Origin of the sequence: Sulfitobacter sp. 1A15258 (assembly GCF_043557045.1) — a bacterium.
GTDB lineage: Bacteria > Pseudomonadota > Alphaproteobacteria > Rhodobacterales > Rhodobacteraceae > Sulfitobacter > Sulfitobacter faviae.
Genome location: NZ_JBIFFK010000012.1, coordinates 1 through 55,485 on the forward strand (window position 1 = coordinate 1; position 55,485 = coordinate 55,485).

At 59.5% G+C, this 55,485-nt stretch carries 60 protein-coding genes and 3 pseudogenes (1 of these 63 only partly in view); 32 read left to right on the top strand and 31 right to left on the bottom strand.

Going from position 1 to position 55,485, the window contains the following annotated elements; translation table 11 throughout:
* Positions 1–367: 367 nt before the first annotated feature.
* A complete protein-coding gene (locus ACGYK9_RS17710) occupies positions 368–2,458 on the top strand; it encodes a protein-disulfide reductase DsbD family protein (protein ID WP_394422649.1) in 2,091 nt (696 codons plus the stop codon).
* 2 nt (positions 2,459–2,460) lie between these two features.
* Here ACGYK9_RS17710 and ACGYK9_RS17715 read toward each other — a convergent pair.
* The 4 genes and pseudogenes from ACGYK9_RS17715 to ACGYK9_RS17730 all read right to left on the bottom strand — a co-directional run bounded on the left by ACGYK9_RS17715 (position 2,461) and on the right by ACGYK9_RS17730 (position 7,229).
* A pseudogene (locus ACGYK9_RS17715) lies at positions 2,461–3,181 on the bottom strand (MauE/DoxX family redox-associated membrane protein).
* Positions 3,182–3,249: 68 nt separating this feature from the next.
* On the bottom strand, positions 3,250–4,200 hold the full coding sequence (locus ACGYK9_RS17720; RefSeq protein ID WP_050686576.1) for a DUF305 domain-containing protein: 951 nt from the start codon (positions 4,198–4,200) through the stop codon (positions 3,250–3,252).
* Positions 4,201–4,319: 119 nt separating this feature from the next.
* The gene (cueR, locus tag ACGYK9_RS17725) at positions 4,320–4,709 is read right to left on the bottom strand and encodes a Cu(I)-responsive transcriptional regulator (RefSeq protein ID WP_005619161.1); all 390 of its coding nucleotides are present in this window, start codon (positions 4,707–4,709) and stop codon (positions 4,320–4,322) included.
* A 9-nt stretch (positions 4,710–4,718) separates the two neighbouring features.
* Positions 4,719–7,229: a heavy metal translocating P-type ATPase gene (locus ACGYK9_RS17730; RefSeq protein WP_043847201.1), complete on the bottom strand. Its 2,511-nt coding sequence runs from the start codon at positions 7,227–7,229 to the stop codon at positions 4,719–4,721.
* 146 nt (positions 7,230–7,375) lie between these two features.
* Between ACGYK9_RS17730 and ACGYK9_RS17735 the strand changes: the two genes are divergently transcribed.
* Positions 7,376–7,570, top strand: a complete 195-nt coding sequence (locus ACGYK9_RS17735) for a heavy-metal-associated domain-containing protein (RefSeq protein WP_043847225.1) — start codon at positions 7,376–7,378, stop codon at positions 7,568–7,570.
* An 8-nt stretch (positions 7,571–7,578) separates the two neighbouring features.
* Here the strand turns inward: ACGYK9_RS17735 and ACGYK9_RS17740 are convergent, their stop codons facing one another.
* The 10 genes from ACGYK9_RS17740 to ACGYK9_RS17785 all read right to left on the bottom strand — a co-directional run bounded on the left by ACGYK9_RS17740 (position 7,579) and on the right by ACGYK9_RS17785 (position 15,622).
* Positions 7,579–8,298, bottom strand: a complete 720-nt coding sequence (locus ACGYK9_RS17740; protein ID WP_043847202.1) for a DsbA family protein — start codon at positions 8,296–8,298, stop codon at positions 7,579–7,581.
* Positions 8,298–8,792 carry a cytochrome c gene (locus ACGYK9_RS17745; protein ID WP_005619169.1) on the bottom strand — a complete coding sequence of 165 codons (495 nt, stop codon included), beginning with the start codon at positions 8,790–8,792 and terminating at the stop codon, positions 8,298–8,300. Before ACGYK9_RS17745 ends, ACGYK9_RS17740 begins: the two co-directional genes overlap by 1 nt.
* Positions 8,789–10,177: a multicopper oxidase family protein gene (locus ACGYK9_RS17750; protein ID WP_050686572.1), complete on the bottom strand. Its 1,389-nt coding sequence runs from the start codon at positions 10,175–10,177 to the stop codon at positions 8,789–8,791. Before ACGYK9_RS17750 ends, ACGYK9_RS17745 begins: the two co-directional genes overlap by 4 nt.
* 16 nt (positions 10,178–10,193) lie before the next feature.
* A complete protein-coding gene (locus ACGYK9_RS17755) occupies positions 10,194–11,084 on the bottom strand; it encodes a cytochrome c (protein ID WP_009824485.1) in 891 nt (296 codons plus the stop codon).
* Between the two features lie 4 nt (positions 11,085–11,088).
* Entirely contained in the window at positions 11,089–11,688 is a 600-nt protein-coding gene (locus tag ACGYK9_RS17760; protein WP_009824484.1) for a cytochrome c, read from the bottom strand.
* Positions 11,689–11,693: 5 nt separating this feature from the next.
* Positions 11,694–12,152, bottom strand: a complete 459-nt coding sequence (locus tag ACGYK9_RS17765; RefSeq protein WP_005619178.1) for a cytochrome c — start codon at positions 12,150–12,152, stop codon at positions 11,694–11,696.
* On the bottom strand, positions 12,152–12,724 hold the full coding sequence (locus ACGYK9_RS17770) for a L,D-transpeptidase (RefSeq protein ID WP_043847205.1): 573 nt from the start codon (positions 12,722–12,724) through the stop codon (positions 12,152–12,154). The genes ACGYK9_RS17765 and ACGYK9_RS17770 overlap by 1 nt, the downstream gene beginning before the upstream one ends.
* A gap of 128 nt (positions 12,725–12,852) precedes the next feature.
* Complete coding sequence (locus ACGYK9_RS17775; protein WP_005619183.1) at positions 12,853–13,446, bottom strand: L,D-transpeptidase; 594 nt, start codon at positions 13,444–13,446, stop codon at positions 12,853–12,855.
* Between the two features lie 17 nt (positions 13,447–13,463).
* Positions 13,464–14,906 (bottom strand): ATP-binding protein, encoded by a 1,443-nt coding sequence (locus ACGYK9_RS17780; RefSeq protein WP_050672446.1) that lies wholly within the window; start codon positions 14,904–14,906, stop codon positions 13,464–13,466.
* The gene (locus ACGYK9_RS17785) at positions 14,903–15,622 is read right to left on the bottom strand and encodes a response regulator (protein WP_050672447.1); all 720 of its coding nucleotides are present in this window, start codon (positions 15,620–15,622) and stop codon (positions 14,903–14,905) included. The genes ACGYK9_RS17780 and ACGYK9_RS17785 overlap by 4 nt, the downstream gene beginning before the upstream one ends.
* Positions 15,623–15,747: 125 nt before the next feature.
* On the opposite strand from ACGYK9_RS17785, the gene ACGYK9_RS17790 reads away from it, so the two are divergent.
* The 3 genes from ACGYK9_RS17790 (at position 15,748) to ACGYK9_RS17800 (ending at position 17,265) form a co-directional block, all read left to right on the top strand.
* Positions 15,748–16,194: a DUF411 domain-containing protein gene (locus tag ACGYK9_RS17790; protein WP_043847208.1), complete on the top strand. Its 447-nt coding sequence runs from the start codon at positions 15,748–15,750 to the stop codon at positions 16,192–16,194.
* Between the two features lie 97 nt (positions 16,195–16,291).
* Positions 16,292–16,834 (top strand): hypothetical protein, encoded by a 543-nt coding sequence (locus ACGYK9_RS17795; protein ID WP_050672448.1) that lies wholly within the window; start codon positions 16,292–16,294, stop codon positions 16,832–16,834.
* A gap of 119 nt (positions 16,835–16,953) precedes the next feature.
* On the top strand, positions 16,954–17,265 hold the full coding sequence (locus ACGYK9_RS17800) for a DUF2933 domain-containing protein (RefSeq protein WP_037953520.1): 312 nt from the start codon (positions 16,954–16,956) through the stop codon (positions 17,263–17,265).
* 280 nt (positions 17,266–17,545) lie between these two features.
* On the opposite strand, the gene ccmI is transcribed toward ACGYK9_RS17800, so the two are convergent.
* The 4 genes from ccmI to ACGYK9_RS17820 are packed head-to-tail and all read right to left on the bottom strand — an operon-like array spanning position 17,546 to position 21,736.
* Complete coding sequence (gene ccmI / locus ACGYK9_RS17805) at positions 17,546–18,655, bottom strand: c-type cytochrome biogenesis protein CcmI (protein WP_245897675.1); 1,110 nt, start codon at positions 18,653–18,655, stop codon at positions 17,546–17,548.
* 44 nt (positions 18,656–18,699) lie between these two features.
* On the bottom strand, positions 18,700–19,170 hold the full coding sequence (locus ACGYK9_RS17810; RefSeq protein WP_009824475.1) for a cytochrome c-type biogenesis protein: 471 nt from the start codon (positions 19,168–19,170) through the stop codon (positions 18,700–18,702).
* Complete coding sequence (locus ACGYK9_RS17815; RefSeq protein ID WP_009824474.1) at positions 19,167–19,733, bottom strand: DsbE family thiol:disulfide interchange protein; 567 nt, start codon at positions 19,731–19,733, stop codon at positions 19,167–19,169. Before ACGYK9_RS17815 ends, ACGYK9_RS17810 begins: the two co-directional genes overlap by 4 nt.
* A 2-nt stretch (positions 19,734–19,735) precedes the next feature.
* Positions 19,736–21,736 carry a heme lyase CcmF/NrfE family subunit gene (locus ACGYK9_RS17820; RefSeq protein ID WP_043847210.1) on the bottom strand — a complete coding sequence of 667 codons (2,001 nt, stop codon included), beginning with the start codon at positions 21,734–21,736 and terminating at the stop codon, positions 19,736–19,738.
* A gap of 196 nt (positions 21,737–21,932) precedes the next feature.
* Here ACGYK9_RS17820 and ACGYK9_RS17825 point away from each other — a divergent pair, with 196 nt between their 5' ends.
* The 8 genes from ACGYK9_RS17825 to ACGYK9_RS17860 all read left to right on the top strand — a co-directional run bounded on the left by ACGYK9_RS17825 (position 21,933) and on the right by ACGYK9_RS17860 (position 29,377).
* Positions 21,933–22,478 carry a calcium-binding protein gene (locus ACGYK9_RS17825; RefSeq protein ID WP_043847211.1) on the top strand — a complete coding sequence of 182 codons (546 nt, stop codon included), beginning with the start codon at positions 21,933–21,935 and terminating at the stop codon, positions 22,476–22,478.
* Positions 22,479–22,517: 39 nt separating this feature from the next.
* Positions 22,518–22,985, top strand: a complete 468-nt coding sequence (locus tag ACGYK9_RS17830) for a rhodanese-like domain-containing protein (RefSeq protein ID WP_043847215.1) — start codon at positions 22,518–22,520, stop codon at positions 22,983–22,985.
* 1 nt (position 22,986) lies between these two features.
* Positions 22,987–24,438 carry a multicopper oxidase family protein gene (locus ACGYK9_RS17835; RefSeq protein WP_043847217.1) on the top strand — a complete coding sequence of 484 codons (1,452 nt, stop codon included), beginning with the start codon at positions 22,987–22,989 and terminating at the stop codon, positions 24,436–24,438.
* A 70-nt stretch (positions 24,439–24,508) separates the two neighbouring features.
* Positions 24,509–24,652 carry a hypothetical protein gene (locus ACGYK9_RS17840; protein WP_009824469.1) on the top strand — a complete coding sequence of 48 codons (144 nt, stop codon included), beginning with the start codon at positions 24,509–24,511 and terminating at the stop codon, positions 24,650–24,652.
* A complete protein-coding gene (locus ACGYK9_RS17845) occupies positions 24,642–25,316 on the top strand; it encodes a TVP38/TMEM64 family protein (protein ID WP_043847219.1) in 675 nt (224 codons plus the stop codon). Before ACGYK9_RS17840 ends, ACGYK9_RS17845 begins: the two co-directional genes overlap by 11 nt.
* Before the next feature lie 87 nt (positions 25,317–25,403).
* A complete protein-coding gene (petA, locus tag ACGYK9_RS17850; RefSeq protein WP_009824465.1) occupies positions 25,404–25,961 on the top strand; it encodes a ubiquinol-cytochrome c reductase iron-sulfur subunit in 558 nt (185 codons plus the stop codon).
* 121 nt (positions 25,962–26,082) lie between these two features.
* Positions 26,083–28,428, top strand: coding sequence for a heavy metal translocating P-type ATPase (locus ACGYK9_RS17855; protein WP_043847221.1), 2,346 nt, complete (start codon positions 26,083–26,085; stop codon positions 28,426–28,428).
* Between the two features lie 85 nt (positions 28,429–28,513).
* Complete coding sequence (locus ACGYK9_RS17860) at positions 28,514–29,377, top strand: cation diffusion facilitator family transporter (RefSeq protein WP_227512169.1); 864 nt, start codon at positions 28,514–28,516, stop codon at positions 29,375–29,377.
* Between the two features lie 117 nt (positions 29,378–29,494).
* Here the strand turns inward: ACGYK9_RS17860 and ACGYK9_RS17865 are convergent, their stop codons facing one another.
* The gene (locus ACGYK9_RS17865; RefSeq protein ID WP_108895363.1) at positions 29,495–30,136 is read right to left on the bottom strand and encodes a Crp/Fnr family transcriptional regulator; all 642 of its coding nucleotides are present in this window, start codon (positions 30,134–30,136) and stop codon (positions 29,495–29,497) included.
* A 137-nt stretch (positions 30,137–30,273) separates the two neighbouring features.
* On the opposite strand from ACGYK9_RS17865, the gene ACGYK9_RS17870 reads away from it, so the two are divergent.
* The gene (locus ACGYK9_RS17870) at positions 30,274–30,657 is read left to right on the top strand and encodes a hypothetical protein (RefSeq protein WP_009824461.1); all 384 of its coding nucleotides are present in this window, start codon (positions 30,274–30,276) and stop codon (positions 30,655–30,657) included.
* 69 nt (positions 30,658–30,726) lie between these two features.
* Here the strand turns inward: ACGYK9_RS17870 and lgt are convergent, their stop codons facing one another.
* The gene (lgt, locus tag ACGYK9_RS17875) at positions 30,727–31,656 is read right to left on the bottom strand and encodes a prolipoprotein diacylglyceryl transferase (protein WP_050672452.1); all 930 of its coding nucleotides are present in this window, start codon (positions 31,654–31,656) and stop codon (positions 30,727–30,729) included.
* Positions 31,657–32,013: 357 nt separating this feature from the next.
* On the opposite strand from lgt, the gene ACGYK9_RS17880 reads away from it, so the two are divergent.
* From ACGYK9_RS17880 to ACGYK9_RS17895, 4 genes and pseudogenes are all read left to right on the top strand, one after another.
* Positions 32,014–32,781, top strand: coding sequence for a DUF3047 domain-containing protein (locus tag ACGYK9_RS17880; protein ID WP_394422643.1), 768 nt, complete (start codon positions 32,014–32,016; stop codon positions 32,779–32,781).
* Between the two features lie 255 nt (positions 32,782–33,036).
* Positions 33,037–33,165 (top strand): annotated as a pseudogene (locus ACGYK9_RS17885) (multicopper oxidase domain-containing protein); the annotation flags it as partial.
* 49 nt (positions 33,166–33,214) lie between these two features.
* Positions 33,215–33,328, top strand: a complete 114-nt coding sequence (locus tag ACGYK9_RS17890) for a multicopper oxidase domain-containing protein (protein ID WP_394422651.1) — start codon at positions 33,215–33,217, stop codon at positions 33,326–33,328.
* 26 nt (positions 33,329–33,354) lie between these two features.
* Positions 33,355–34,503, top strand: coding sequence for a multicopper oxidase domain-containing protein (locus ACGYK9_RS17895; RefSeq protein ID WP_346348277.1), 1,149 nt, complete (start codon positions 33,355–33,357; stop codon positions 34,501–34,503).
* Between the two features lie 151 nt (positions 34,504–34,654).
* Here the strand turns inward: ACGYK9_RS17895 and ACGYK9_RS17900 are convergent.
* The 7 genes and pseudogenes from ACGYK9_RS17900 to ACGYK9_RS17930 form a co-directional block, all read right to left on the bottom strand.
* A pseudogene (locus ACGYK9_RS17900) lies at positions 34,655–35,611 on the bottom strand (cation diffusion facilitator family transporter).
* Positions 35,601–36,356, bottom strand: coding sequence for a transglutaminase family protein (locus ACGYK9_RS17905; protein WP_100161091.1), 756 nt, complete (start codon positions 36,354–36,356; stop codon positions 35,601–35,603). The pseudogene ACGYK9_RS17900 and the gene ACGYK9_RS17905 overlap by 11 nt, the downstream one beginning before the upstream one ends.
* A 51-nt stretch (positions 36,357–36,407) precedes the next feature.
* Positions 36,408–37,958, bottom strand: a complete 1,551-nt coding sequence (tnpC, locus tag ACGYK9_RS17910) for an IS66 family transposase (protein ID WP_271690355.1) — start codon at positions 37,956–37,958, stop codon at positions 36,408–36,410.
* 54 nt (positions 37,959–38,012) lie between these two features.
* Positions 38,013–38,366, bottom strand: a complete 354-nt coding sequence (gene tnpB / locus ACGYK9_RS17915) for an IS66 family insertion sequence element accessory protein TnpB (RefSeq protein ID WP_271690354.1) — start codon at positions 38,364–38,366, stop codon at positions 38,013–38,015.
* A gap of 67 nt (positions 38,367–38,433) precedes the next feature.
* Complete coding sequence (locus ACGYK9_RS17920) at positions 38,434–38,781, bottom strand: transposase (protein WP_271690353.1); 348 nt, start codon at positions 38,779–38,781, stop codon at positions 38,434–38,436.
* 153 nt (positions 38,782–38,934) lie between these two features.
* Complete coding sequence (locus tag ACGYK9_RS17925; RefSeq protein WP_271690428.1) at positions 38,935–39,513, bottom strand: cation transporter; 579 nt, start codon at positions 39,511–39,513, stop codon at positions 38,935–38,937.
* A gap of 103 nt (positions 39,514–39,616) precedes the next feature.
* Positions 39,617–40,045, bottom strand: coding sequence for a helix-turn-helix domain-containing protein (locus tag ACGYK9_RS17930; protein WP_013959865.1), 429 nt, complete (start codon positions 40,043–40,045; stop codon positions 39,617–39,619).
* Positions 40,046–40,252: 207 nt separating this feature from the next.
* Here ACGYK9_RS17930 and ACGYK9_RS17935 point away from each other — a divergent pair, with 207 nt between their 5' ends.
* The 13 genes from ACGYK9_RS17935 to ACGYK9_RS17995 are packed head-to-tail and all read left to right on the top strand — an operon-like array spanning position 40,253 to position 50,829.
* Entirely contained in the window at positions 40,253–40,819 is a 567-nt protein-coding gene (locus tag ACGYK9_RS17935) for an SCO family protein (RefSeq protein ID WP_088635930.1), read from the top strand.
* Between the two features lie 5 nt (positions 40,820–40,824).
* Positions 40,825–41,247 (top strand): disulfide bond formation protein B, encoded by a 423-nt coding sequence (locus tag ACGYK9_RS17940; protein WP_088635910.1) that lies wholly within the window; start codon positions 40,825–40,827, stop codon positions 41,245–41,247.
* Positions 41,244–41,897 (top strand): thioredoxin domain-containing protein, encoded by a 654-nt coding sequence (locus ACGYK9_RS17945; RefSeq protein ID WP_088635911.1) that lies wholly within the window; start codon positions 41,244–41,246, stop codon positions 41,895–41,897. The genes ACGYK9_RS17940 and ACGYK9_RS17945 overlap by 4 nt, the downstream gene beginning before the upstream one ends.
* A 29-nt stretch (positions 41,898–41,926) precedes the next feature.
* Positions 41,927–42,394 carry a copper chaperone PCu(A)C gene (locus ACGYK9_RS17950; protein WP_088635912.1) on the top strand — a complete coding sequence of 156 codons (468 nt, stop codon included), beginning with the start codon at positions 41,927–41,929 and terminating at the stop codon, positions 42,392–42,394.
* Positions 42,394–43,020 (top strand): SCO family protein, encoded by a 627-nt coding sequence (locus tag ACGYK9_RS17955; protein WP_088635913.1) that lies wholly within the window; start codon positions 42,394–42,396, stop codon positions 43,018–43,020. The genes ACGYK9_RS17950 and ACGYK9_RS17955 overlap by 1 nt, the downstream gene beginning before the upstream one ends.
* Positions 43,017–44,390: a M23 family metallopeptidase gene (locus ACGYK9_RS17960; protein WP_271690352.1), complete on the top strand. Its 1,374-nt coding sequence runs from the start codon at positions 43,017–43,019 to the stop codon at positions 44,388–44,390. Before ACGYK9_RS17955 ends, ACGYK9_RS17960 begins: the two co-directional genes overlap by 4 nt.
* A gap of 3 nt (positions 44,391–44,393) precedes the next feature.
* Complete coding sequence (locus tag ACGYK9_RS17965) at positions 44,394–44,849, top strand: DUF411 domain-containing protein (RefSeq protein WP_043772538.1); 456 nt, start codon at positions 44,394–44,396, stop codon at positions 44,847–44,849.
* Positions 44,850–44,861: 12 nt separating this feature from the next.
* Positions 44,862–45,644, top strand: a complete 783-nt coding sequence (locus ACGYK9_RS17970; RefSeq protein WP_088635914.1) for a ZIP family metal transporter — start codon at positions 44,862–44,864, stop codon at positions 45,642–45,644.
* A complete protein-coding gene (gene lspA / locus ACGYK9_RS17975) occupies positions 45,628–46,131 on the top strand; it encodes a signal peptidase II (protein WP_369824853.1) in 504 nt (167 codons plus the stop codon). The genes ACGYK9_RS17970 and lspA overlap by 17 nt, the downstream gene beginning before the upstream one ends.
* Positions 46,098–47,711, top strand: coding sequence for an apolipoprotein N-acyltransferase (gene lnt / locus ACGYK9_RS17980; RefSeq protein ID WP_088635916.1), 1,614 nt, complete (start codon positions 46,098–46,100; stop codon positions 47,709–47,711). Before lspA ends, lnt begins: the two co-directional genes overlap by 34 nt.
* Positions 47,702–47,869: a hypothetical protein gene (locus ACGYK9_RS17985; protein ID WP_009815492.1), complete on the top strand. Its 168-nt coding sequence runs from the start codon at positions 47,702–47,704 to the stop codon at positions 47,867–47,869. Before lnt ends, ACGYK9_RS17985 begins: the two co-directional genes overlap by 10 nt.
* Before the next feature lie 24 nt (positions 47,870–47,893).
* Positions 47,894–49,831 (top strand): penicillin acylase family protein, encoded by a 1,938-nt coding sequence (locus tag ACGYK9_RS17990; protein WP_088635917.1) that lies wholly within the window; start codon positions 47,894–47,896, stop codon positions 49,829–49,831.
* Positions 49,828–50,829 (top strand): cytochrome c oxidase assembly protein, encoded by a 1,002-nt coding sequence (locus tag ACGYK9_RS17995; RefSeq protein WP_088635918.1) that lies wholly within the window; start codon positions 49,828–49,830, stop codon positions 50,827–50,829. The genes ACGYK9_RS17990 and ACGYK9_RS17995 overlap by 4 nt, the downstream gene beginning before the upstream one ends.
* A 219-nt stretch (positions 50,830–51,048) precedes the next feature.
* Here ACGYK9_RS17995 and ACGYK9_RS18000 read toward each other — a convergent pair whose 3' ends face one another.
* The 3 genes from ACGYK9_RS18000 to ACGYK9_RS18010 form a co-directional block, all read right to left on the bottom strand.
* Complete coding sequence (locus ACGYK9_RS18000; RefSeq protein ID WP_035367119.1) at positions 51,049–51,561, bottom strand: murein L,D-transpeptidase family protein; 513 nt, start codon at positions 51,559–51,561, stop codon at positions 51,049–51,051.
* 182 nt (positions 51,562–51,743) lie between these two features.
* Positions 51,744–52,031, bottom strand: a complete 288-nt coding sequence (locus ACGYK9_RS18005) for a zf-TFIIB domain-containing protein (protein ID WP_071974146.1) — start codon at positions 52,029–52,031, stop codon at positions 51,744–51,746.
* A gap of 34 nt (positions 52,032–52,065) precedes the next feature.
* Positions 52,066–54,420 (bottom strand): cation-translocating P-type ATPase, encoded by a 2,355-nt coding sequence (locus ACGYK9_RS18010; RefSeq protein ID WP_271690351.1) that lies wholly within the window; start codon positions 54,418–54,420, stop codon positions 52,066–52,068.
* Positions 54,421–54,602: 182 nt separating this feature from the next.
* Between ACGYK9_RS18010 and ACGYK9_RS18015 the strand changes: the two genes are divergently transcribed.
* Entirely contained in the window at positions 54,603–54,887 is a 285-nt protein-coding gene (locus ACGYK9_RS18015) for a hypothetical protein (RefSeq protein WP_088635920.1), read from the top strand.
* A gap of 25 nt (positions 54,888–54,912) precedes the next feature.
* On the opposite strand, the gene ACGYK9_RS18020 is transcribed toward ACGYK9_RS18015, so the two are convergent.
* Positions 54,913–55,485, bottom strand: the 3' portion of a protein-coding gene (locus tag ACGYK9_RS18020) for a L,D-transpeptidase (RefSeq protein WP_088635921.1). 93 nt of this gene lie beyond the right edge of the window; the window shows 573 of its 666 coding nt (coding positions 94–666); its start codon lies beyond the right edge, outside the window — the gene reads right to left on this strand; it ends in the stop codon at positions 54,913–54,915.

The following is a 55,485-nucleotide window of genomic DNA, read 5'->3' on the forward strand; positions in this document are numbered from 1 at the left end:
TTTTGTGTCTGCATCGACACCGCCTACGCCCAGATCAATGAACCAGCAACCTCAGGACCGTTAATGTGACAACACCTCTTCTTCCTTCTCTCAATTGCTAAGCGTTCAACTAAGTCATCCGCATTTGGTTTCAATTTCCAGCGCTGGAAGGTTGGAGGCCGCGGTTGCGATTGAAATGTTCAATGAAGAAAAAAGCTTCTATTGGCCTTCCTGCTACGAACGCGGACTTCGTCGCGTTATTCTCGCAGCGGGATGGCTTCACAAACGACATTGTATCCGTTTGTAAAGTTGACCAACCGGGAGATGCAGCCATAGAGGTGCTTCGGATTTCGATCTCGGGACAAGGGTGGAAGCGAGCCAAAAGATGATGCGAACCACGTTGCGCCTATTCTTCCTTCTCATGGCTTGCCTTTGGGCCTCCATGGGCTTTGCTGCATCGAGCGATACCTACGAGAATTCAACAATCACGGCCCGGCTCATCTCCGTTGAAAATGGGGTCGCGGAAACCTCCAGAACCCTTTCCCTTGGCCTGGATGTCGAGCTGGCCGAGGGCTGGAAAGCCTATTGGCGTTCGCCCGGCGAGGTGGGTCTGCCGCCTGAAATTTCATGGGATGGATCGGAAAATCTGGTGAGCGCACAGATGCTCTGGCCCGCGCCTGAGCGCTTCACGGCATTCGGCATCGAGAATTTTGGCTACAAGACCCGTGTCGTCCTGCCCATTCAGGCAGTTCTCGAAACTGCGGGCCAGTCCGCAACATTGCAGGCGCGTGTTTCATTGCTGGCGTGCTCGACTGTCTGTGTGCCGCATGATTTCGATCTCGCACTGACAATTCCGGCGGGCACCGGGATTGACGCGAAGGCGGCGGGCCTGATTTCGGAGTATGCCCAGCGGGTGCCGCTTGGTCCCGAAGAGAGCGACATCATTGTCGAAACGGCGGTGATCGCGGATGATGCGCTTTATGTGACGGCGCGCAGTGCGAATGCCTTTGTGAAGCCGGATATCTTTCCGGAACTGGGGCCGGAATTCACCTTTGGCAAACCGGACATCCGAACCGATGATGCGGGAACAGCCCTTTGGGCCAAGCTGCCTCTTCTCGCGCAAGGGGAGGATCCGCCGCACCTGCAACTGACTTTGACCGATGGATCACGCGCGGTGACAGCGCAGCCCGCTTGGTCAGACCGCATCCCGGGTGCACCATTCGAGGTTATGGCGAACCTGCCGGATCTGACGCAAATCCTGGCGATTGCGGCCTTTGCCTTTCTTGGCGGTCTGATCCTGAATGTCATGCCCTGTGTTCTGCCTGTCCTGTCCATCAAGCTGACATCGGTTCTCAATCATGGAAACAAGCCAGCGCACGAGGTCCGGAATGGGTTCCTGATGTCGGCGCTTGGCGTTCTGGTGTTCATGTGGGCCCTCGCCGCAATCATTCTGGTTCTGCAATCCGTCGGCGTCACCGTTGGGTGGGGCCTGCAATTCCAAAGCCCTGTTTTCCTGACCGTCATGTTTCTGGTGCTTGCCGTGTTCTCTGCCAATCTGTTCGGGGTGTTCGAAGTTTCATTGCCCTCCGGGTTGCAGTCACGGCTGGCCAGATCAAGCGGTCGCGACGGGTATGGCGGAGATTTTGCAACAGGCGCCTTCGCGGCGGTGCTGGCCACGCCCTGCTCGGCCCCGTTTTTGGGGACAGCGGTTGCCTTTGCCCTGTCCGGGCGCCCGATTGATGTCATTCTCGTTTTCACGGCTCTGGGGCTTGGGCTCTCCCTGCCCTATCTGGTTCTGGCGGGGAAGCCTGGTCTGGTCCGGTTGTTGCCCAGGCCGGGACGTTGGATGGTTGTCGTCAAATGGGTGCTTGCCGGTCTTCTGGCCGGGACCGCGATCTGGCTGCTCTGGGTACTGATAGGGGTGGCGGGTGGCCGGGTGGCCATGACCGTGCTGCTTATGACGAGCCTTTTCATTCTTCTCGCAACAATACGTTTGCCGGGCAGATTGACGCGCCCGACAGCGCTGGTGGTGGTTGCTGTTCTCAGCCTTCTGGTGCCGACGGCGCTGACAATCCCGCCGCAGACGAGAGCGGTGGGCCAGGACTGGGTCGCGTTCGATCGCTCCGAGATACCGAAACTGGTGTCGCAGGGAAAAACCGTCTTTGTCGACGTGACCGCAGACTGGTGCCTGACGTGCAAGGCCAACAAGACGCTGGTGCTGGACCGTGCGCCCGTGGTCGACCAACTGCGGGGTGATAATGTCGTTGCGATGCGGGCAGACTGGACTAGGTCCAGCACTGACATTTCCCGGTATCTGGAAAGCCACAACAGGTTTGGCATCCCGTTCAACATCGTCTACGGGCCAAACGCGCCAGACGGGATCATCCTGTCCGAGGTTCTGACGTCCGAAGCCGTTCTCGACGCGCTGAGCAGGGCTGCACTTGGCGACCCTGTGACCGCTTTGAAAACGGATGGTTAGGCCTAAAAGAGGCCCATCGCACGCGCCGACATCCAGACGCCCATGAATATCATCATCAGGTTTTCGGTCAGGGACACGAAACCCAGCGGCACGTTTGAACCGCCGCCCACGCAGGCGCACTTGATCTCGCGCTTATCGATGTAGACGGCCTTGAAAACTGAAGCCGCTCCGACCGTACCGATGAACAGTGCAACAGGCGCGCTGATCCAGACCAAGGCACCGGCGACCATGAGAATACCGGCAAGTGCTTCGCCGAAGGGATAGACATAGCCATAGCGCACCCATTTCTGGGCAAGCAGATCGTAGTTCAGAAACATCGTGGAAAACGTCTCGACGTCCTGCAGTTTTTGAACAGCAAGAAAGCTCATCGAGATCGCGATGAACCACTCGAATGCCCGCAGCGTCAGGATCGAACCGTAAAACGCCCAACTGAGACCAAGCGCCATAAGGAATGCGACCGCGAATATCGCAATGACGGGTTGATAAGTCGTCTCGTCGTCATCCTTTACGTCCTGGCCGAAAAATTCCCTCAGCGCGTCATAGCCACCAATTCTTTCATTGCCGATAAAGGTCTGCGGAGTCGTTTCGACACCGTGTTCTTCCATGAAAGCATCCGTTTCCTCGCGGGTGTTCAGAGGCCGGTCCTCAATCGAATACCCCTCCCGCTCAAGCAGGTCCTTCGATTTTCAGCCCATAGGGACAAACATGCTCCTCCATCACCATTCGGTACAAAACCGCCGTCTTCGGGGTGGATTTTGCCTCTCTCGTCATGACGCGTTCCTTTAAATCCTTTAACCGTTGCAGGTCCAATACCCGGTAAATCCGACAGTCAGAGGCGTCTCTCCCGTCAATTCAAACAGCAGGGTGGCGTCTTCACCGTCCGCGTCACCCGGCGCCAGCGTGAATTGGCCACCATCGGCAGACAGGACGCCACCGGACGTCACTGTGTCTTGCGACGTGAAGTTGACCAGCGATCCGGATATCTTGGCGACGCCGTTCCCCGCCCCGTCCGTGACCAGAATGGGATCGGCGTTCACGGCGCGAATGAAACGGCATTGTCCGTCGGACCCCAGTGCGCGTGTTATTTCTTCGGCTTTGAGCGGTGCAGGACGGATTCCGGCAATCACCGGGGTTGCAATCGCTTCTTGAAGCCCCTCCATTTCAGCCGGACCGTCCGCTTCACCAAGTGGCCATTCAGGACCGGCTTCGCCATTTGCCTCAATGTCATCTATGAGGAAACGCATTTCGGAAATTTCGCGGTTTTGCGCCGTCACAATTTCCGAAGCCAGCGCCTCGACCCTTGGATCTGTCAGCTCGGCCCGTTCGCTTGTCATGATCGCAATGGAGTGGTGCGGAATCATCGCGCTCATCCAGCTTTCGTCCTGAATGGTCTCCTGGCTTCTCACGAGCCAGAGCGCGCCGGCGAACATCACGACAGACCCGAGAATGATCGCGGCGTTGACGCCCTTGTTCTTGTACATGTTCAACATGAAAAGGAGCATCACGGTCGCCATCGTCGCGCCCATGATGAACGTCATGTAAAATCGGGTTTCGCTCCAGTAGACATGTTCGAAGGAGTACGAGTTGATGTACATCAGGCCGAACATGATCGCAGTCGATGTGCCGACCATCGCCAGAAACCGGCCATAGGATGAACCTGAATGGCCTCCCGAATGTGCTGCACCTTCACTTGAACGGGTATCGGACCCGCCACGAGATTTCCCGATCGCATCTTCAGACATCTGATCTCTCCATCATGGATTCTATTTGTGGAGGAACAACATTCCAGCGCTGGAGGGTTTCAAGACGATATATCGAAACGGCATGAAACCCCATAAATGTCTGGCCCAGGCATCGTGCGTTACGGGTCTTTGGCCAGATCTTTCAGGATTGGACAATCGGGGCGGTGATCGCCCTGGCAGGCGTCAACGAGGTGAGCCAGGGTCTCTCGCATCGACTTGAGCTGGGCGATTTTTTCGTCAACGGCGGCCAGATGCTCTTGAGCGACAGCCTTGACCTGTGCACTTTCCCGCGTCTCATCTTCATAGAGATCAAGCAGCGTGCGGCAGTCTTCGATCGAGAACCCGAACGTCCTGGCGCGACCGAGAAATGCGAGCTTGTGGATGTCGCTGTCGCGAAAGGCGCGATAGCCGTTGTCGCTGCGCAAAGGCCGGACAAGGCCGATGTCTTCGTAGTAGCGGATTGTCTTCGCTGGCAAACCCGCGCGTTCTGATACTTCTCCGATGTTCACACCTGTCTCCTATTCTGCGGGCTGCGTTGCGAATTTCGTCTCCGCGTCGTGGGGCGGATCCTGTTCCGACATCGTCGCCTTGATCCGTCGCAGCCGCAGCGCGTTGGTCAGAACCGACACGGAGGACAGCGCCATGGCCCCGGCGGCAAACACCGGCGACAGGAGCAATCCAAAGGCCGGGTAAAGCGCGCCCGCCGCCACAGGGATCAGCGCGACGTTATAGCCAAAGGCCCAGATAAGGTTCTGCCGTATGTTGCGCATGGTCTTGCGCGACACGTCGATGGCATTCACCACGCCGCGCAGGTCGCCCGACATCAACACCACGTCGGCGCTTTCGATTGCGACATCCGTGCCGGTTCCGATGGCGATGCCGACATCGGCATGGGCCAGCGCTGGCGCGTCGTTGATGCCGTCTCCGACAAAGGCGATCTTGCTGTTCCCTTGCCGCAATTCGTCCAGGGCGGCGACTTTTCCATCCGGCAACACCCCTGCAATGACATGGTCGATCCCGACCTCGCGGGCGATGGCATCTGCCGTGGCCTTCTTGTCTCCGGTGATCATCGCGACCTTGATCCCTCGATCATGCAGAGCTGCGATCACTTCGGCGCTGGAGGATTTGACCGGGTCTGCCACGGCAATCACGGCCGCCAGGGATCCGTCCACCGCAGCATAAAGCGCGGTGCGTCCCTTTTCGGCCAAGGCCCTTTCGCGGTCTTCCAGCGGGCTGGTGTCAATGCCCTGCTGCACCATGAAGCGATCCGCACCGACATGAACCTTGCGGCCCTGGACAAGCGCCTCGACACCGTAGCCGGTCACGGACCGGAATTCCGTCGCATCGGGCCAGGACAGGCCTTCGCTCTTTGCGGACTGCACAATGGCCTCTGCCACCGGGTGCTCAGACTGCGCCTCGACAGATGCGATGAGGGCGAGTGTCTCTGCCCGGTCAAAGCCGTCGGCCGTGATGAGGTCTGTCAAACTGGGTTGCCCTTGCGTGACCGTCCCGGTCTTGTCCAATGCGACAACGCCAACTTCATCCAGATGTTGCAGCGCATCTCCCTTGCGGAAGAACACCCCCATCTCAGCCGCGCGTCCTGTCCCCACCATGATCGAGGTGGGCGTGGCCAACCCCATGGCGCAGGGGCACGCAATGATCAGAACGGAGACACCCGCCACAAGCGCAAAGGTCAGAGCCGGATCGGGACCGACCAGCAGCCAGACAACCACAGTCGCAAGCGCCAGAACCAGAACGGCAGGCACGAACCACATGGTCACGCGATCCACTAGGCCTTGGATCGGCAGCTTGGCCCCCTGAGCATCTTCGACCATGCGGATAATCTGCGCCAGCGTGGTATCCGCCCCGACTCGCGTCGCCGTTATGGTCAGGCTCCCGGTGCCGTTCACCGTGCCGCCGGTCACCGGTTCGCCAGCAGCCTTTGGCACGGCGAGGGGTTCACCGGTGATCATGCTTTCATCGACGTTGCTTGATCCTTCTGTGACCTCGCCATCGACAGGCAGCCTTTCACCGGGACGCACGAGGATCTGATCGCCGATCCGCAGTTCCTTGATGTCAACCTCGGTCGCCTGCCCGTCACGCAGGACCCTGGCTGTCTTTGCCTGCAGACCAAGAAGGGCCTGAATGGCTGCACCGGTCTTGCCCTTGGCCCGCGCTTCAAGCCAGCGACCCAACAAGATCAGAACGACAATAACCGCCGCTGCTTCGAAATAGACGGCGCGCACACCGTCAGGCAGCACCTGAGGCAGGAAGGTCGCGACTACGGAATAAGTCCACGCCGCCCCGGTTCCCAGTGCGACAAGGCTGTTCATATCCGGGGCACGCTTGATCAACGCCGGAATGCCCTTCGCAAAGAACCCCCAACCCGGTCCGAAAAGAACCACCGTGGCAAGCGCGAATTGGATCAGCCATGACGTTTGAATGCCGATTGTGCTCTCAATCAGGCCCTCAAAGCCGGGTATGGTATGTTTTCCCATTTCCAGAACGAACACCGGCACGGTCAGGATCGCGGCAAGGATGACACGGCGCGCCAGCGCGTCGGCTTCTTCTGCCTTGCGGTCCGATCGGTCCTCGTGCGCATCGCTCTGCGCAATCTCGGCCGGGTACCCCGCCTCCGTACTGATCCGGGCAATCTTTTCCGGGGTGATGGCATCTGGCAGATACTCTACCACAGCCGTTTCGGTTGCCAGATTGACCGCCGCATTCAATACGCCGGGTGTCCGTACAAGCGCCTTTTCAACCCGACCGACACAGGACGCGCAGGACATGGCGTCTACGTTCAATGTTACGCGCCCCGTCCGTGCCGGGTATCCGGCGTTCGAGAGGGCCGTGACCGCCACGCCCGTGGTGGCCGGATTATCCATCTGAAATTGAGCCGTTTCGTTCACAAGGTTGACACTGACGTTCGAAAGGCCCGGAACCTCGTTCAAAGCCTTCTCAACCCTGCCCACACAAGACGCACAGTTCATGCCGGAAACGGATAGACGTATCGTATTGGGGTCGGTCATGAGGGCCTCCTCGGTTGAACTTACCCTGATATAGGGCTTCCAGTTGCTGGAAGCTCAAGAGAGTATCTAATTTTTTTTGATATTTGCTTGACCTTCCTCCCGATGGAACGACCAAGTCTGAGGTTGTACCAAAAATGGAGGCCTTCATGATTTTTTCCGTCCCGAAAATGAGCTGTGGACACTGCACATCCGCTATAGAAAGCGGCATCAAGGCAAAGGATCCATCAGCCGTTGTCACGGCCGATCTGGACCTTCGCCTTGTCACTGTCCAAAGCACATTGGAACAGGCGACCGTGCGGCAAGCCATCGCTGACGCTGGCTACGACGCTTCAGCCGCGTAGGATTGTCCTTATTCGGCGGCCCGTGCCTGATCGACAAGCTCGATCATCTGGTCCGCCTGGATCAGGCCCGGCGCAAGACTGTCGCCGATCACAAATGAAGGTGTGCCACTGAACCCCAGAGATTGCGCAAGCCGCATGGAAGTCTGTATGTGTTCTTCGATTTCCGGTCCGTTCATGTCGCGACGCAACTGTGCAACATCGAGGCCGATGTCTTCCGCAGTGCGGAGAATCGATGCTTCCTCTGCGCGTTCCTTCAGTTGCATCATGGCCCAATGAAACTCTTCATATTTGCCCTGGTTTCGGGACGCCAGCGCCGCGCGGGCGGCAAAAACCGACCCGTCCCCCAGAATGGGCCATTCCCGGTAAACGACCCTGACGTTGGGATCAGCAGCGAGCAGGGCCTCCATTTCAGGTTTAACCCGGCGGCAATAGGGGCAGTTGTAGTCGAAGAATTCGACAACCGTGATATCGCCATCCGGATTGCCCAGAACGGGCGCATTGGGATCATTTTCAAGCGTGGCTTTTTCCGTATCGAAAACCTGCGCTGCGGCTTGCGCCTGCAACGCCTGCTGTTGCTGTTCGAACAACTGCGCGGCCTCGAACACGATGCCCGGATTCTCGCGGATGGCTTCCAGCACCAGTTCCTTGATCCGGTCTTCGTCCATGCCGTCTGCAATCGCAGCGATCGGAAGCATTAACAGTGCGGTGGTAGCCAAGAATCTTTTCATTATCCGTCTCCTTGTGAGGCAATATCCTGGGCCGTGCGCTCGGCTTGCGTGGCGCGTTCACGCTCCGGCCATGTTGACTTGATGTATGCGAGGATGTCCCAGATTTCCCCGTCGCTCAGTTGGTCGCCGAAACCGGGCATGCCGCTGTTGAAGTCAACGCCTTGCGCCGCGAGAACCTCGGCGCCCCCCAGCTTGGTGTAGGCGAACAGCATGCTGTCCGCGTGGTGCCAAGTGTGGCCGCTTGCATCATGCGGCGGTGCGGGCAGGCTTCCGTCATCACGCGGACTGCGCCAGTTTTCTTCACCTTCCAGATTTGCGCCATGGCACGCGGCGCAATTTTCGGCATAGAGGACTTCGCCCGCGGCCACATCGGCTGAGGAGTTGATGAGGTTTTCCGCCGTATGGTCGGTTCCGCCGGACCGGGTCCACAGGAATATGGTAGCCACCGCAACGGTAACTACGCCCAACGCAAGATAGACGGATCGCGGGGTCATCCAACGACGATCTTGGTCATCATGCCCGAAGCCGCATGCGACAGCATGTGGCAATGTAGCAGCCATTGGCCCGGGTTGTCCGCCACAAAGGCAATCTCGCGCGTCTGACCCCGTTCAAGAAGGGTCGTGTCACGCAGCGGTCCGAGGGTGCCGTTTTCGGCGACCTCGTGGAAGTGAATGCCATGCAGGTGCATCGCGTGCGGAAACGCCGTGTCGTTCACGATCTTCAATCGTACATTCTGGCCGCGGTCCAGCCGCGCAAGGGGATCACCGTTGATCCCGTCCACTTTGCCGTTGAACGACCAGAAATACCCGGCCTCGACGATCTCGCCGATCGGCTTGAGTTCGCCCCCAAGGGAAGCGGACCTCATCCGCCCCATGGCACCGCCTTCCATACTCAGGCTGAGCATCGTGGCTTCACTCAAGTCGACCATCCTGTGGTCGTTCGGCGGCAAGGCCAAAGGCGCGTCTCGACGATTTTTCGAGCCCCACTCAACGACCTCGAATGTAACCTGGCTGAAGGCCTCTTCCCGGCCGAACTGAAGAATATGAGCCGTTTCACCAACATCCGCGACCACATCGACGATCAGGTCGATCCGTTGAGCCGGAGCGAGGATCATCGGCTCCGTCACCTTAATGGGTGCAGCCAGGGGCATGCCGTCCAAAGCAACCGCCCAACCGTCAAGGCCTTCCAGCCCCAGTTGGAAATTGCGCGCATTGGCAGCATTGATCAGCCGCAAGCGCAGTCTTTCGTTCTTGCGTGCACTCAGGCCCAGATTGAAGGTTCCATTGGTCGTCAGCAGGTTGCCGATGCGCCCTGCGTGGCTGAGATCATGAGGCGCTCCGAAGTCGTCTTTGATCTGCGCGGTTTCGGGGTCAATAAGCCAATCATCCAGGATCAGGACTTCCTCGCGATCAATGTCGAGAGGCTCGGCCTCTTCCACGATCAGTGCACCGTAAAGCCCTCTGCCCACCTGCTCAAACGACCTATTATGGGCATGGTACCAATAGGTCCCGGCATCCGGGACAGTAAAGTCATAGTCGAATGTTTCCTCCGGCTGGACCACATCCTGTGTCAGGCCGGAAACGCCATCCATCGCATTGTCGATGCGGATGCCGTGCCAATGCGTCGACGTTCCCTGAGAAAACCGGTTGACCAATCTGCGCTGGACACGCCCCCCCTGCGCCACGCGAATCTCCGGACCGGGTGAGCCGCCGTCAAAGCACCAAAGCGATGTCTTGCCATAGTTGCCGGGCAGCAGCTGCACGTCGCTTTGCTGGGCTGTCAGGGTCGCGAATGGCGTGCCCGCAAATCCAGTGCTGGCCGACAGACCACTGAACGCAGCAGATGTTGCCAGAAATTGGCGGCGATTGAGCGTGATCATTCGTGGGTTCCCAAGATTATGATTTGTTGTCCAGCAGGTAGGTGGCCATCGCATTCAGGTCTGCGTCGCTCAGAAAGCCCGTGCCATAGCGCACGACTTCGGCCATTGATCCACCAAATACGTCGCCAGACGGCGTTATGCCAGATCGCAATGCATAAGCCATATCGTCTGTTGTCCAGCCTTCGGACACAAGATCGCGCGTCCGGATCGAAGGTGCTTTGCCACCTCCCGGCAAGGCGTCGTTGCCGGAAAACCTCTTCGATACTATGCGTGCGCCTGCAAAGTTCCGCGTTGTGTGGCAGGCAGCACAATGTGCCGCCCCGTTGACCAGCAGCTTGCCCCTGTTCCAAGCATCGCTTCGGTCCGCCTCTGGTGCGGTGTCAGGCTTTGTCAGAAAAGCCGCCCGCCAAAGTTTCATCCCCCATCGCTGATCGAACGGAAAAGGCACCTCATGGGACGGGGTCGGCACATTCACGGCTGGCACGGTCTGGAACGCGGCCCACAGATCGGCAATGTCCTGATCCGTGTAATTTGCATAAAACGGGTAGGTGAAGGTGGGATAATAGGGGTCTCCGTCCGGGGAAATTCCCTGCCTTACCGCTTTTGCAAACTCTTCTACTGTCCAGCCGCCAATCCCGAATTCGACATCGGTGGTCAGATTTGGCGGATAGAATGTCCCGAAATCGGTCCGGAGTGGCGCTCCTCCTGCCAATGGCGCCCCGCCAGCTTCAAAGTTGGTGTGGCACGCAATGCATCCACTGGCGCGCGCCAGATACGACCCCCGCTGGGCATCGCCTTGCAGGGTCAGGTCCGAGACTGGCGCACCGATCGGCCAGGCTATCGTTGCCGCGACAACGCCGATGCCGCCGACGACCCCCGCACCGATGATCCAACGCCACCACCGCATCTGATCACTTGTCCTCTTTGCGGAACTTCTGGTGGCAGGCCGAACAGGTCTGGGCGACCATCGCGAACGCACGGTCGGTCGGCATGTCCGCAAACATCTCGGTCGTCATGGGAAGGTCCGATCCCATCATGCCCCCTCCCATTGCAGGCGCGGACCCGCCACCCATCATCCCGTCAGTGGCGCCGCCCATCATTGATTCGCTACCGTTGCCCTGTGCTGCGGCCAACCCATTGCCTGCGCTCAACTTCAATCCTTCGGCGGCTGTTCTCAACTCTTGCGCAAGGGCCGCGAACTCTTCGCTGTTTTCCCAGACCGACGGCAACGCCTTGGACACTCCGCCACCCGAGCCTTCAGGAAACAGTCGCGTCATTTGCTCACCGGCATGGCCGATCATCGCGCCAGCTTCCCTGCGGACGACATCGGCGTCATAAGGTACCTGACCCCGCATCATGGGTGATAGCGTCTTGAGTGTTTTGGCCATCGCGGACATGCCCTGCATCCGCTCCAGCACCACGCCGGTTGCTCCGGAATGCGCCAAGGCAGCAACGCCGGTCGTCCCGATCGCAATGGCAGTAATCCATATCTTCATGTTCAAGTTGGTCATTCCTGTCAATTGATCCCGTTGGCGCGCTGAAGTTCCCGCACATATGCAACAACCATCTTCACATCGCCGGGCGTGACGCCTTCAACTGGCGGCATATTGCCAAACTTCCAATGGTGCGCTCTGACACCTTGTTTCGCGGCAAGCAAAAAAGCGGCGTCACCGTGATGGCTCGGTTCATAGATCTTGTGGACAAGCGGCGGTGCCACGCCATTCTGTCCGGCAGCATTCGCACCGTGACAAGCGGCGCAAGCGCCATCGAAAACACGCTTTCCCAATTGGGCATTTGCTGAGAATTCAGCAGGCACAACCACGTCTGCAATCGGCGCGCCCTCTTCCGTCTGCGAAAGATCAGGCGTTGTCATTGTGTGGCCGGGCATCGAAGACGATGGCTGCAATTGCTGCCAGATCACAACCGCGCCACCGACGACAAAAAACGCCGCAATCAGGATGCCGGACTTCGACATCAGATTAATCGTACCTGCGTGCCGACCGGTGTCCTTTCGAACACCTCGATGATTTGCTCGTTGTAGAGACCGATACACCCGCTTGAAGAGCGTCTTCCGATCTTGCGCGTATCATGGGTGCCGTGAATCCTGTAGTACGTCCAACTCAGGTGCAGGGCACGGACGCCCAACGGGTTATCCGGCCCGGGCGGCATATAGGCTGGCAAAGACGGGTCACGTTCGCGCATGGAGGGTGTAGGGGTCCAGTCAGGTTCGGGGTCCTTGAACGTGACTGTCGTGTAGCCGCGCTTTGTCAGCTCGTCAGACAAGGGAACCGATGTCGGATAAATGCGCATTTCGCCATCGGCCGTCCAGTGTTGCATCACGCGGGTAACGGTGTCTGCGATGATGATACCCTTGTCCAAAGCGTCAAAGTGGTCTTGCCAAGCGTGTGTACGAAACGATGAGATATTCCTTCGGACACTGGTTTGATCCACCTGCGCACGCAGGATGGACGGGGCCGCGAAAGCTGCCGATGCGGCACCTGCCGTGAATGCTCGACGCGTTACACGTGTTTGCTTGCGGGTCATCATATGGCCTCATGTTGTTGTCTGCCTATCCACTAGACTACCCGCCTGGTCGCATTTCATGAACAGTCCGGGGCCTGATATTATGTAACGATATGTATCCCGGCCAACGGACACGTCTTCGCGCTGCTGCCTCAAACCTCGATGGGTTTCAGGACAACACGCGTGTCGAGCGGGACCTTCTCATAGAGTTCGATGATCTGATTATTGGTAAGCCTTGCACAGCCGTTTGAGACACGTCGACCAATCGTCTTCGGATCCGTTGTGCCGTGAATTCTCAGGTAGGTGTCCCCACGCCCTGGCTGGTAAAGATACAAGGCGCGGGCACCGAGTGGATTGTTCAGCCCACCGGGCACACCGCCCGCAAAACGAAGATATCGGTCAGGATCTCTGGCTATCATGGCGGGTGTGGGCGTCCACCGCGGCCACTTTTGCTTGCGCGCGACATAGAACTCGCCGGATTCATAGAGCCCCTCCCGGCCAATTCCGACGGTATACCTGATTGCCCGATTGTTCGGCAAAGTCCAAAATAAAGCGAACTGGTTCGGATCGACATGTATTTCTCCCGGTTTGTCTGCCTCGGTGAACGGAACCTGGCGCGGCAACTGCTCCGGGGGCACCACAGATGGCCCGACGCGCCGGTCGTGCTCTGCGTCACTATGCGCGAATGCTGTTTTTCCACTCACCGAAAGAGCTGCAACAGAAGTCAGGAAATATCTTCGTTTCATATACTTGCCTCACTAAACTAGTCGGGTTTGAGGTGACGAACAACCCGCGCCATATGTGGCGAGCCTTCCTCTTTCGGGGCTGACTCGGCGCTTTGTTTGACGGGCAGCGTGATTTCAGCGCGCAGACCCCCATCAGTGCGGTTTTTCAGTTCGATAGAACCACCGTGCTCAAGGATGATGCTGCGCGCAATCGACAGCCCCAGGCCATGACCGCCGGTATCCTGTGATCGCGACGTCTCGAGCCTGACATAGGGTCCGAAAACAGCCTCCAGCTGATTGTCGGGAATACCGGGCCCCTGATCGTCGATGGCGACCACTACCTCACTGCCCATGCGTTGCCACGAAACCCTGGCCTCACTCCCGTAGCGGATCGCGTTCTCAATCAGGTTTCTCAACGCGCGCCCCATCGCGCTTGGTTTCACGGATACGATGAGTGGACCTTGGCTGGTCACCTGAACCTTGTCCAAGCCCATACCAGTGATCAGATCGTGCAAATCAACCGATTGGACCTCTTCATGCTGTCCGACGCCCTTCGCGAAATCGAGGGTCGCATCGACCATCCGTTGCATCTCTTCACTTGACGCCACCAAGGACGTGCGCGTGTCTTCGTCGTCCACCATTTCGGCCCGCACCCTAAGCGCCGTCAAAGGCGAGCGCAGATCATGCGCAAGCGCTGCAAGCATCTGGGTCCGGTCACTGACAAATCGCGTCAGGCGATCCTGCATGATGTTGAATGATCGGGTCAGATCCCGAACTTCCTTCGGCCCTACGACCGGCAGATCGCCCTTGGCGGCGCCGCGACCCAGACGTTCGGACGCAGTCGCGAGATCGTTGAGTGGTCCGGTCAATCGGGACAGGAGAAACCAGAAACTTGCAACCAGCAGAAGTCCCGCAGTCAGTGCAAAGGATATGTTGGACGCCAGCGACCTTTGCAGAGGCGGCCGTTCGAACCGCGTCTCGATGTTGAGCCAATTCCCACCGGACAGCGCAATGGACAGCTCCATCTCGATGGCCGCAAGGCTGCCCTGCATCATTTCGGCGTGCATTTGCGCCATTTCCGGTGACAGGTTCGGAAGGGGCAGCAGACCTCCCTCGATTTCATGAACCTCAACCCGGATATCCCGGCTGTAGCTTTCCTGAAGCAGTGCCCGTATCCGCGCTTCGACCGCTCCACCGTCATCGTGTTGTCCGTGTGCAACCGACGGCTCGTCTGTAAGGTCGAACCGTACGAGCGGAGACGTTGCCGCGCGGACGATCTGGGCATGCAATTCCGGGGGTGCGCCTTCAATCAACTGTGCGACATTTGCGGCCCTTCCGGCGGCTTCGGCACCGATGGCGGCCTGAATGGCTAACGAGCGTTCATCAACGAAAAACCAAAGACTCAGAGCTTGCGCGAGGATCAAGACACCGAGGACCAGAAGGGCAATCTGTGCACGCAACGTCCGCGGAAGCAGCTTCATTCGCAAATCTCGACATCGCAGGAAAGACTATACCCCCCATGCCGGACAGTCGCGATGATCTTCGGGCGCAAAACGTCCTCTTCCATCTTCCGGCGCAACCGGCTCACCTGATTGTCGATGGTTCGGTCCAATGGACCGGCGACCCGGCCGGTGCTCAATTTGAGCAGCTCGTCGCGGCCAATGACCGTCCTTGGCCTTTGCAGGAACAGGGTCAGGAGTTTGAGTTCACCGGATGTAAGTTGCGTACGCGAACCGCCTTGGTCAATCAGTGTGCGGCCATCGAAATCCAGCTTTAGGTGTGCAAACTTCAACGTTTTCCCCGCAAAACCATTCGGTTTTGGGATCAGCTGCGTCCGACGCAATATCGCGTTGATCCGCGCCACCAGTTCCTTGGGATTAAACGGCTTGGCGAGATAATCGTCTGCCCCGCCATCCAGACCCGCGATGCGGTCTTCGTCGTCACCCAATGCGGTCAGCATCAGGATCGGAATATGCCCTTCCTTGCGCAATCGCCTGCACGCGGACAGCCCGTCTTCCCCCGGCATCATCACATCGAGGACAATCAGATCGAAATGCGCTTCCGCCAGCCTTGCGTCCATCTCAACTGCATTTTCCGCCGCTGAAGCACGCATGCCGTTGCGTTCCAGATAACTGGTGACGGATTTCCGAATCTCTGAATGGTCATCGACGACAAGGATGCGTGGCAGATCGCTCATGCCGCCAACATAGTCATTTTCACCAAGGGACGCCCATCCCGTGTTTGTAGCCAAATGTAACAGCGCGGGCAGTCGACTTCGGGATACCGAGCAACTATTTAAGGAAGAACATCGAGGAGTTTTAAGTGAACCGACGTGAATTTGGCCTTACGGCACTCAGCCTGGCCTTGGCCGGGCCTGCTTTGTCGCAAACCGCCGCACCCACGTTGCAGGTGACAAAGACACCGACCTGCGGCTGCTGCGGCGCTTGGGTAAATGAGATGATCGCTGCCGGTTTCAAGGCATCGGTCGAGGACGTGGATTACGACACGCTTCAGGTTCTGAAGCAGAAACACGGCATCGCGCCGGAACTGGCAGGATGTCACACTACGTCCGTGGGCGGATATTTCGTCGAGGGTCACGTGCCTGCGGCTGACATCGGGCGGTTGCTGAGCGAAAAACCTGTCGCGCGCGGACTGACAGCACCGGGAATGCCCATGGGTTCGCCCGGCATGGGCCCCCAAGGTGATCCCTATGATGTGCTGCTTGTACTGATGGATGGGTCGACGCAAGTCTTCGCAACCCACGGCTGACGTGTTTGCCCGCGATACGTTCCGACAAAGTTTTTCGCCGACCTTACCATTCGGCAGATTTTGTTGGAACGTATCCGTTCTGAGCTTGGCAAGCATATTGCCGTTCCTGCTTGTCTACATCCTCGCAACGCCTGGTTTTGCGACGCTGCTGCTGACGAATGGGACCGCGCTCTCGCGCTTCCTCCGGCAGGTCTTTACCAATGGGTTTGTGGTCGTTTTCCTCGTGAATTACTTGGGGTTCGTTTCCGCATCGGTCGCGCTGAAGCAGTACCAGCATCGGCCGATTGTTTACCTGGTTTTAGATGGCCTGCTGCGGAGTGTCGCATTCATTGGGGTTCACATTGCCGTCTATGTGATGTCGGCCGATCTGTTCGGCTCGTTCAACGGCAGCCGTGCAACAGCTTTGAGCGTGGTCGGACCAACGCTCGAGCGGTCGTTCATGTTTGGGAACATCTCGGGCGTATATCTCTATGCCCTGGCGCCCGGCACCTTCATCGCGCTTCTGGTGGTTCTGACAGAACCTTCTGGCGAGGCATCGAAGCCTACCATGTTCAGGACAATGAGCATGGCCTTGCTGTTCAGCCTGACCCCGATCCCCCTCGTCACATTCCTGTCCTATGCGTTGGATCTGGCAACCTGACGGGCCAACTTGGTCAACGACCCGCAGGCTGTCATCTGATCAAATTGTATCCGAATGTACCCTTGACCTTGCCTCACTGGAATGTCGCAGAAGAACACGAGCATATTCTGGAGAGCTACATGTCTGACAATCAAAGTCAAAAATCCACCGGTTCATCGAAACTGATGCAGTATGGTATGATGGCCTGTTGTGCCGTTATGTTGTTTCCAGTCGCCGCATTCTTTATTGCAGGCGGCACGATCGCGGGTCTGTGGGGCAACGTCGGCCTTTTTGCGCCGCTCGCACTTTGTCTTGGTGCGCATGTCGTCATGCACAGGATGATGGGAAAGTCGTGTCACGGGTCAAGAGTTGAACAGGCGAACGAGGCGACTGTGGATGCAGAATTTGAAGATGGCCAAGCTCCCGAACGAGAACTGGTACGCGCCCGCTAGAACGCGGCAGACAATCGGAATTCCGATTGCAGGTATTCTGGCCCTCGGCGGTTGTGCCCAGTCGGCCTCGGGCAAGCTTTGCCCACTTGAGCCCCCTTCCGTGACACGGGATGCGGCACACGACGTCATGCTTCCCGTAGGATGTCGCTTGGTCGGTCAGTCTGAAGGTACTACCCACGAAATAGTCTGTGACGACGGCCGGACCGGATGGGCTTTCGATTAAGCGCCAAACCTTGATCCTGCCTCACATTCACCTGCACAGCGACGGTCGCCCACGCCACTACGGGCGCAACCGTTCCAACGCGCTTTGCACGGCTTGACGGCGCGGGTCATCTCCCGGCACCTCCGACAACAGGATTTCAGCGTGTTCAAACGCCGCGATTGCCGGCGCGGTATCACCCAGAACCGAATAGGCATTGCCAAGCCGCATCCATCCATCAAGATCGTCAGGCTCATCTTCCAGCCGCGTGGCCAGCCGTTCGACCATCGAGCGGATGAAATCCTGTCGTTCCTCCACACTCATGTCCTGCGCGTTTTCGATGTCTTCCTGTGTCGGGCCGGACGCACTGGTCTTCGGGGCATAGTCGGCCAGCGAGATCGGAGCCTTGCCGATCTTCGCGCCAATCCGGTTGGCTTCGCCAACAAAGCTTTCCATCCACGGGAAAAACCTATCCGCATCGTCCAGCCGGGCCACCAGCGTTTCGTGAGCCCGAGCCTCATCGCCCTTCTGCTCGAGCGAGACTGCCTTGAAAAAGGCAGCACCGGGATTGGAAGGATCCAGTTCGTACGCCCGATCAATCGCGGTGTCCGCTTCAGGTGTCACCACACCTTGCTCTGCGTAGATCAGAACCTCGGCCAACATGGAGAAGACGGCGGAATCGGCCTCCGGTCGTTGTGCGACAACTCTATATGCATCGGCTGCATCCGCATACCGGCCCATTTTCGAATAGGTTTGCCCCAGCAGCATCCAGCCTTCCGAAGGCCCGCCTTCGGGGTCTGAACTGAGCCGGACGTACAGACGATCTGTCAATTCGGCGATTTCCGCCGCTTCCTGCCGTTCAGTGGCACGTTCGGCAAAGGCGACACCTGGGATCTCTGGCGAGCCCATTGCGGAGTAATATCCAAAAGCGAAGACCGGCACGAACACTGCGCTCAGAACGACCATCAAGCGGCCCCCTGCCGCCGGTTTCCCATCTGACAGAACGGACCGGCGCGACTGCACGAGGATCCGTCTCTTGATCTCCTGCTCCGCCGCCGTGGCCTCGGTGTCGGAAATGACACCGCGCTCAAGATCCCGCCGAACCTCATCCAACTGATCCATGAGGACCGCATCCGTGGCGTCAGCCGGGACGGGTGTCCGCGACGACCGATGGCGCAGCGGCAGGCCCATGAAAAGCAGACCTACAACGGATAACAGGGCGAAAACCAACCAGATCATGAACCGTCCTTTGAAGCGTTCTCTTCAATGAAACGCGCAATTTCCGCTTTTTCGTCATCGGAAAATCCCGTTGCGGCAGCCCTGCGCCGGCTTCTCGAAATGACGGTCCAGCCGACAAGCAGCGAAACAAGCGCAAACACGAAGGGCGCCATCCAGAGCGCGAGAGTGGCGCGATTCAGGGGCGGGCGCATCAGGACATAATCGCCATACCGGGCGTGGATGTACGCGATGACCTCCTTGTCGCTGTCACCGGCAACAAGCCTTTCGCGCACCAGTATGCGCAGGTCCCGCGCAACCCCGGCGTTGGAGCTGTCGATGTCCTGATTCTGGCAGACAACGCAGCGCAGTTCCCGTGATATTTCACGGGCGCGTTGCTCCAGTACAGGATCCTGCAACATCTCGTCTGGCTCGACCGCCAAGGCCGTCACCGGAAGCAGCAGGAGGAAAGCAAATGCGATATACCTCATCCGTTCTGGCCCCTTGCTAACGCGCCAGCCTGGATCAATGCTTCCCTGAATGTGGAAATCGCCGTTTCGCCCACGACGGGGCCGACATATCTGAACAACACCGTCCCGTCAGAGCCGACAATGAATGTTTCAGGTACGCCCGAAAGGCCCCATTCAATCCCCACTCTGCCGCTCAGATCAGACCCGATCCTTTCGTAGGGATTGCCAAGCTCAGCAAGCCATTTAGTCGCATCCTCCGGCTTGTCCTTGTAATTGATCCCGAACAACGTCAGCCCGTCCTTTTCGACCATCTGGGTCAGAACCCCGTGTTCGGCCCGGCAGGGCACGCACCACGAGGCAAACACGTTCACGATGACCGGTCGCGGGTTCCCGACCAGATCGGCGCGGGAAAGCCCTGGCGTCTCCAACCCGTCGACAGCGGCCAGATCGAATTCGGGTGCCGGCTGCGAGATCAGAACCGAAGGAATGTTGTTCGGGTCCCGGTCCGGGTTCAAGCCCCACAGAAAAAACCCCCCGAAAATGGCCGCGATTGCCAGCGGAATGAATGCCAGTATACGTCCCATGCCTACTCCGCAGGAAGTGCTGCGGGCGCTGTCGCCTTGCGACGGGGTGCCCCGACGCGCAACCGCCGGTCAGACAGCGAAAGACCCCCACCAAGCACAAGCATCGCCGATCCGATCCAGATAAAGTTGACCAGAGGTTCATACAGGATGCGCAGGGTCCAAGCCCCTTGCGTGCTCTCGTCCTCGGCGGCCGGATTTGCGATGGACGCATAGAGATCACCGGCCATTGTCGATCTGATGGCGCTCTCTGTGGTGGTGGTTTGCGCGACCGGATAGGTACGCCGCTCCGGGAAGAGATCGGTGACATAGTTCCCCTCCCGGGCCACACGAAGCGTGCCACGATCCGCGAAGTAATTTGGCCCACGCACACGTTCGGCCCCCTCAAAGGTGACATCGAACCCACCAATGCTGACCTCTGTACCGGGCCGGACAAAGATGATTTCCTCGGATTTCCAGACCGTCGAGCCGATAAATCCGAACATCGCCATCGCGAGCCCCGCATGAGCCAGTGTCATCCCATGAGAGGATCTGGGCAGGTTGCGTGCACGGCGCACCGATTCCGGGAACGGTGCCTCAAACAGCTTTATGCGCATCGCCCATTCCCGCAGGGTTGAGAAAAACAGCCAGAATGCAAGCATCAGCGACAGATACCCCAACACCGGACCGCCCTCGGCGAGATACCAGGTCACCAATGTCGCGAGCACGGCCAGAACGACCACGAAACGCAACCGCTGCAGAACGCCCGCCAGATCGGCACGTTTCCAGGACAGGTAAGGCCCCAGCCCCATCGCAAAGACGAGCGGCAGCATCACGGGAATAAAGGACGCATTGAAGAAGGGCGGCCCCACCGACAGTTTTTCACCGCCCGTCGCGGCTTCGTAGAAGAGCGGGTACAAGGTGCCGAACAGCACAATGCCGGTGGCCGTGGCCAGCAGCAGGTTGTTCACCAATAGCCCCGCTTCCCGGCTGATCGGCTTAAACAGGCCGCCGGGCTCCATTGTCGGCGCGCGCCAGGCAAACAGAGCAAGGGAACCGCCGATCGAAACGGCCAGCAATCCAAGGATATAAAGTCCCCTTTCCGGGTCGACCGCGAATGCATGCACAGAGGTCAGCAGGCCCGATCGGACAATGAACGTGCCCAAGAGCGATAGGGAAAAAGTCAGGATCGCCAGAAGGATTGTCCAGCTTTTGAACGCATCCCGTTTCTCCGTCACGATTGCGGAATGCAGCAGTGCCGTGCCCATCAGCCATGGCATGAAACTGACGTTCTCAACGGGATCCCAGAACCACCAGCCGCCCCAGCCAAGCTCATAATAGGCCCACCAGGATCCCAGCGCGATGCCTGCGGTCAGGCTCATCCAGGCAGCCAGTGTCCACGGACGTACCCACCGTGCCCAGGCCGCGTCCACCCGCCCTTCGATCAGGGCGGCAACCGCGAACGAAAAGACAATCGAGAACCCGACATACCCGAAGTAGAGAAGCGGCGGGTGCATGGCGAGACCGACATCCTGCAATAATGGGTTGAGGTCCTGACCGTCGTCTGCCGGAGGGAAAACGCGGTCGAAGGGATTGGACGTCAGCAGCATGAAAGTCAGGAAACCGACACTGATCCAGGCCTGCACCGACAGCGTTCTTGCCTTCAGCGACAGAGGAATGTTCGATCCGAAGAGGGCGACCGCCGCACCAAACACCGTCAGGATAAGGGTCCACAGCAACAGGGATCCTTCGTGACTGCCCCAGGTGCCTGCCACCTTGAACAGCATCGGTTTGAGTGAATTGGAATTCTCCACCACGTTCTTGACCGTGAAGTCGCTTGTGACGAAGGCTTGCATCAGCGCCAGAAACGCGATGCCGACAAAGAAAACCTGACCGAACGAGGACCATCTGGCAGACTGCATCCACAGGATGTTTCCGCGCCCCGCACCGAGGATGGGCAGCACACTTTGAACAAGCGCCATGGCCAAGGCCAGTGCCAGCGCGAAATGACCGATTTCAGGTGTCAAAGGATCATCAGCCTCTTCAATGAATTCACTGGATCGACGTCTGTCTAGCAAATCGTCCGGCGAACTGTGAGTGGTTGCTTTGTCACCGTTTGTAACAGGATGCTGTGACAAATGATTACAAAACGGCCCGCGCTTGGCCTTTAATCAAAGCGCTATAACGCCAATGTATCTAGGGTAAGTCTGAAAGGAATGAGAAATGAAAAAACAAGAAATTATTGCGCTTGGCGTGGTGATCGCGGTTGGCATGGCGCAAACAGCATTTGCGGAATCCGACGGGGCTGCCGACAGCAAGCCTGACAGCGGGAATATGTCCGGCATGGCGATGGGCGATGGCGACAATCAGATGGGCATGATGGGCGGGGACATGATGCCGATGATGCGAAAAATGATGAAGATGCATGCCGCTATGATGGGTGGCCAGGGCAACATGATGGGAATGATGGATCGGGACATGATGTCGACAATGATGTCCGGTGGACAGCCTCATGAAATGGCCGCGCAGATGTCCGAAAAAATGCGGGAGTTCGATGCGAATTCCGATGGAGCGTTGACACTTGACGAGTTCGAAGCCTTGCATATGGACGCAATGCGCGCGCGCATGGTAGATCGCTTTCAGCATCTCGATGCGGACGGTAACGGCCAGATCTCTCAGGACGAGATGGAAGATGCCGGTACACGGATGAGCAAAATGAACGGTACTTCCACCGGAACGGACATGGAAGGTCATCATGACAGCGAATAAGGGTCAAGCCTGCGGCACTCAGCTTGATGGGGGCAAATTATGGCCTTCTTTCTGACGCGCCGCGGCGCAAGCCTTGCGATGTTGGCCAGTTCCGTTGCACCTTTCTCGGCTGTCGCCCAGACCGCCGAGGTCTGGTCGGCGGACATGGCAGCAGATGCGCTGCAACAGGACCTGATCCGGATGATCGACGTTCGGTCGCGACCGGAATGGACCGACACCGGCGTTGCCGACGGTACCTGGCCCATCAGCCTGCATGAGGACCGTTTCGCCGAGCGGCTTTTTGCCGCCCGGGAACGGGCCGAAGGGCGGCCTGTCGCGCTCATCTGTGCGACAGGCGGGCGGTCTGGCCGCGTCATGCGAAGTCTTCGGCAGGCTGGCTACAGCGGCTTTCTTGACGTATCCGAAGGCATGCTCGGTTCTGCCGCCGGACCGGGCTGGATCGCGGGCGGTTATCCGGTCGTCAGTGTCGATATGGCTCTGGCGGCGCTGCCAGAGGAATTGAGTTGAAGTGAAACTGTTGAACCGTCGAGAACTGTTGGGCCATGCCGCAGGCTTTGGGGCTGCATTTGCCCTGCCATCGGCTGCATTCGCGGCATCGGACAAGAGGCTCGCGTATCCTCCCCTTCTCGATGCGACGACATCCCGGCTTTTTCAGCTGGAAGCCCGCACGGGCGAGACCCGTTTTGACGACGGTGCCGCCAGCGAAACGTTCGGCTACAACCAGGGATACCTTGGCCCGACGATCCGGGTGCAGGCCGGGGTCGAGACACGGGCAGAGGTGCACAACACGCTTGGCGAGCCGATGTCGGCGCATTGGCACGGGTTGGTTGTTGCCGGTGAGTTCGATGGCGGACCACATCAGGCCATCGCACCGGGAGACACCTGGAAGCCGGTGCTGGACCTTGACCAGCCCCCGGCAACGGCCTGGTATCACAGCCACATTCACGGCGCGACGGCACGGCAGGTCATGCTGGGGCTGGCGGGTGTTCTGCAGGTGACGGATGACGCGGATGACGCCCGTGGATTGCCATCCGCCTACGGGGTCGATGATCTGACCCTTGTATTGCAGGACCGTCAGTTCAACTGGCGCGGACGCCTGAAATACGATCCCGGCATGCACCAGTCCATGAACGGGTTTCAGGGCGACACAATGGTTGTGAACGGTCAAATCGGCGCGTCGGCAGCGGTTCCGAAGGGGATCGTGCGGTGCCGTGTCGTCAACGGCTCGAATGCGCGGGTTTACCGCCTGTCCATGTCTGACAGCCGGTCGCTTCATCTCATCGCGACAGATGCCGGATTTCTGGATCGACCGATTGCGCTGAACCGCCTGACCCTTGCACCAGGAGAGCGCGCAGAAGTGCTTGTGGATTTCACAAGCGGGCGGGACAGTGTTTTGAAGTCCGACGATATCATTAATTCGGCCATGGGCGGAATGATGGGCGGCGGCGGTTCCGGCAGTCCATTCACCGTGCTGCCTTTCGCTGTCGACACAACCCTTCCGGTTCGCATCGACGCCCTGCCCGGCTCTCTGGACGGGCAGTTGCCTGATCTTGCGGTCAAGGACGCGCCAGTCCGACGTCTGTCACTGGATATGTCGATGGGCATGGGGATGATGTTCTCGCGGTCCGGTAACCGATTTTCGATCAACGGCGCGTCATACGATTCGGGAACGCTCAATTTTTCCACCAAACTCAACAGCATCGAGCGTTGGATTGTGCGTGGGGCCATGATGATGCACCCGTTCCATGTTCACGGCGTCCGGTTTCAGGTCCTGTCGGAAAACGGTACGGCACCGCGTGCAGAGAACAGGGGTTGGAAGGATACGGTACTGGTGGATGGTGAAGTGGAGCTTGCGATGAAATTCGAAAAACCTGCCTCAGCGGCTGCGCCCTACATGTATCACTGCCACATTCTGGAACACGAAGACGGCGGCATGATGGGGCAATTCAGTGTTGCTTAGCGCAGAAATCCCTTTACCCTCCGCTGACAGGAACCTTTAGGGGAATCCTATTCCTCGATAGAGGTTTGAGATGAAAACCGAATTGCACATCAAGCGGCTGACCCTCGCCGGCGGGCTGTTGATCGTCATCTCTGCGCCTATGCATTTCATCTTGCCCGAGCAAAGGCCAATTGTCTTCGCAGCTCTCTTTCTTTTGGTGCTCCATGCCGCTTAGCAAACCGCGCCTGCATCGGGTTGGGCTATGGTTGGTGGTTGCGCTTGGCGTACTTTTGATAGCCATATGGGCAATGGGATATGGCCCGGCGATAGCCCGCGAGACTATCGAGGTCTGGATAGAGCGGGCCGGCGCTTTGGGACCGTTGCTCATCATCGTGCTCATGATGGTTTCGATCGTGGCAAGCCCCATTCCAAGTGCACCGGTCGCACTGGTGGCAGGCGCGGCGTATGGTCATGTTGCCGGAGCTGTCTATGTCGCCATCGGGTCGGAACTGGGTGCACTCGTGGCATTCATCATCGCCCGCTATATCGGGCGCGACCACGTTGAGCGCTGGCTTGGGGATAAGGCCGGTTTCGGGTTATTGGGCTCTCAAAATCTGTTGATGTTGACGGTGTTCGCGTCTCGCCTCTTGCCCTTCATCTCGTTTGACGCAATGAGCTACGCTGCCGGTCTCAGCCGCCTGCGCCTTTGGCGGTTCCTGATCGCAACTCTGGCAGGCATTCTTCCAGCCAGTTTCCTGCTCGCGCATTTCGGAGCAGAGGCCATGTCGGGAGATTTCGGCACTGCTGAGTGGATCATCATCGGTCTTGGATTGATGACTGCCGCACCGTTGCTGGTCGCAGCGCTCTGGCGAACAAATCGGTCAACCAACGCTTCCTAAGTCTGAGTATGTCAGCAAAAATGAAAACCGTGATTGCCTACTTTACCATTGACCTTCCCCCACAGGAAGCTGCGACCGTGAATCGCTATGGATACACAAACACCACAACTCCGCCGGGATTTCCTGTACTACGCCACCGCCGGAACGGGCGCGGTTGCCGTAGGGGCTGCGGTCTGGCCATTGCTCAATCAGATGAACCCATCCGCCGATGTCCGCGCGCTGTCCCAGATCCGCGTCGATATCTCCGGTGTGGAACCCGGAACGCAATTGACTGTCAGTTTTCTCGGCAAGCCGGTGTTCATCCGGCACAGGACCGACGCGGAAATCGCGCAGGCCCGTTCGGAAGATGTGCTTTCCCTTCCTGATACCGTCGCCAGAAATCCCAACATATCCGGAGATGACCTGGCCACCGATGCAAACAGGGCAGTGGCGGGAAATGAGAATTTCTTGGTCATGATAGGCGTTTGCACGCATCTGGGATGTGTACCACTTGGTGACGGAGCCGGCGATTTTGGTGGTTGGTTCTGTCCCTGTCATGGCTCCCATTATGATACAGCAGGACGCATTCGAAAGGGTCCGGCACCGGAGAACCTGCATATTCCCACGATGTCCGTTTCGGAAGACATGATACTGACCCTGGGCTGACAGGAGCTTCGCGCATCGCGAAGGCCCATAAAATTCATACGCAGCGTTGTCGGAAGAGTCTTGACCCTCCAGTAACTGGAAGGGTTATGTGTTCAATTGTCTTGAAAACGGGAATTAGAAGATGGCCACGGACCAAGAACATCATCACGACATGACGCGCACCTCGACCGCATCAGACCCAGATACAGCGACCGACCCGGTGTGCGGCATGACCGTCGAGATAGACGAAGACACGCGCAGTGCCGAGTATGATGGAGAGGTCTTTCATTTCTGCTCGGAAAACTGCGAAACCAAGTTTGGCAAAGACCCATTTTACTATGCGTCGGGAAACGCCCAAAAGACACCAGCACATGGCGAGGCCGGTACGCAATGGACCTGCCCGATGCATCCGCAAATCCTGAAGGATGAGCCCGGGTCCTGTCCGATCTGCGGCATGGCGCTTGAACCGATGCTTCCATCGGACGAGCCGTCAGAAGAGTTGTCCGATTTCACAACACGCATGTGGATCAGCGCGGCAGCCGCCGTTCCGCTGGTTATCCTGACGATGGGTGAACTGGTCGGCCTACCTGTGCGGGAATGGATCGGACATCAGACGGCTGTCTACATCGAATTCGTCCTCGCAACCCCGATCATTCTCTGGGCGGCTCTTCCCTTCTTCAAAAGGGGGTGGGAATCGATCAGGAATATATCGCCGAACATGTGGACCCTGATCGCGCTTGGCGTCGGGGCTGCCTATATCTATTCGCTTGCCGCAACATTCCTGCCCGGCATTTTCCCCGAAGCGTATCGAAACGGCCAAAGCGTCGGGACATATTACGAAGCTGCGGTTGTGATCGTTGCGCTGATCTTTGTCGGTCAGGTGCTCGAGTTGCGCGCCCGCGAACGGACGGGTGATGCCATCCGTGCATTGCTCGATCTCGCACCAAAAACGGCGCGGCGGATCCTGCCGGACGGGACGGAATATGACGCACCTCTCGAACACATTGTTGAGGGTGACAGGTTGCGGGTACGCCCCGGCGACAGCATACCCGTCGATGCCGAGGTCCTCGAAGGGCATTCATCTATCGACGAAAGTATGATCACCGGAGAGCCGTTGCCGGTCGAGAAAACACAAGGCGACCGGGTCACAGGCGGCACGATCAACAAGAACGGCACATTGGCGATCCGGGCCACACAGGTCGGTGCGGACACGGTCCTGTCCCAGATCGTGGACATGGTGGCAGGTGCAAAGCGGTCGCGCGCGCCGATTCAGGGTCTGGCGGACCGGGTATCGTCCGTCTTTGTTCCGACGGTTGTCGTCATTGCGATCATATCCTTCGTTGTCTGGCTGTTCTTAGGGCCCGATCCCGCGCTCGCCTTCGCTGTTACTGCAGCCGTATCCGTTCTTATCATTGCTTGCCCCTGTGCCTTGGGCCTTGCGACGCCCATTTCGATCACAACGGCGGCGGGCCGCGGGGCACAGGCTGGCGTTCTGATCAAAGACGCCGAAGCACTGGAACGCATGGCGCGTGTCGATACCGTCATCGTTGACAAGACCGGAACACTCACCGAAGGGCGCCCCAAGCTGACAGACGTGGTGCCCACGGGGGACAAGGCTGAAAATGACCTGCTGACAATGGCTGCGGCCCTCGAACGGGGCTCCGAACATCCGCTGGCCGAAGCAATAGTCGAGGGTGCGCTGGCACGGGGGCTGACGCTTCCGAACGCAACGGAATTCGAAGCCGTGACTGGCAAGGGCGTGAAAGGCATGGTCGATGGCCAGGTCGTGGCACTTGGGAATCCCGCCATGATGGCAGAGATCAACGTTGACGCTTCGATTGCGGAATTTGCTGCGGACGACCTTCGTGAATCTGGAAAGACAGCAATGCTTGTGGCGATAGATGGCACTTTTGCCGGCATTGTCGCTGTTGCCGATCCCATCAAGGAGTCCACGGCAGACGCCATCGATGACCTTCATCGCCTCGGTCTCAGGGTCATAATGGCAACCGGTGACAATCAGAAAACCGCCGAAGCCGTCGCCGCAAAGCTGGGTATTGATGAAGTCCACGCAGGCGTCTTGCCCGAAGACAAGAAGGCATTGGTGGACTCCCTCAGACAAGAAGGGGCCCGGATCGCCATGGCAGGAGACGGCGTGAACGATGCCCCTGCCCTGGCGGCGGCTGATGTGGGCATTGCGATGGGCACCGGTGCCGACGTTGCCGTGGAAAGCGCAGGCATCACCCTTCTGGGTGGTGATCTTGTCGGCATCGTGCGTGCGCGCCGATTGGCAAAGGCAACGGTGCGAAACATCAAGCAGAACCTGTTTTTTGCCTTCGCCTACAATACCGCAGGTGTGCCCATCGCGGCTGGTATTCTCTACCCGTTTTTCGGCCTTCTTCTGTCGCCGATGATCGCCGCCGCCGCGATGAGCCTGTCTTCGGTCTCCGTCATTAGCAATGCACTGCGGCTGCGACGGGTACGGCTTTAGTCGCAAACTAAGGAGATAGATGATGGCAGGCGGACATCAGGGGCATATGCCGTCCGGCGGCAAGGGGCTGGCGATATCAGCCTAGTTGACCGGCATCTATTTTGTGATTGAACTGGCGATTGGCCTATGGACAGGGTCAATCGCGGTCATCTCCGACGCGTTCCATACCTTTTCGGCCGTGGGCGGTGTGCTGGTCGCCATTGTCGCGGCGCGTATGGCGTTGCGTCCGGCGGATGAAGAGCGGAGCTTTGGCTGGGCGCGCGCCGAAATCATCGGCGCCCTTGTGAATGGCGGCTTCTTGCTGGCCATGGCGGTTGTTGTCATCGCGATGGCTGCCATGCGCATGTCTGCGCCAATTGATCTTCCAACGGGTCCGATGCTGATTGCGGCTGCCGGGGGGCTCTTTACGGAGTTCATTTCGCTTGCGCTGATCTGGAAGCAAAGCAAGGAAGATCTGAACACGAAGGGAGCGTTCTGGCATATCATCCAGACCTTTGTTGGCAGTCTGTTGATCATCGTGACCGCCCTCGCAATCGAATTCACCGGGTTTCTGCTGATCGACCCGCTGCTTGGCATGGCGTTCGGGTTTGTCCTGCTATGGGCGAGCTGGGGATTGCTGAAAGAAGCGGCGCATCTTTTGATGGAAGGCACGCCTCCCGAAGTGAGTCTGCCTGAAATCAAACGTACCCTTGAAGAACTGCACGAGGTTTCCGATGTTCACCATATTCATGCCTGGGCGCTGACAAGTGGCAAGCATGTCTTCTCCGCGCATCTGCGTGTCACAGATCAAGAAGAGGTCCTGCAAACCGCCTACGACATGCTGCGTAAGGACTTCGGGTTCTTTTTCGCAACCCTGCAGATCGAAACACGGTGCTTCGACGAAAGCGGCGCTGAGGCAATCGACCTTTCAGCGGCGAGCAGTAAGACAGGGCATAACGGCGATCTTTGAAAACAGGTCATCGTCGCGGGCAGCAATTCTCATTGTTATCGGGCAAGCGAAATACCCGCCAAGCTTTGCTACCGCACCTTTTGTTATCTCGAACCGGGCATGGTCCGGCTGATCCATTCAGGGGCGCAAATGATACGTTCCCCGGGTCGGATTTGCGATCCGGCCATCATTCACAAGCTTTCGCAAGGCCCGATAGGTGGCCTCGTGCGAAAGGTGCAGCGCGCTGGCAAAATCGACAACGGAGCTTTCAAGCAGGCCCGCCACCATACCGGCATAGACCCGTTCTTCTGCGCGGCGGATGCCTACGATCTCAAGCGCCTGACGTTGCGCTTGTATCTGCTGTGCCGCTTGCCGCGCATAGGCGCGTGCAAAATCCGGATCTGCAAAGGCAGACAAGACCGCCGCTTTGTCGATCTGTACAAACGCCCCAGCCTCCGCCACGACCGCATCGCAGTGGTATCTATCCGAAAACACCGATGCTTCGGCAAGGCTCATCCCGGGCTCGGCACGGTAGATGATAAATCGTTCGCCATCCGGGCCGACACGCTCAAGATGAACGCGCCCGCACTTAACAACATAAAGGCCGCAGGTCCGCGCGCCCTGACGAAAGACCGTATCCCCTGCGGCCCTCGTCAGCGGACGCAAGGCGGAGGGCGGTATGAGATTATAGGGTTCAGGCATCATATGATCCAAATCATATTTCAGGGTCCGATCAGGTACTAGGCTGAATCCGAATACACTCAGGAAAGGCTGGTCCATGCGACTGATACCCGTTCTCTTCGCTGTCTTGCTTGCGACACCCGTTACGCCGCAACAAATGCATTCATCCATGGGTCACGCGTCCGACGCCCCAGGAAACCGGCCAGTCCGCCTTCGCCGCATTGGCCGAAATAGTTGTGCTGCTCCAGGCCGATCCCGAAACCGATTGGGGCGCCGTCAATATCGACAAACTGAGGGACCATCTGGTCGATATGGACCTTTTGACACGAAAGGCAGAGGTCACCCGCATTCTGCGGCCCGACGGGGCACGGTTCGAAGTGCGTGGCAGCCCGCGTGTCCTGTCGGCCATCAACACAATGGTTCCCGCCCATGCACCGTTCCTTGCCGGTGAAACAGGCTGGAGTGTTGCGTCAGAAGAAATGGAGGATGGTGTCGCACTGATCGTGGGTGGCGATGGTGAACAAATACAGGGCCTTGGTTTCTTTGGTCTGATGACAATCGGTGTACATCATCAAGAGCACCATCTGATGATTGCGAAAGGACGCAAGCCGCATCATTGAGCACGCGCCCAAGGCTCATATGCGGACCCAGGCCGCAATGGTCACTTCGCCAACACTACGCTCGGATATTCACAAAGAATCTGATGTCGACACCAGATCCGCAGAATTAACCGTCACACGCCTGCGGGACCATACGATCAGGGCCGCGCCAAGGATAATCATCGGCAACGACAGCAGTTGGCCCATTGTCAGCCCATAGCCCGCCCAATGAACCGCATGTCCAATCGGGTTGTCCTGCGTGACGAACTGCATATCAGGCTGCCGGAAGAACTCGACAAGGAACCTTGCGCTTCCGTATCCCGCCAGGAACAGGCCAGTAAGGCTTCCGGGAAAGCGCAGCCAACCGCGTTTCCAGGCCAGAAAGATCAGGACCGAGCCAAGCAGGATACCCTCCAGAAGAGCCTCATAAAGCTGGGACGGATGGCGGCCACACAGGCCCACGACGCCCGCACAGGACTGGGCCGCCTCGCCGGGGAATGCCACCGCCCAGGGCACATCGGTCGGACGGCCCCAAAGCTCGTTATTGGTGAAGTTGGCCAGCCGACCGAGGAAAAGACCCGGTGGTGTTGCAACAGCGAGCAGATCCGCCGTTGATAGAACGGGTGCGCCGTTGCGATAGCAAAAAAGCAAGGTGGCCACGACCACGCCGAAAAAGCCGCCATGAAATGACATACCACCCTGCCAGACCATGAAGATTTCGACGGGGTTCTGAAAATAGTACTGAGGTTGATAGAAAAGCACGAACCCCAGCCTGCCCCCCACGATCACGCCCAGAATGATCCATGTCAGCAGGTCTTCCAGTTGCTTGGGTTGCAGCGGCGGCGCCCCGGCCCCCCAGACTGACGAAGAGCGGACCAATGCGACACAGATGCGCCAGCCGATAAGGAGGCCAACAATATAGGCCAGCGCATACCAACGCAGGGCAAAGCGGAACGATCCGATATCAACGGCAAAAATCTCTGTTCCGATGTCAGGAAATTGGATAATCGAAGTCAGCATTCTTTGTTACCTTTGCCTGTTTCACACAAGGCCACATTTTGTTTCCCGCAACGGACGTTGGCGCGTTCAACCCTGTTGTCCCCAGCCCAAAGCGCTGTGGTGAATGTGCCATCCTTGCGTGCGGGAGTCGGTTCCGTTGAACCAGAGATGACGCACATCGGCACCCGCGTCCATGTGTTCAGGCGCTTGTATCCCATGAGTTTTGTACTTGTTTGTAACGGTTGGAAGCTCCGCCGCCTACTGGATCCGTCCGTCGCGGGAAATCAGCCGATCAAGGTCGCGCTCCATGATCTGAATTCGCTCCCGCGTCCTGCAACGACCATTGCGCAACCACATCTATGATCACGGATATGTTCATTGAAGTTGCGCGCGCCCGGCACAATTCAACGGATCATGACGGCACATAATGGTGATAACCGGGATCAAAGCAGGACCAGCGGCATCGCAAAAGGAGTTCAGATGTTTATACGGTCCCTCGCAGCGACACTTTTCATCGCTTTTGTTGCATTAGCTGCAAACGCCCCGCCCGTCTATGCGCAAGGAAAGACAATTCCATTCGATGGAAGCTGGAAAGAACAGGGCCTCTTGCGGCTCTTTTCGAACGAGTACGGCCTGCAAGGTCGGCGGCTGGACGTGATTTCCGATGGCACGGTTTCGGTTCTCTGGCGTCCGGTCAGCGCAGCCCTTGGCACCGCAAAGGCAGCAATGTGGGAATGGTCCGTCACGCAGGGTGTTAAGGGAACCGACCTCACACGGCGCGGCGGCGATGATCGCAATCTTGCTTTGTACTTCATATTCGTCGATCCGCAGACCGCAAGCACGCTTGGCCGAACAACGGCGCGCAAATTGCTGCGTGATCCCAATACGCGGGCGCTGGTTTATGTCTGGGGTGGCAATCATGCGAAAGGCGCATTGCTGAACAGCCCCTACTCGACGGGTCTCAAATCGAAAATTCTGCAAACGGCACAAACCGGCAACTTCACCGAGAATGTGAACCTGGATCGCGATTTCGTGCGTGCGTTCGGGGACATGCCAAAGGTTCTGGTCGGTCTTGCGGTGACAGCCGACAGCGATGATACCGACGGAAAGATCCTTGCGGCCATTCAGGACCTGCAGATACGTTAGGTGCTCTCCGGTATTCCGCCAAACCTGGGCGCCGATCTGCAATGTATCAATATATCTCGCCGGGACGCCCTTCCGCAACGGTGGGGGATGTGGGTTGCAGGCCCCAGAAACGGAATACACGGAAACCCATGCTTAAGCGTCTTCAGATGATGGTTGCGCTTGGCGCAGCCACGCTCCCCCTGCCCCTGAGTGCGGCTTCGGTGCCTGTCACCCTGACGCCCGGCCTTCACCCGGATCGGGTCGCGGGACATTGCAATGCTTGGATTCAATGGCACCTGTCCCGGCCCCGAAATCAGACAGCGCCAGAACGATATTCTGCGGGCGCGGGTGGAAAACGGGCTGGAGGACGGGACCCTCGTACACTGGCATGGCATTCGGTTGCCCAACGCGATGGACGGCGTAAACGTGCTGACACAGGATGTCATCATCCCGAATGAGGGTTACGAGTACCGGTTTCCGGCTTCCGGTTCCCGATGCCGGAACCTACTGGTATCACTCCCACTACCTTTCCTACGAACAGGTCGCCCGCGGACTGTTCGGCCCCTGATCGTCGAAGAACCTGCCCCGCCAGACGTGGATCAGGACATCACGGCCATCCTCTTCGACATTCGGCTTGATGACACCGGCCAGTTCGACATGGAATTCGACCGCGCTGATTTCATAACAGCAGGTAGGCTGGGGAACTTGATGACCACCTTCCTGTCGTCTGAGCAGGCGCGGCTGGGGGATCACATCCGGTTGCGTCTGATCAATCCGACACCGGATCGCATTTTCGAGATACGTATCGACGGGCTGACGGGCTTTTGTGTGGCCTATGACGGGATGCCGCTGCCCGAGCTGGTTTCGCTGGGCAATCTAAAACTCGCACCGGCGCAGCGCATCGACATCATCGCAGATGTGACGGGTGATGTGATCCTAAGAGAAACCGTGCCTTCGGGTGGCGAGGAACTGGGGGGCATTATGTTGAACGGTCAGCGACAAATCCGGTCTGCGCCGATAGCTCCCCTCCCCGCGAACCTCGTGCCCGCGCCCGGAGAGATCACGCAAACGGCAGATCTCTTCATGCAAGGCGGTGCCGGGGACGGCGCGCACGGCGGGTTCGGGGGCTGGGCCTTCAACGACGTGAGCGGTCTGCCGAACAAACCGCTGATTTCGGCAAGACGTGATGAAGCAGTGCAGGTGCGGATGGTGAACGACACTGCTTTTCCGCACGGTATCCACCTGCATGGCCACCATTTCTGGGAAACCGATCAGAATGGTGCGCGAACCCACCTTCGCGACACGACCCTCGTAGCGCCGGGCGAGACGATGACGATTCAGACAGGCAGTTTGGGAGGGAATGGATCAAGCGACGGATTCGTGCCGAGTGAGATCAGAGGTTCGGCACCCCGGACGGCAGTACCAAAAGGCCTCGTGAGCCGCGCTGACGGCATCTTGGCAAGGAGGCCAGAAGTACCGCTGGAGGCGCAAGGAACAGGACACCCACCTTCACAGGCAGTGCCCTCAGCAAATCCGGTGGGATCGCACCCGCCGCAACGGCCATCCGCGCTTTCGGTGGGTTCCATCTGCGCCATAGCCGTGATTGACATACTGGCCGACGACATATCCGGCGCAGTCACTGCACCGAAGGTCAGCATGAGAATCAAAACAAGGCGAAAAACGCAGGTCATACAGTTACTGCTACAACCTTCCAGCAAGGGGAGGTCAAGTGACATTCTGTAACTTGGACGTGATACCCCTGTAGTGTATCCGCCTCAGACCTTCCCTACTGCCCTTCGCAGCCAGTTGCTCATGCAAAGGTTCATCAGTCCACTTGACGTTGGTCGACGTCAACTTGCCGTCGCAAATGAGGAAATGATATCCTCATGCTCGGTCAGCTTTTTTCGTGAGTATGAGTTTCCTCCCCATCTCTCGAATTACCGTGACCATAGAGATCGGCGTTCTGATGAGCGCGATCCTCGTGCTCGAATTCGAGGCTGGAATGGCTGATGCCGAATTCTCCCTTCAGCCGCTTCTTGATCGCGCTCTTGATCTCTTCAATCTTCGACCACCCCTCGGCTGCCACGACGACATGGCAGTCGAGCGCAGCCTCGTGCTCTTGCATTTGCCAGAGATGGACGTGGTGGACGTCGGCGACGCCTTCGACTTTCCGCATCGCTTCGACGACGGCCTCGTTGTCGATGTCCGGCGGGCTCCCGAGCATCAGGGTTCGGATTGGGCCGCCTATTTCAGTGAAAGACAGATACAGGATGTAGATGGCGATGCCGATGGTGATGGCAGGATCGACCCAACGCATGTCGTAAAGGATGATCAGCGACCCAGCGACGATAACCGCGACCGAAGCAAGCGCGTCCGACAGGTTATGCAGGAAAAGCGCGCGGATGTTCACGCTGCCCTTCTGCATCGAATAGGTCAGCATTGCGGTCAGCGTGTCGACCACAAGCGCAATTCCACCGAGAATGACGACGGTCCAACCCATGACTTCGGGTGGATCAATCATGCGCATGCCACCTTCGTAGATCAGTTAGAAGCCGATCAAAATCAGGGTGGTGTAGTTAACCAGGGCTGCGACGATTTCGACCCGACCATAGCCGAAGGTCATGCGCTCATCGGCTGGGCGGCGCGCGATCTTGCGTGCGGCGAAGGCAATGACAAGCGAAGCCATATCGGAAAAGTTGTGCAGCGCATCGGCGATCAGTGCCAGGCTGCCCGACAATATGCCCCCGACGATTTGCGCAACGGTAAGAAGCCCGTTCGCCCAGATCGCGATGGCAACCCGCCGATCGCCAGAATCCGGATCGATATGCGCGTGCCCGTGGTCATGTAGCATTGGCAGGCTCCTCATGCGCGTGTGTCGCGCGTCGGTCAGTCTTGAGGCGGTCGCTGCGGAAACCACGAACGCGCGCATTCATCCAGTGGCGTATGATATGACGGTAAAGGGCACCACGCAGCCATCCAAAGGATTGCTCATGGGAAAAATAGAAGGCGTCCGGCGTATCAAACACGCCGAAATCCTGCACGATGCCGGTTTTCTGAATGTAGGTATCTTCTCCGTTCCAGGCGACGGGAGGCGCGCCAAGGCAATCCGTGCCCGCGCCATAACCGCAGAGACTGTCCGTGTCCGAGAAAGACGTTTGCAGGACTTTGAGGAAAGCGTCATCCAGGATGAAGCCTTCAAGGTTGATCCAGGCACCTTGAAATTCGATCTCGACCCATGAGTGGAGAATTTCCTGCGGAGCAAGCGGATACACCAGCTCAGGTACAACACCGCGCTGCAAGCCTTTATGGATCGTAAACCCATGCAACCGGCAACGAATGCCGACACCACGCAGCAGCGCCATCAAGAGCGTGCCTTTGGTATTGCACTGCCCGTAGCCGTCGGAAAGCACTTCCGATGCGGGGATGTCGTCAGCTCGATTGTATCCGAACGCGATTTCATTCCGAACGAAATCATAGGCAGCTCCGATCCGATCGTATTCGGATAAGCCGCGCCAGCTGCGGTTCTCAATTAGATGCGCAAGAGGCGCGGCATCAAAATCCAGTAGTTTGGTGGGTACAAGTAGGGGGTCGGTCATATGCAACGGGTCGCTCCTCGAATGTAAGCGCTGTCTGCGCCCCACGCGGGATCAGCTTGACGTGGTGAAGTTCCAGGGCATCAGCTCGTCGATCCTGCTGGCGGGGTGACCGGCGGTGATCGCTTCGAGGGTCGCCTCGAGGTAGGCGAAGGGCTCCACGCCGTTGATCTTCGCGGTGGCGATCAGGGAGGCGATGCGGGCCCAGGTGCGGCCGCCCTCGTCGTGGCCGGCGAAGAGTGCGTTCTTTCTTGTCAGGGCGATCGGGCGGATCAGGTTTTCGACGGCGTTGGAGTCCATCTCGACGCGGCCGTCGTGGAGGAAGGTCTGCAGGCCGCCCCACTGGCGGTGGATGTAGGTCAGTTTCTCGCCGAGGCGCGACTTAACCGAGATACGCAGACGCTGTGCCTGCAGCCAATCACCGAACTCGGCCACGAGGGGCGCGCTGCGGGCCTGACGGGCCGACAGACGTTGGCCCGGGCCCATGCCCCGGATCTCGAGCTCGATGCGGTAGAGCTCAGCGATCCGGCGCAGGCCCTCGGCGGCGATTTCCGAGCCGTCGCGGTCGAAGACCTCCTTCAGCTTGCGCCGCGCATGCGCCCAGCAGTGGGCCACCGTGATCGGCGCGCCGCCCTTGCGGGAGGGGCGCGTCAGTCGATCGTAACCGGTATAGCCATCCAGTTGCAGGATGCCGTCGAAGCCCTGCAGGATCTGCTCGGCATGGGCGCCAGCACGGCTTGGACGATAGGTGAAGACCACGCCGGGCGGGTCATCGCCGCCCCATCCACGATCATCCCGGGCAAGCGCCCAGAGGTAGCCGGTCTTGGTTCGGCCACGGCCCGGATCCAACACCGGGGCGGTCGTCTCGTCCATGAACAACTTGCCGGAGGACTTGAGATGCTCGGTTAGCCTGTCGACCACGGGGCCGAGGTGGAAGGCCGCTGTGCCAGCCCAGTCCGCCAAGGTGCTGCGATCGATCTGGATGCCGGAGCGGGCAAGGATCTGGCTCTGTCTGTAAAACGGCAGGTGGTCCGCGAACTTGGACACCAGGACATGTGCGATGGACCCTTCGGTCGGCAGCCCGCCTTCAATCAGCCGGGGTGCGGCGACAGCCTGAATGACCCCATCCGAGCAGATGCCGCAGGCATACTTCGGCCGGATGTCGACCAGCACCCGAAGCTGCGCGGGCACGATGTCCAGCCGCTCGGTCCGATCCTCGCCGATCCGGTGCATGCGGCCGCACCCACACGGGCACTCAAGGCTCGCCGGTTCGATGACACGTTCGATGCGCGGCAGATCAGCGGGCAGATGGCCGAGATTGCGCTGCCGTCTCCGGCGCGGCGTCGTGGTGGATGGCGCGGCCTGCTCCTTGCGGGCCTCGACCTCCGTGACGGCGGTTTCCAGGTCTTCGAAGGCCAGCTGCCGGTCGTCTTCGCTCAGCTTCTCGGACCGTTTGCCATGCACGACATGGTTCAACTCGGCGACGAGATGCTCGAGGCGCCGGTTTGCGTCCTTCAGCGCACCATTCTCCTGCAGCAGCGCCAGAACGGCGGCGCGCTGGCTCTCGGGGATCGCGGACAGGTCGATGGGCGGGGCGTTGGACATGCGCAGATTATACCGCGCCAAATGCGTCGATGCCCTATCATTCCCTGGGGCGAGTCACTCTGCCACAGCTGGTCTGCGCACCTCCAGCGATCGCACACGGCGCCAGTCCAGGCCGGCAAACAGGGCCTCGAACTGTGCCCGGTTCAGCGTCATGGCCCCATCCCTGATCGCAGGCCAGGTGAAAGTGCTTTCTTCCAGCCGCTTGTAGGCCATCACGAGCCCGCTGCCGTCCCAGAATAGGATCTTCATTCGGTCGGCGCGCTTCGAGCGGAAGACGAAGACCGTTCCGGTAAACGGATCTTCCGCCAGAGTAGACTGGACCAGGGCCGCGAGGCCGTCATGGCTTTTGCGGAAGTCGACCGGCTTCGTCGCCACCAGAATCCGCACACCCTGCGAGGGCATCAGCATGGATGCGCCTCGAGCGCGTGGACGATCTCAGCGACCCGGGCGACGGGCATGTCATGCGCCAGTTCGATCACAACAGCCCCCGAATGATCCTGATCGGGGCCGCCTGCGATGTTACCTCCGGACGCGCTTCCTCCTCGGCGACCTCGCAGACGACGAGCGGCGCAAAGACAGGTTCCTCGACTTCGGCTGCAGGCAGCACCAGCTTGCCCTGTTTGGCCTCTCGTCGCCACGCCGAAAGTTGATTGGGCAGAATGCCAAACCGCTCCGCTACGGCATTTACAGTCGCTCCAGCTTCCAGGGTCATCGAGACGGCCAAGGCCTTTGCTTCATCCGGCCACCGACGATGACCCGACGCGTAGATCTCGACGCCCAGCGATTTGAGAAACGAATTTGTAGCGCACATTGCGAAACGCACTCCCCATCATGAGATGGAGATCACTTCGCAGCCGAAGCCATCAGCAGCAACGTGGGGTCGAGACGACGCTTACCCTCGAATCGTCTTGGAACAAAACTAATTTCTATAGTCACTGTAGCTTCAATCCTTTCTTTCAGAAAGAATCTCCCGCAACTATTTGTCCGTGTGAACCGCTTTGTGGTGTTCGCCGTGTGCGTCGCGCAGAATGTCGATACCTCCCCAGGCCGCGATCTCGGCGACAATCACGCCGACGACGAGGTCCGGCCAGTTGGTTCCTAGCCAGGCGACGAGGCCACCGGCCACGACGATCCCAAGGTTCGCGGCGAAATCGTTGTAACTGAAGGTGTTGGCCGCGCGGATGTTGACGTCCGGATTTTTGAGCTTAGCGAGCAGCCAGACGCAGACCGCGTTGATGGCTGCTGCGATCAGGGCCATGGCGATCATGATCGTCCCGAGCGGATCTGACCCACCGATGTAGCGGCGCCACGCATCGTAGAGGATGCCTGCAGCGAACAGGATCAGCAGCCCGCCGGAAACGTTCGCCGCCCCGCGTTTCCATTTGGCGGATCGGGACAAAGCGAAAAGGCTGATCGCGTAGACGAAGCTGTCGGAGAGGTTATCGAGCCCGTTGGCGATCAGGGCACTTGAGTCGCCGAAGGCGCCTGTTGCGAAAAAGGCCACGGCCAAACCAATATTGAGCGCCAGAACGATCCAAAGCGTCCGTCTCTCCATTGAATCTTGTCTAGCGGCCATTTTGTGGTTCCAGCTTGTGTTGTACGACACATTAACTTCTGCGGCTGATCTGCGTTCCAGCCGGATTGTTGGCTGAATTCCTTCAGGCCCCGATTTCCTCGTGTTCGGTCAAGCATTCCGAATGGTCCCGCAACACCTCAAGCACCTTGCAATCTCCCGTCCGCCCGCCGCTGCATTCGTGAACCATGCGTTTCAGTTCCGTGCGCAGCGCCTTCAGGCGGGCCATGCGCTGCTCCACCTGTTTGAGCTGGCGACGCGCGATGGCATCAGCCTCATCACAGGGCCGGTTGGGATGGTCGCTGAGGTCGAGCAGCTCGCGGATCGCATCGAGCGAGAAACCGAGTTGTCGCGAGTGGCGGATGAAGGACAGTCGATCAAGCTGTGCATTGTCGTAGCGCCTCTGTCCGCCTTCGGTCCTGCCAGGTTCGGGCATGAGTCCGATCTGTTCGTAGTACCGGATGGTCTGCACTTTTGTGCCAGTCTTCTTTGACAGAGTACCGATCGTGAGCATTTTCGCCTCCATGAAAAAGATACAGTCTGTGTAGGTTTTGCCGTCGGAATAAACAAGTGTCGGATTCACAGACGCGTGAGTTCAAGCTATACCATGATTTCGTGCTTGAACCTCTAGCGGCTAGAGGATGTATCCGCACAGGCAATAAGAATCAAAATCAGGCGAACAGGATTGTCCCTTACATCGGCACAGAAGTTTCTTTGGGTTTTGGCAGGCGTGGCAGCGCTTGCCTTCGTGTGGCTTCTGCTCTGGTCCGACTATCGTTCCGATAGCGCCCGAACCGACGCCGAACCGCCTTTTTTCGCTGAGTTCGAACTGACGGACCACCAGGGTATGGTTCGAACCGAGGAGGACTTTGCGGGGCGCTGGATGCTGGTTTTTTTCGGCTTTACCAACTGCCCCGACGTCTGCCCGACGACCCTATCCGAGGTCGCGGCGGTGATGGACGGTCTGGGCGACGATGCCGCCAAGGTCCAGCCGATTTTCATAACAATCGACCCTGAACGAGACACGCCCGCAGCACTCGCCGAATACGTCCCGCTGTTCGATGCGGGCATCATCGGGCTGACCGGCATGCCGGAACAGATCGCCGCCACATCCGAGACCTTTCCGATCTTCTTCGAACGCGTCGAAGAGGCTGCGGCGCCGGATGGTTACACGATGGGCCACACGTCGCATCTGTTCCTCTTCGATCCCGACGCGGGCTTCGCCGACTCGTGGCCCTACGGCACCTCCGCCGAAGAGATCCTCGCCGACCTGGAAGAGAGGATCTGACCGACATGAACCGTATGTCCGGAGAAACAGCCCTCGGGCTGGCGTGGATCATCGCGCTCGTCGCCTCGCTTGCCGTGCTTTTCATCGGCGAGGTGCTGGGGCAGACGCCCTGTGTGCTGTGCTGGTTCCAGCGCGCCTTCATGTTCCCCTTGGCCATTATCCTCGGGCTGGGCCTTTGGTGGCGGGACGGCCGCGTGGGGCGCTATGGCATCGCATTGGCGCTTGGCGGCGGCGCAGTCGCCCTGTGGCACATGGGACTGTACGTCGGTCTTGTTCCCGAACGCATCCAGCCCTGCACGGCGACCGGCCCCTCTTGCACCGATGACAACCAACTGGTCTTAGGCATCCCTATCCCGCTGATGGCGCTCGCCGCCTTCGCGCTGATCGGGGCGCTTTCGGCCCTTTCATTGAAGGACACACGAACATGAACCGACGCGGCCTGATCCTGTCCGTTCTCGCCCTCGGCGTCGCCGGTTTCGGCGGAGCCACCTGGTTTGCAACCCGCCCCGGCCCGGTGGCCGAAGCGGAGCCTGTTGCGCCGGAACTCGCGGACGCGATGATCCGCCCCTACTCGCCCATCCTCGGGCCTGCGGAAGCGCCCGTCACGATCGTCGAATTCTTCGATCCGGCCTGCGAGGCCTGTCGCGCCTTTCATCCCATCGTGAAGGACATCATGGCCGAGCATGGGGATGCTGTCCGCGTCGTGATCCGCTACACGCCCTTCCACGGCGCGGCATCCGAGGAAGCGATCCGCGTGCTCGAGGCGGCGCGCATGCAGGACATTTACGTGCCGGTGCTCGAGGCCGTTTTGCGGGAACAGCCGAGATGGGCGTCGCACGGTGCCCCGGAGCCTGGTCTGATCCTTCAAATCGCCGCCACGGCCGGACTCGATGCCGAGGCCGCGCGCACGCAAATGCTGGCACCCGATGTCGTGGCGATCCTGAACCAGGATCGTGCTGACGTCGAGACCGTGGGAATTCGCCAGACGCCCACATTCTTCGTGAACGGCAAGCCGCTCGATCCGTTCGGGGAGGCAGAACTGCGGCGATTGGTGGCTGCCGAAGTCGCTGCCGCGTAAAGCTGAATGGAAAGGGCAGGATCAGAACGATGAAAAAGTATATTTTGACCGGCACACTGGCCGTGCTTTTGACCTTTGGAGGGCTCTCAGTGCCCGCGCTGGCCGGACCAGAGGATGTTGTCGTCGAGAACGCGTGGTCCCGCGCCTCCATCGGGATGAACCGCCCCGGGGCCGCCTACATGGCGATCCGCAACACTGGCGACGAACCGGTGACGCTGATCGGCCTTACAACACCGCTCGCGATGATGCCCGAAATTCACGAGACGAAGACCAATGCCGAAGGTGTGAGTTCCATGAGCCCGGCGGGGGAGATCGCGATCGCCCCTGGCGAAAGCGTCGCGCTCGAGCCGGGCGGCCTGCACGCGATGCTGATGCGGCTGAAAGAACCGATGACGGAAGGGGACACCTTTCCGCTGACCCTGCTTTTCGACGACGGAGGCGAAGTGACGGTCCATGTGCCGATCCTCGGCATCGCCGCGCGAGGGCCGGAGGACTGATGCGGCGACGGGCGATCCTGGGGTACGGCGCGGCTGGTGTCGGGGCGGTCGCCCTGATGCTCTTCGTCGGTTGGTGGCAGGTCGATGGACCCGGTGGACCCGAACCTGTCGGGCAGCGGCCTATGGCCCTGACCGAGATGGATTTCCGTCTGACGGATCATGAGGGCAACGCGGTCGGGCCGGAAACCCTGATCGGTCGCCCGACGATGGTGTTCTTCGGCTTCACCTACTGTCCCGATGTCTGCCCGACCACGCTCTCGGACATTTCGGGATGGCTCGACGATCTGGGAGACGAGGCCGACGAGATGAACGTGGTCTTCATTACGGTCGACCCCGAGCGCGATACCGTCGAGGCGATGGCGGAATATGTCGGCTACTTCCATCCTGGGATACGTGGCTGGACGGGACCGGAAGAGCAGATAGCGCGCGTCGCGGACGGCTTCCGCGCCACCTACGAGCGAGTACCGGCGGAGAGCGGCGATTACACGATGAACCACACCGCGAGCGTCTTCCTGTTCGCAGCCTCTGGGCGATTCGTCACCATGATCGACTATCACGAGCCCAAAGAATTCGCGGTGCCGAAGATCCGCCGCGCGCTGGAAGAAGAAATGGAGGGGGCGACATGAGGCTCAGATCTTTGGCGGCTTGTGTCGCAATTGCGGGGACGGTTTCGGGAGCGGCTATCGCCATCTCTGATTCCATGTCGAAAGAACCCGTGCCGCCGGAACTTGCCCAGGCAGGTAGCTGGATGCCCCAAGGTCCTGAAGCCCCCCAGAACGTTGACATCCCCGTGACGTTGCCCGCGGCGGCATGGGCAGACGATGCACCCGACCTCAGCCCGCTGCCCCTTCTGCAGGCCGCGTTTGCCGACAGGCCGGTGCAAGCGATCGAGCCACCCCTGTCGACGTGGTCGCGCGACATTGCTCCGGGCGAAACGCTCGATTTCTTGCTGTCAGAGGCCGGTCTTGCGGCACCTGACAGAGCCGAAGTTGCCCTCGCGCTTGGTGCGGAATACGATCTGCGACGGCTGCGGCCGGGGCACTCGGTCACTGTCGCTTCGACCGTGGACGGCAGCCCCCGCACCGTCTCACTCGCCGTCGAGGACGGGGTTCGGATCGAGGTGGTTTTCGGCGAGCAGTTGTCCACACAGGTCGTGGCTCCGGATCCGGAGATCGTAACCCTTGCCGGCGAAGCCGTGATCGACAGCTCGATCTTCGCGGCACTCGACGAAGCCGGCATACCCGCCCGTTTTTCCGTGGACCTTGCGCAGATGCTGGGTGGGACCGTGGATTTCCGCCGCGAGATGGCCGGTGGCGAAACACTAAGGCTTCTCTGGCGTGAGGCGCGGGTCGGAGAGGACAGGATCGGACAGCCCGAACTCGCCTTCGCCGCACTGGAGGTCGGCGGTTCGCTTTACGAGATCGTATGGCCGGACGACGGCAGCGGTCAGGCGACGATCTACGTCGATGGCGAGGTGCTGCGCGTCTTCGCACAGCCGGTCGAGGGTGCGCGCCTCAGCTCGGTGTTCGGACGCCGCACGCATCCGGTCTTTGGCAACGTCCGGATGCACACCGGCGTCGATTTCGCAGCGGCACGTGGGACACCGGTTCAATCGACGGCACCGGGGCGGGTTAGTTTCATTGGCTGGCGCGGTGGCTATGGCCGTGTGGTCGAAATCTCGCACGGCTCCGACACCATGACGCGCTACGCGCATCTGAGCGCCGTGCCGGAAGACCTGGCACAAGGCCAACGCGTTGCGGCGGGAGATGTGATCGGCCGCGTCGGCGCGACTGGCACGGCGACAGGTCCGAACCTGCACTACGAAGTCCTCGTGGATGGGCGCCCGACTGACCCCCTCACTGACGACCGGCTCGCCGAAGCAGCCGAGAGCGAAGCGGATGATACCGCCGCGCTCTCGCGTCTGGCCGAGGCGCGCGCGCTTCTGAATGAAAACCTCGGCAGCGAGATTGCCAAAACGACAACCGAAAGGCTCTGACCCATGAAACGCATGACCCAAGCTCTCGCCATCACGCTCGCCCTGTTCCCAGCGGCCCAGGCCCTCGCAGAGGCAACGGCGATCGACGTCCGCAAGACCAACGGATGCGGCTGCTGCCTCTCGTGGATGAAACATCTCGAAGAGAACGGGTTTGTGCCGACCGGCCAGGACATGTTCGGCGGGCTTCTCGTGCGCTTCAAGCTAGACAACGGCGTGCCGCAGCGCATGGTCTCCTGCCACACCGCGCTCATTGACGGCTACGTGATCGAGGGCCATGTACCGGCCGCTGACATCCGCCGCCTTCTCGAGGAGCGCCCGGACGCCGTCGGCCTCGCTGTTCCGGGGATGCCCTATGGCTCGCCCGGCATGGGGCCAGAAGACGACCGTGAAGCCTATGATGTCTTCCTCATCCGCAAGGACGGGTCGACGGAAGTCTTTTCGAGCTACGCCGAAGGATAATCTGGCCCGCCCATGGGAAATCTGTCTCCGATAATGCTCGGCTTTCTCGGAAGTCTTGCCGCCGGATCGCTCACAGCAGTCGGAGCAGTTCCCGTGCTGTTCGGGCGCATCCCGTCTCGGGCCACACGCGCTCTGTCGCTCGGCTTCGCTGCCGGTGTGATGCTCGCCGCTTCTTTCTTTTCGCTGATCATCCCGGCATTGGATGCGGCGGAGCCGATGTTCGAAAACGGCGCGATGCCTGCGGCCATCGTATGCGTTTCGATTCTTCTGGGCATGGGGGCTGTCGCCCTGATGAACGAAAAGCTGCCGCACGAGCACTTCAAGATGGGACGCGAAGGGCCCGAAGCGGCGTCTTTGCGGCGGGTCTGGTTGTTCATCATTGCGATCACGATCCACAACTTCCCCGAAGGCCTTGCCGTGGGGGTCGGCTTCGGATCCGGAGGTATGGAGGGCGGTTTGCCGCTTGCTGTCGGCATCGGGCTTCAGAATGCGCCCGAAGGATTGGCCGTCGCTGTATCTCTGCTGGGCGAGGGATATCCGAAGCTGCGCGCCTGGGGCATCGCGGCGCTGACGGGCATGGTCGAGCCGATTGGCGGCCTGCTCGGGGCCGGGATCATCACACTGTCGGAACCGCTGCTGCCATGGGGACTGGCCTTTGCCGCGGGCGCAATGCTCTACGTCATCAGCCACGAAATCATCCCCGAAACCCATCGCAGCGGCCATCAGAACAGGGCGACGCTCGGTCTCGCAGTCGGGCTCGTTCTGATGCTGTTTCTCGATGTCTGGTTGGGATGAGGCAATGTCACTAAACAAGGTATCTCCGGTGATCGGCGTCTTCGCGGCGCTTGCTGCGTTCGCGATTGATCAGATCACCAAAGCCATTGTTGTTGCGGATGCCGCCACTTTAAGCGCCGGGATTTCCGTGTTTCCGGGATTCAACCTCGTCTTTTATCGTAATGACGGCGTGACTTTCGGGATGCTGGGCGGCGCTCCGTGGTGGAGCCTAATCGCTCTCGCTCTTGCCATCTGTGTTTGGCTAGGGGTTATGCTGTTTCGCGCCGACAATGCGGTGGAAATGCTTGCCTACGGTGCGATCATTGGCGGAGCCCTGGGCAATGTCATCGATCGTGTGCGGTATCGGGCTGTAACAGACTTTCTCGATTTCTACATTGGCACAACACATTGGCCTGCCTTCAACTTGGCCGATGTATTTGTCGTCAGTGGCGTGGGGCTCTTGCTCGCCGCGCCATGGATCAGCGCGCGGCGTTCGATCAAGTCGTGAAGCCGGAAATTCTGAACCGCATCGCTCTGCGCCACCGTTTTCTTTCGCGGATGACGCTTGGTTTCGCCGCCGGGGCGATGACCGTTCTGACTTTCCCGCCTCTTTCGATTCTCCTGCTTGTTCCCGTTGCCTATTCCGCGTTGTTTGTCGGGCTTCGCGATCTCTCCTTCGGGCGTGCTTTCCTCGTCGGCTGGGCGTTTGGTCTCGGCCAGTTCGGTTTCGGGATTTGGTGGATCGCGGAAAGTTTCTACGTCGAGGCCGAGCGGTTTGGGACGATGGCGATTCCGGCGGTCGCGGGATTGTCCGCAGGTCTCGCGATTTTCCCAGCCATTGCCGCTGCGCTTTTTGCCGAAATCGCGCGGCGCGGAGCCATGGGCAGTCTCTTGGCCTGCCTCCTGTTCGCGACCTCCTGGACCGTGGCCGAGTGGTTGCGTGGTCACGTTCTGACAGGGTTTCCCTGGAATCTGGCCGGTTACGCACTTGTAGACTACGCCGCCCTTCGCCAGACCGCCGCCTGGGTCGGAAGCTATGGGCTAAGCTTTCTCACCGTGTTCGTCGCGGTACTCCCTGGCGCGGCTGCTATGGCGTCCGGGCGGCAACGATTGACCGTTTCGCTCATGGCGCTGGCCGGAATCGCGACGATGTGGGCTGTCGGCACGCTGCGCCTCCAGTCGGATGCACAACAGCCACCCGGTGTCGACCTGCGCATCGTCCAGGGCAACATTCCACAAGAGGAGAAATGGGCGCCCGAGAACCGCGAGGCGACATTCGCGCGCTATCTTGAGCTTTCAACCCGGCGCGGCGATTTCGACGTGCTTCTCTGGCCGGAAACCGCCTTTCCGGGTTTCCTCGACGAGGATACGGAGGCGCAGGCCCGCATTGCCGCTGCGCTCACAGAGGGCAGGGTGCTGCTCACCGGTGTGCCGGACCGTGTACCGAGCGAGGATGGCACCCGATATTTCAACACGGTCCAGGCTTTTGGCGCGACCGGCAGAATCCTGACCGGATACGCGAAACACCATCTCGTACCCTTCGGCGAATATGTGCCATTCCGTGGCTGGTTGCCCATCGAGCGGCTCACGGCGGGTCTGGGCGACTTTACGCCCGGACCGGGCCCGCGAACGCTTGCGCTTCCGGGTGTGCCGCTGGTCGCCGTGGCGATCTGCTATGAGATCATCTTCCCAAGCCATGTGGTCGACGATCTGTTCCGGCCGGACTGGATTTTCAATGCGACCAACGATGCTTGGTTCGGAACCAGCATTGGACCGGAGCAGCACCTCGCGTCCGCACGCATGCGCGCTGTCGAGGAAGGGCTTCCCATCGTCCGGGCCGCAAACACAGGGATCTCCGCGATCATCGACGCAAACGGTGACCTCGTCGCGCGGCTCGGCAACGGAGAAACCGGTGTCATAGATGCGGCTCTGCCCTCTGCTCATCCGTCAACGCTCTATGCGCGCTTCGGTGACTGGGCGCTGCTGGCTCTCATCTTCACTACTTGGGCCGTCGGACTGGCTGCAGGTCTGGTCGGCACACACCGGTGCAACAAGAGAACAAGAACGGAGAAAAAGTCATGCTGGTAATCGCGGGCATTGTCGCGGGTGCGATCTGGGGTGGATATCTGGCGCGACGCCGAAAAGGAAACCGGCTGGATATCCTCCAGTATGCGGCGAGTTCGGCGATCGCCTTCGGTCTTCTCACCTATTTCATATCGGTGGTCCTCTTGCGCATCTTTTTTTAAGAAGGGTTTCGAAACAGCACCGACATGAGACGGCTTTTCAACATATTGCTGTACGGGTTTCTGGCAATCTGCATCACGGTATCGGTTGGTTCCGGGTTGGTCTATTTTCTGCTGAGCGCATCCGTTCCCGACTACGACGAGGACTTCACGGTCGCAGGCTTAGGCGGACCGGTCGACATTCTGCGAGATTCTTCGGCAGTCCCGCACATCTCCGCGACTTCCGCTGCAGATGTCTACTTCGCGATCGGCTTCGTTCACGCCCAAGACAGGCTCGGTCAACTGTTAAGGGCAAGGCGAAAAGCGGAAGCTTCGTGGCCAGCCGATGGGACATTGTCCGTTGCGCCAGCGGTCTCAGACGCGCTCGCGTCCTATGCCGCGGGCGTCAATGCGTGGCTCGAGCTTGTGTCGGAAGGCGGGCGTGGCAGAGGCTCTCCGGAGCTGCTGATCGCAGACGAACGGTCGATCGCGGCCTGGACACCCGGCGATAGCCTGAGGATTGCCCGGTCTTTCCTGAATGGCCTGCGACCGGGAAGCGCACGGGAAGGAATGCCGAGTATATCAGGTGCCATTATACCGACGGATCGCCCGAGAGCGCCCGAACTACTGGCGACTGATCCGCAGCAGCGCCTCAATGCGTGGGCGATGGACGGTGACCGAACCGCTACCGGGACGCCAATTCTCGCCGCCGAAATCAGCGGTTCCCTGTCGCTTCCCTCGGAATGGTATCTCGCTGATCTTCAATTTTCGACGGGGCCGGCCATAGGGGCCACAATGCCGGGCGTACCTTTCGTTATTGTTGGTCGCAACGCGCGCGTCGCCTGGGCCTTCCGGTCACTTCCCGTGCCAGACGAGGAGGCGCCAGGGGGGCCATCACCCATGCAGACGGCAGGTTTCCTGACGATGCTGGAGCTGTTTGCGCGTTCAGCCGACGCGAACGATGCCACTAGAGTTGCCGCAGACATGTTGCCGAAGGGCATGGAGGCATTGGTAATTGATCGAGAGACCGTTGACCGTTGGCCAAAAGAGGAAGCCGTACGGGCGTCGTCATTTCGCGACATTCGACTGGCGGAGCTTGAAACGCGGCAATCGATCTTCTCGACAGAAGGCGTCATGGGTGTTCAAAGGGACACCGTAAGTTCCGTGGCGCGAACCCTCCTGCCCCTAATGGCGAAAGAGCTTTGGTTCGTGCAGTCCAGAGACAGCATCGAAGGCACCGATACGGACGACCTTCGTCGTGAGCTACTGGACAGGCTTGCGTCGTGGAATGGCGAAATGGATCGATATGCGCCGGAACCTCTGCTGTTTTGGACCTGGGTCTGGGCTTTGCAGCAGCGCATTTTGAAAGACGAGTTTCCGACAGCGAAGCAACTCTGGACCCGTCCGAACCCGGACTTTCTTTATGCGGTACTCAGCGATCGTCGCGGCAGCGCGATCTGGTGCGACATCCGTCCATCGTCACCTCGAGAGACATGTGAGGAGCAGGTTCGCGTGGCCTTGGATGATGCCCTTGGCTGGCTGGTCGATCGATATGGGCGCGATCTTTCGACCTGGACCTGGGGGGAGGAGCATACATTGGACATGCAGTGGTCGCCGATCAGTTCACGTGGGTTGCTGACCGACCTGCTGTCCCTTCAAGCGCCGATCTCAGGCGATCCCTTTACGCAATTCTTGACGTCATTTGGTGTTGAAGAAGACCGTCCATTCCTTGTAAGTGCCGGAAGCAATTTTCAGGCGGTCATGTCGATATCGGGAGCAGCGGGATCATACTACATCTCGCCCGCCGGACAGTCGGGACATCCGCTATCTCGATTCTACGACAATCTTTTTCCCTCGTGGATACAAGGCGAATACCTCGCCATGTCGACCGATCTGTCACTAGCCCGTGGCGGCGCTTCCGGGATATCGCGGCTCACACCGGCTACCTCCGACAACCCTCGGATGAGCGAGGGCCAGAGCGAATGATCACGAACTTCTTCTTCCTTTACGACCCTTTCGGCTATGTGCTGTCACCGGTGTCGCTCATTGTTGTCGGTCTTACAGCATGGCTGTTTTTGCGTGGGCTCAAAATACACGCTCGCTGTCTCGGAAGGGTTTCTGGCTGGCGTCGAGCCGTCTTCTTTGTCGGCCTCGCGGCCGTCCTCGTCGCGACGAATGGGCCGCTCCCGCCATTGGGGCACAGTCTGTTTTCGGTACACCAGGCCGAGCATCTTCTTCTGCGACTGGCAGGACCCATTCTCATTGCGGTTTCTCAACCCTGGCTTGTCCTTCAAGCCGGATTGAAAAGGGAATGGCGCCGACGCCTTGCCGCGATTGGGCGTGCGCGCATCCCGCGATTCTTGGCGCTTCCTGCATCTGCCACCTCCTTGTTGATTGGTGCGCTTTTCGTCTGGCAGATCCCGATGATCTACGCCCTTACACAACGTATTGCGGCGATGGAAGCGCTAGCACATCTGTCTATGGTGCTGGCTGGGCTTTGGTACTTTGCTATGCTGTTCGATCTGCGTGATCCGCCTGAAGGAGCGCGGCGCGGTGCTCGGCTGATGTCAGGGTTCGTGGTGATCGTTTCCAACATCTTTCTGGGCTCCCTGACAACGCTCAAAGAGGTGCCTCTCTATGGATCAGAAATCATCGCAGCGAGCGGTGGCCGACTTCGCGCCCTGGCTGACGAGACAATCGGTGGCTACGTAATCTGGGTCCCGTCGTCGATGGTTCTCATCGCGGCAATCATTCTGGTGCTGAACGGCTGGAACGCGGCGGAGGAACGGCGCTGGACGTCCCGCTACGACCTGATGCGCCAATCGAATGCGGCGGCGCTCGAGTTTCCGGAAACCGCGGAGGAACTGCGTCTGAAAGTAGGGAAGCCGAACCGAGACATGGGCCGTACGCTCGCCCTTGGCGCATTCTCCATGTTCATGGTTGTCATGGTTACCGTCGTGACCATCGTCTATGCCCTCGGATAGATTGAATTCGACATGAGACCAGACGTATTCTTCTCCGCTAGGGCCCGCCTGTCTCGCCACTGCCACGGCTGGACACATATTGTAGTGTCCTTACGCGTACCGGGTGCTTGCGCTGGCCCACGGCGGCAAGTGTCACTTTGGCCGTGATCGCCATCGAAGCGATCAACGTGGCCCTGTGCCGACGATTTGCCTGATCTGACGGAAGATCATCTCCTCCCATCAGGCGTAGATGTCGATCGGTGTTCCGTCTTTCACCATTGCATAGATGTCCTCGATCTGCCGATCTGTGACCGCGATGCAGCCAGCTGTCCAGTCGCGGACGTCCGTTGGGTCGATGCCTGGGCGTGGACCACCATGGATGAAGATGTCGCCGCCGGGGGAAAGGCCCTGCGCTTCAGCAAAGGCGATGTCGGCCTCATTCGGATAGGAGATGCCAACCGAAAGATGATACGTACTGTCGGGGTTGCGCTTATCGACTACGTAAGCGCCCTCAGGGGTCCGGCCGTCTCCCTCGAATTGCTTGTGACCCTCAGGAGCGAAACCCAGCCCGACCGGATAGGTTTGCAATACGCGATCGGCTCCGTCCAGAACAAGCAAACGCTGCCCCTTGTAAAGCCGAACACGGGTCACTTCGGGTCCGCCATAGCTGCGGAACTTGCTGGCACAGCCAGACAAAAACGCTGCCAATCCGCCCAACAGGACGGCGCGGCGGGGAAATCGGATGGTTTTCACTGCTCGATGCCTCTTTCGTGAGGTCTGATATGGACATTACGTTACCTTGCAAATGCTGCGTGATCAATGTCCGTGGGCAAGCGCGGCCTTTGCCATCTCTGGACCAACCTGCTCACCGCTGAATGCCTTGCGGGCCTACCGCAGCGCCTTGAGGGCGACCGGCAGGGAGACCACGGCAAGCCTTAATCGAACAACTCGTGAAGCCAGGATTTGCGTCGATAGCCGTGCTTGCGGTCGCCGCCGCCGTGCTTTCCGCGCCGGTAGCCGCGATCATCGTCGTAGCCGCGCGGCTCAGGCACCCGCTGAGGCGCCACATCGGGTGCCGAACGCTCGATGATCTTGTCCAGTTCACCCCGGTCGAGCCAGACACCCCGGCAATCGGGACAGAAGTCGATCTCGATCCCCTGGCGGTCGGTCATGCTCAAGGGCACCTCGCAAACCGGACACATCATCCTGCCCTTCACGCTCATGTCTCGTCTCGGCTCCTTTCCGGGTTCTCCCAGTTCAATGACCATGTGCCAGCGCTCCTTTGGCCAAGCCTTCGCCAACCTGTTCACCGCCAGACGGCGGCGCCTTGGCCTCTTGGCTGTTCAGCAGGCGCAGGGCGTTGGCCACCACCAGCAATGACACTCCTACATCGGCTGCAATAGCGCCCCACATCGATGCCACTCCGAAAGCGGTAGCGACAACGAAAACGCCCTTGGTCGCCAAGGAAATACCGATGTTCTGATGGATAATCGACATTGTCCGGCGCGAATGACCGATCAGCCAAGGCACCTTCCCGAGGTCGTCTGTCATCAGGGCAATATCCGCCGTCTCGATTGCCGCGTCCGAACCAACGGCACCCATTGCGATGGCGTAATGCGCGCGCGCCATGGCCGGGGCGTCGTTGACCCCGTCGCCGATCATGGCCACCATGTCATGCGTTTCGACCAGTTCTTCGATAGCTGTCACCTTGTCTTCGGGCAGAAGCTCGGCACGGACCTCGTCGATGCCGACCTCGGCTGCAACAGCGCGCGCTGTCCGCTCGTTGTCGCCCGTCAGCATGACGATGGTCTTCACGCCCTGCGCGTGGAGCTGTGCCACGATGCCCTTGGCATCGGGGCGGATACGGTCGCGCAATTCCAGGATGCCGGTGACGCCGGTGTCGTCGCCCACGGCAACAAGGGTGCTGCCGGCCCCTTCGATGCGGTCGCGCAGATCCTTCGGAATGGCGTCGCCGAAACCCTTCTCCTCGGCAAACCGGTCGGACCCTAGCCAGATCGACCGGCCGTCTGTGCGTCCTTCAAGTCCCCTACCTGGAACGGTTCGGGTATCTTGCGCGGCGGACACATTGATGCCTTCGGCTTCTGCCCGCGCGAGAATGGCGCGCGCCAAGGGATGCGAGGAACGTGCCTCCAGCCCAGCGGCGAGGGTCATCAGATCTTGCGCCGATGCTTTGCCCAGCGGATGCACCGCCGCCACCTCCGGCTCGCCCATGGTGATCGTGCCGGTCTTGTCCATGGCCAGTGCAGTGGTCTTGCCCGGTGCCTCAACATATGCACCGCCCTTGATCAGCACCCCAGCCCGCGCTGAGGCGGTGAGTGCGGCGACGATGGAGACCGGTGTCGAGATGACCAGAGCACACGGGCAGGCGATCACCAGCAGCACGAGTGCATTGTAGAACCAATAATCCCAGGCCCCACCGAAAATGAGCGGCGGCAGCAGGGCAATTGCAATGGCGAGAGCCATGACGATAGGCGTGTAGATGCGGGCGAACTTCGCCACCCACTGCTCCACCGGCGCACGGCGGGCATGGGCGTCGCCGACCATGCGGATAATCTTGGCCAACACGGTGTCCGAGGCGGCCTTCGTGGCGCGCACCGTCAGTGTGCCTTCGCCGTTGATCGTACCGGCATAGACTTCGTCGCCCCGTTCCTTTGGGACCAGCGCACTCTCTCCGGTGATTGGCGCCTGATCGACGGCCCCTGCCCCATCGACAACCTCACCATCCAATGGGATGCGATCTCCGCCGCGCACGACGAAACGTGCGTTGATAGCAACCGCGGAAGCCGGTACGTCCGCTTCCGAACCGTCATCATAAAGAATTCTTGCCGTCGGCGGCGCCAGGTCCAGCAGAGCTGAAACCGCATTCCTCGCACGCCCGACGCTCCAGCTTTCGAGGAAAAGCGAGAGCGAGAAGAAGAACGCAACCGTCGCCGCCTCGAAAAATTCGCCGAGGCCAATTGCACCCGCGACTGCGACGACCATGAGCAGGTTCATGTCGGGCGACAGCCGCCGTGCGGACGACCATGCCTTGGGCGCCACGAGCCAAACACCGAACAGGATCGCGACCGCGAATAGCCCTGCCTCGACCAGTGGCATCGGCGCTTCGCCGTGCCCTGCGAAGAGGCCAAGTGCCCCCCCCATGCCGGTCTCGATGATGTGCCACAGAAATCCCGCGGCCCAGAAGCCACCACTGAGCGCCGTAAACAGCCGCTGGCGTGCAAGATGGGCCGCCTGGTCGACCGACGCGTTTTCGGCATCCCAGGGCTTGGCGGTCATGCCGGTGCTTGCGACCAGTTCTGCAATTTCGCCGTCCGATACACTCTTGGCGCTGTCGAGGATAGTCATCCGTCCATTGATCACGTCGAACGCAAGATGTTCGGCCCCGCCGATCTTCGGGCCGACCACCTTGTTCAGGATTGCTACCTCCTCGGCGCAATCGAGGCCGGACACCTGAAAACTGCGCCCGCCCGCTGGCGCGGGGGTCGCCGGAACGATGTCGCCGCACGTTCCGGCGCTCCCGCAGCAGCTGCCGCCGCTTGTCTGGGCATCTTCGGCGTGATCGTGGTCGTGACGATGGGTGTCGGACGGCATGAATGGACCTCTGGATTCGGGTGCTTTACCATGACATAGCCCCTACAGTGGCTAGAGCTTCAAGAGCAAAATACGGTGGTATTTCAGATTGTTTTATTGCTAGAGGATGCGGTGACTGGCTCTATCACGCCTTGAGGCATGAACAGCCGCTGCAAAGAAAAACAGTCACGAAAGGAAACTTAATGCGGGTTTTGATTCTGAAGCAAAAAATGATGGTTGCAGTGGCGCTGTCGCTCACGGCCGGGTGCGCAGTCCAGCCGACTGGACCGGGCGACGTGGCAAAACAGGGGGGCAACGTTCCCGAAGCCGTGATTGCAATGGCTGCCCCGGATCAGGATGTTGCAACTGCGCGCTTGGTACCGGAAGACGGGTGCTACTGGTACAAACACAGCGGCCCCGTAGAAACAACCTTGCTGCCGCTGCGCACGGCGAACGGCAATCGTATCTGCACCCCTCGCGAAACTTAATTGCGTTTGCCGTCCGCTGCTTGGCTTAGCTGCGGGCAGTCACGCTGTCCTCCGCCGAGTAAAGATAGGCCGTAGAGCCGGTCTCGACGTTCGGGTAAAGATCATTGATATGAGCCATGACCATCCGTACGCAGCCCGAACTTGCGCGGCCACCGATACTCCGTGGGCTCGGAGTGCCATGGATGCGCAAAAGGGTATCGCGATCCCCGACGTAGAGATACAGCGCCCTCGATCCAAGCGCGTTTTCCGGTCCCGGTTCCATGCCATCGGCAATGTCAGCATAAAGTTCGGGGTCGCGATTGATCATGCTCTGTGTCGGTTGCCAGTGCGGCCACCTGACCTTGCGCTTGATGGTATAGACACCCGGCTCGTAGAGGTTCCCCCGCGCGATGGCCACGCCGTAGCGCATCGCGGTTCCACCCTCTTCAATGTGGTAAAGATATCGTGCGACCGCGTCGACATGGATATCTCCCGGCACGAGACCGGCCTTCGCAAGGACTCGTTGCGGCAGGAACCGCGGGTGCAAATCCCAGGGATTGGAGGTTTCGGGGACATAATTTGGAGGCGTCACCTGTGCGTCCCATTCAGCCTTCTGCGC

Excerpts from the sequence above, each read along its gene's own strand:
- ACGYK9_RS17710 (WP_394422649.1), top strand. The coding sequence starts at position 368 with ATGCGAACCACGTTGCGCCTATTCTTCCTTCTCATGGCTTGCCTTTGG.
- ACGYK9_RS17720 (WP_050686576.1), bottom strand. The coding sequence starts at position 4,200 with ATGTCTGAAGATGCGATCGGGAAATCTCGTGGCGGGTCCGATACCCGT.
- ACGYK9_RS17730 (WP_043847201.1), bottom strand. The coding sequence starts at position 7,229 with ATGACCGACCCCAATACGATACGTCTATCCGTTTCCGGCATGAACTGT.
- ACGYK9_RS17735 (WP_043847225.1), top strand. The coding sequence starts at position 7,376 with ATGATTTTTTCCGTCCCGAAAATGAGCTGTGGACACTGCACATCCGCT.
- ACGYK9_RS17740 (WP_043847202.1), bottom strand. The coding sequence starts at position 8,298 with ATGAAAAGATTCTTGGCTACCACCGCACTGTTAATGCTTCCGATCGCT.
- ACGYK9_RS17745 (WP_005619169.1), bottom strand. The coding sequence starts at position 8,792 with ATGACCCCGCGATCCGTCTATCTTGCGTTGGGCGTAGTTACCGTTGCG.
- ACGYK9_RS17750 (WP_050686572.1), bottom strand. The coding sequence starts at position 10,177 with ATGATCACGCTCAATCGCCGCCAATTTCTGGCAACATCTGCTGCGTTC.
- ACGYK9_RS17755 (WP_009824485.1), bottom strand. The coding sequence starts at position 11,084 with ATGCGGTGGTGGCGTTGGATCATCGGTGCGGGGGTCGTCGGCGGCATC.
- ACGYK9_RS17760 (WP_009824484.1), bottom strand. The coding sequence starts at position 11,688 with ATGACCAACTTGAACATGAAGATATGGATTACTGCCATTGCGATCGGG.
- ACGYK9_RS17765 (WP_005619178.1), bottom strand. The coding sequence starts at position 12,152 with ATGTCGAAGTCCGGCATCCTGATTGCGGCGTTTTTTGTCGTCGGTGGC.
- ACGYK9_RS17770 (WP_043847205.1), bottom strand. The coding sequence starts at position 12,724 with ATGATGACCCGCAAGCAAACACGTGTAACGCGTCGAGCATTCACGGCA.
- ACGYK9_RS17775 (WP_005619183.1), bottom strand. The coding sequence starts at position 13,446 with ATGAAACGAAGATATTTCCTGACTTCTGTTGCAGCTCTTTCGGTGAGT.
- ACGYK9_RS17780 (WP_050672446.1), bottom strand. The coding sequence starts at position 14,906 with ATGAAGCTGCTTCCGCGGACGTTGCGTGCACAGATTGCCCTTCTGGTC.
- ACGYK9_RS17785 (WP_050672447.1), bottom strand. The coding sequence starts at position 15,622 with ATGAGCGATCTGCCACGCATCCTTGTCGTCGATGACCATTCAGAGATT.
- ACGYK9_RS17800 (WP_037953520.1), top strand. The coding sequence starts at position 16,954 with ATGTCTGACAATCAAAGTCAAAAATCCACCGGTTCATCGAAACTGATG.
- ccmI (WP_245897675.1), bottom strand. The coding sequence starts at position 18,655 with ATGGGCCTGCCGCTGCGCCATCGGTCGTCGCGGACACCCGTCCCGGCT.
- ACGYK9_RS17810 (WP_009824475.1), bottom strand. The coding sequence starts at position 19,170 with ATGAGGTATATCGCATTTGCTTTCCTCCTGCTGCTTCCGGTGACGGCC.
- ACGYK9_RS17815 (WP_009824474.1), bottom strand. The coding sequence starts at position 19,733 with ATGGGACGTATACTGGCATTCATTCCGCTGGCAATCGCGGCCATTTTC.
- ACGYK9_RS17825 (WP_043847211.1), top strand. The coding sequence starts at position 21,933 with ATGAAAAAACAAGAAATTATTGCGCTTGGCGTGGTGATCGCGGTTGGC.
- ACGYK9_RS17830 (WP_043847215.1), top strand. The coding sequence starts at position 22,518 with ATGGCCTTCTTTCTGACGCGCCGCGGCGCAAGCCTTGCGATGTTGGCC.
- ACGYK9_RS17840 (WP_009824469.1), top strand. The coding sequence starts at position 24,509 with ATGAAAACCGAATTGCACATCAAGCGGCTGACCCTCGCCGGCGGGCTG.
- ACGYK9_RS17845 (WP_043847219.1), top strand. The coding sequence starts at position 24,642 with ATGCCGCTTAGCAAACCGCGCCTGCATCGGGTTGGGCTATGGTTGGTG.
- petA (WP_009824465.1), top strand. The coding sequence starts at position 25,404 with ATGGATACACAAACACCACAACTCCGCCGGGATTTCCTGTACTACGCC.
- ACGYK9_RS17855 (WP_043847221.1), top strand. The coding sequence starts at position 26,083 with ATGGCCACGGACCAAGAACATCATCACGACATGACGCGCACCTCGACC.
- ACGYK9_RS17865 (WP_108895363.1), bottom strand. The coding sequence starts at position 30,136 with ATGGACCAGCCTTTCCTGAGTGTATTCGGATTCAGCCTAGTACCTGAT.
- lgt (WP_050672452.1), bottom strand. The coding sequence starts at position 31,656 with ATGCTGACTTCGATTATCCAATTTCCTGACATCGGAACAGAGATTTTT.
- ACGYK9_RS17890 (WP_394422651.1), top strand. The coding sequence starts at position 33,215 with ATGAGGGTTACGAGTACCGGTTTCCGGCTTCCGGTTCCCGATGCCGGA.
- ACGYK9_RS17905 (WP_100161091.1), bottom strand. The coding sequence starts at position 36,356 with ATGACCGACCCCCTACTTGTACCCACCAAACTACTGGATTTTGATGCC.
- tnpC (WP_271690355.1), bottom strand. The coding sequence starts at position 37,958 with ATGTCCAACGCCCCGCCCATCGACCTGTCCGCGATCCCCGAGAGCCAG.
- tnpB (WP_271690354.1), bottom strand. The coding sequence starts at position 38,366 with ATGCTGATGCCCTCGCAGGGTGTGCGGATTCTGGTGGCGACGAAGCCG.
- ACGYK9_RS17925 (WP_271690428.1), bottom strand. The coding sequence starts at position 39,513 with ATGGAGAGACGGACGCTTTGGATCGTTCTGGCGCTCAATATTGGTTTG.
- ACGYK9_RS17930 (WP_013959865.1), bottom strand. The coding sequence starts at position 40,045 with ATGCTCACGATCGGTACTCTGTCAAAGAAGACTGGCACAAAAGTGCAG.
- ACGYK9_RS17940 (WP_088635910.1), top strand. The coding sequence starts at position 40,825 with ATGAACCGTATGTCCGGAGAAACAGCCCTCGGGCTGGCGTGGATCATC.
- ACGYK9_RS17945 (WP_088635911.1), top strand. The coding sequence starts at position 41,244 with ATGAACCGACGCGGCCTGATCCTGTCCGTTCTCGCCCTCGGCGTCGCC.
- ACGYK9_RS17950 (WP_088635912.1), top strand. The coding sequence starts at position 41,927 with ATGAAAAAGTATATTTTGACCGGCACACTGGCCGTGCTTTTGACCTTT.
- ACGYK9_RS17955 (WP_088635913.1), top strand. The coding sequence starts at position 42,394 with ATGCGGCGACGGGCGATCCTGGGGTACGGCGCGGCTGGTGTCGGGGCG.
- ACGYK9_RS17960 (WP_271690352.1), top strand. The coding sequence starts at position 43,017 with ATGAGGCTCAGATCTTTGGCGGCTTGTGTCGCAATTGCGGGGACGGTT.
- ACGYK9_RS17965 (WP_043772538.1), top strand. The coding sequence starts at position 44,394 with ATGAAACGCATGACCCAAGCTCTCGCCATCACGCTCGCCCTGTTCCCA.
- ACGYK9_RS17970 (WP_088635914.1), top strand. The coding sequence starts at position 44,862 with ATGGGAAATCTGTCTCCGATAATGCTCGGCTTTCTCGGAAGTCTTGCC.
- lspA (WP_369824853.1), top strand. The coding sequence starts at position 45,628 with ATGTCTGGTTGGGATGAGGCAATGTCACTAAACAAGGTATCTCCGGTG.
- lnt (WP_088635916.1), top strand. The coding sequence starts at position 46,098 with ATGGATCAGCGCGCGGCGTTCGATCAAGTCGTGAAGCCGGAAATTCTG.
- ACGYK9_RS17985 (WP_009815492.1), top strand. The coding sequence starts at position 47,702 with ATGCTGGTAATCGCGGGCATTGTCGCGGGTGCGATCTGGGGTGGATAT.
- ACGYK9_RS17990 (WP_088635917.1), top strand. The coding sequence starts at position 47,894 with ATGAGACGGCTTTTCAACATATTGCTGTACGGGTTTCTGGCAATCTGC.
- ACGYK9_RS17995 (WP_088635918.1), top strand. The coding sequence starts at position 49,828 with ATGATCACGAACTTCTTCTTCCTTTACGACCCTTTCGGCTATGTGCTG.
- ACGYK9_RS18005 (WP_071974146.1), bottom strand. The coding sequence starts at position 52,031 with ATGAGCGTGAAGGGCAGGATGATGTGTCCGGTTTGCGAGGTGCCCTTG.
- ACGYK9_RS18010 (WP_271690351.1), bottom strand. The coding sequence starts at position 54,420 with ATGCCGTCCGACACCCATCGTCACGACCACGATCACGCCGAAGATGCC.
- ACGYK9_RS18015 (WP_088635920.1), top strand. The coding sequence starts at position 54,603 with ATGCGGGTTTTGATTCTGAAGCAAAAAATGATGGTTGCAGTGGCGCTG.